The sequence below is a fragment of the Aeromonas sp. Marseille-Q7275 genome, from assembly GCF_965119515.1.
Genome location: NZ_CBCPLW010000018.1, coordinates 15,001 through 70,015, shown reverse-complemented (window position 1 = coordinate 70,015; position 55,015 = coordinate 15,001). Strand labels below are relative to the sequence as shown.

The window sequence follows — 55,015 nt, the reverse complement described above, 5'->3', positions numbered from 1 at the left end:
CATCGGAGATGGGCACCATGCCGGTCTCGTTGCGGCAATCGATGTGCTTGCCGGACAGCCCCAGATAGACGGAGCTTATCTGGCAGTCAGCCATCATCTCGGCCTCTTCCACCGCGCGGCGCAGGGACTTGACCACGGAGTCGAGGTCATTGACCCCGCCCTTCTCCATCCCGCGAGAAGCGTGGCTGCCCATGCCGATGACATTGAGTTCGCCATCGGGCAATACTTCGCCAACCAGTACCGCCACCTTGGTCGTGCCGATATCCAGTCCGACAATCAAATTTCTATCTGCGGTGTTGGTCATTCACTTTCTCTTCGCTTTTCTTCCAGCCAACTGCCATCCCGGTGTCGTATCGAAGATCCACGTAAGCGACCCGCTCACGGGGTTCGATGACCGGAAAGGCATCGATAAACCGCTGCAGGCGAAGCGCGATATCCGAGCGCCCCACGAACAGCTGAATGTTGCCATCCAGGGTCAGTTCCCAGGCATGGCGGGGGGTCAGATTCACCCCCAACAACTTGTATCCCTTGGCCGCCAGCAGCGTCTCGTACTGATGGCTGGCTTCCAGCACCTTGGCGGCCTGATCATCGGGCCCGGACAACTGCATCAGGGGTTTCTTCACCCTGTCCGGCGCACTGAACACCTCACCCTTGGTGTTGACGAAGCGGTTGCCGTTCCAGCGTGCCGCCACTGCCTGTTCGGTGAGGTAGACCTTGATCTTGTTCGGCCACTTCTTGCGTACCGAGACCTGGGCCACCCAGGGCAGGGCGTTCAACCGCCCCTGCAATTCGTTCACGTCCAGCTCGAAGAAGTTGCGCAACTCGGCGCCATCCAGCACGGCGGCGCGCAACTCATCGGCTTTCAAATATTCGTGTTGCCCCTGCAGCAACAGCTCGCTCATGGGCAACCGACTGGCATCTGTCAGCCAGTCTTTAACATCCAGCGCAGTCTGGTAGAGCCCCCACATGACCAGGATGAAAAATGCCACCCCGGCGATGAAGCCCCCCTTGGTGCGCCCTTGTGCCCTTGCCTCCACCCGATCTATCCCCGTATAACGCGCCATGCCGGCCACTTGCAGACCGGTTCGCCATTATATAGGCCTCGGCTTGGCGGTCAAAATACTCATTGGGCCCTCAGGCACCGGATTTCATGCTATCCACACTCAATTTCATCTCACCGAGACGGCGGGCCAGTGCCCCGACGTTACCGGCGCCCTGAGTCAGCACCAGATCCCCCTCGCCGATCAGGTCGGCCAGCACGGCCGGCACATCGTCAGGGGTTGCGACAAAGATGGGTTCCAGGGTGCCACGAGAGCGGATGGAGCGGCACAGGGCACGGCCATCGGCACCGGGAATGGGCTCTTCACCGGCGGCATACACCTCCAGCATCACCAGCACATCCACCTTGGAGAGCACGTCGGCGAAATCTTCGTAGAGATCCCGGGTCCGGCTGTAACGGTGCGGCTGGAACACCATGACCAAGCGTTTCTCGGGCCAGCCGGCGCGGGCGGCATTGATGGTCACCTTGACCTCGCTCGGGTGGTGACCGTAGTCATCCACCAGCATGGCCTTGCCACGGCCGGTCTCGAACTCGCCATATTGCTGGAAGCGGCGACCCACCCCTTCAAACTTGGCGAGCGCCTGGATGATGGCCTCGTCGCCAATGCCGTCTTCGGTCGCGACCGCGATGGCGGCGGCGGCGTTGAGCGCATTGTGGATGCCCGGCAGATTCAGGGTGACGGTCAGCTCGCCGGCATCCTTGCGACGGACCCGGAAGCGGCTGCGGTTGCTGGTCTGCACGAAGTCCAGCACCTGCACGTCGGCATCCTCGGAAAGGCCGTAGGTCAGGGTCGGACGGGCGATCTCCGGCAGCATGCCGCGGATCACGGGGTCATCCACGCACACCACCGCCAGACCGTAGAACGGCAGGTTGTGCAGGAAGTCGATGAAGGTGGCCTTGAGCCTGGAGAAGTCGCCGCCATAGGTGTCCATGTGATCCGCTTCGATGTTGGTCACGATGGAGACCATGGGTTGCAGATGCAGGAAGGAGGCGTCGCTCTCGTCCGCCTCGGCGATCAGGTAGCGGCTGCTGCCCAGGCGGGCATTGGTGCCGGCGCTGTTGAGCAGGCCGCCGATGACGAAGGTCGGATCCCGGTCGGCTTCGGCATAGATGCTCGCCACCAGGCTGGTGGTGGTGGTCTTGCCGTGGGTGCCGGCGACGGCGACCCCGTGGCGGAAGCGCATCAGCTCGGCCAGCATCTCGGCACGGCGCACCACGGGAATGCGCAGCTCGCGGGCGGCCAGCAACTCGGGGTTGTCCTGCTTGATGGCGGTGGAGACCACCACCACGCTCGCCTCGTTCACGTGCTCGGCACTGTGTCCCACGAAGATATGGGCGCCGAGGGACGCCAGCCGCTCGGTCACCGCATTGCGGGACAGATCGGAGCCGGAAATCTGGTAACCCTCGTTGGCAAGCACTTCGGCGATCCCGCCCATACCGGCGCCACCTATGCCGATGAAATGGATGCGACGCACGCGGCGCATTTCGGGGATCACAGTACGCAGTTTTGCCAGTTCAACCTTGGTCATAGCTCTCTCTTCAAGTCTGCCGTCAGCGGTGTGCGCTCGGCGGCATCAATAAATACGGGGACAAGACTGCACGGCCTGGCCTGTGCAATCTTGCTCAACATGCTTTCTCGCTCTGCCCGCTGGCGAGCCGCTTGCACTCATCGGCAACCCGCTCGGCGGCATCTATGATGGCCACCCGACGGGCGGCCTGGGCCATGTTCAACAGGGTCTCCCTGCGCCCGGCAAGCCAGGAGAGACGCGCAGCCAATGAGGCCGGGGTCAGCTCGGACTGGGGCAGGAACTCGGCCGCCCCGCCGTCGACCAGGGTCAGGGCGTTGCGGGTCTGGTGATCGTCCACCGCATGGGGCAGCGGCACGAAGATGGCGGCCACACCGGCGGCAGCCACTTCGGAGACCGTCAGGGCCCCGGCGCGGCACACCACCAGGTCGGCCCAGGCGTAGGCATCTGCCATGTCCTTGATAAACTCGCTCACCTCGGCCTCGACGCCCTGCTTGGCGTAGGCTTCGGCCACGGCATCCCGATTGCCCTTGCCGCACTGATGGCGCACTGCGATGGGCACGCCGGCGGCGGCCACCGCTGGCGGCACCTGCTCGTTGAGCACCCGGGCACCCAAGCTGCCGCCGACGATCAGCAGCCGCAGCGGCTCGGCTCCGCTGCGCAGCTGGGGATCCGGCAGGGCCACCACTTCGGGACGCACCGGGTTGCCCACCACTGCGGTGCGGGCACTGGGCGCAAAGGCGCCGGGGAAGGCCATCAGCACCCGCTTGGCAAGGCGCGCCAGCAGCTTGTTGGTCATGCCGGCCGCCGCGTTCTGCTCGTGCAGCAGCAAGGGAATACCGGCGAGCCAGGCCGCCACGCCGCCCGGGCCTGAGGCGAAGCCCCCCATGCCGAGCACCACATCAGGGCGAATGTTTTTCAGCACGCGACGCGCCTGCAACACGGATTTGACGATGCGATAGGGGGCGACCAGCAGCCGCTTGATGCCGTTGCCACGCACTCCCTGGATGTCGATGAAGGAGATGGGGTAACCGTGGGCGGGCACCAGCTCGGCCTCCATCCGGTCGGCGGTGCCGAGCCAGTGAATGGTCCAGCCCTGGGCCTTGAGGCGATCGGCCACGGCCAGCCCGGGGAACACATGGCCCCCGGTACCACCCGCCATCACCAGTAACGTCTTGCTCACGAAACCTCCCGCACACGCGCCTGGGCACTGGCCTGGCGCAACTCGAAATCGATACGAATCAACATGCTCACCGCCACCATCATGATGATGAGACTGGAGCCGCCGTAGCTGACCAGCGGCAGGGTCAGCCCCTTGGTCGGCATCATGCCGCTGGCGGCGCCGACGTTGACGAAAGTCTGGAAACTGAACCAGATGCCGATGCCGATGGCCAGATAGCCTTCATACAGCCGCTCGGCCACCAGCGCCTGATGGCCGAGCTTGAGCGCCTTCACCGCCAGCGCAAAGATGAGGAAGAGCGCACCCAGCACCCCCACGTAGCCCAGCTCCTCGCCCAGGATGGCGAACACGAAGTCGGTGTGGGCCTCCGGCAGGTACTCCATCTTCTGGATGGAGTTGCCCAGCCCCTCGCCAAACCAGCTGCCACGGCCGAACGCCATCAGGGACTGGGTCAGCTGATAGCCGCTGCCGAAGGGATCGGCCCAGGGGTCCAGGAAGGAGGTGACCCGCCGCATCCGGTAGGGCTCTGCGATGATCAGGGTCACCACGGCGCTCACCCCCACCAGGATAAGACCGATGAACTGCACCATGCGGGCCCCCGCCAGGAACAGCATGCCCAGCGAGGTGACGAACATCACCACCACGGAGCCGAGGTCGGGCTGGGCCAGCAGCAGGGTGGCCACCACGAACAACACCGCCATGGGTTTCATGAAGCCGATGAAGCGTTCGCGCACCTCGCTCTGGCGGCGTACCAGGTAGCCCGCCAGATAGACGAACAGCGCCAGCTTGCCGAACTCCGCCGGCTGCAGGTTGAAGGGGCCGAGCGGCAACCAGCGCACCGAACCGTTGACGCTGCGCCCCACCAGCAACACCATGACCAGCATCAGGATGGCGAGCAGCAGCATGGGGCCGTTGTACTGCTGCCAGCGCGCCATGGGCACCTGCAGCACGAACCAGGAGATGCCGAGCGCCATCACCAAGAAGAGGCCGTGGCGCTTGACGAACATGAAGGGGTCATCGCCGAGGGCAATCCCTTCGGGAATGGAGGCCGAGGCCACTATCACCAGGCCCACCGACATCAGCGCCAGCGCCAGCACCACCAGCTGCCGGTCGTAGAGACCGGCGGGACGCGCCGGCAACAACCAGCGCTGCAAGAAGCCTGCGACCACGCGAAGGGCGTTCATAGCATCATCACCAGTTCGGTAAAGCGATCGCCGCGAGCCTCGAAGGACTTGAATTGATCCAGGCTGGCGCAGGCCGGCGCCAGCAGTACCCAGTCACCGGGTCTGGCATCGGCGGCGGCCTTGGCGACGGCGTCGTCGAGGGAGGCGACCTTCTCGGTCTGCTCACCGAGGGCGAGCAGGATCTCCGCATCCTGGCCGAAACAGTACATGTGATCGATCTGGCTGCCGAGCAGCGCCTGCACAGGGCCGAAATCCTGACCCTTGCCCTGACCACCGGCCAGCAGCAGCAAACGGCCCTTGACCGACTCGCGCACCCCGGCCACGGCGGCCAGGGTGGCCCCCACGTTGGTGGCCTTGGAGTCGTTGATCCAGCGCACCCCGTTCACCTCCCGCACGAAGCGGGCACGGTGGGGCAGGCCTTCGAAACTGCGCAGCACGGTGAGTTGCGGCTCCCGGGGAATGCCGACCGCGTCGCACAGGGCCATGGCCGCCAGGGCGTTGGCCTGATTGTGGGCACCGACTATCTTCATCTCGTCCACCGCCAGCAGCGGCTCCCCGTGCAGGGTCAGCCAGTGGCGACCCGCCAGCTCGCAGCGGCCATAGCCGTTGCAATCGAGCCCGAAGCTCTGCCACACCTGGCCTACGTCGGGCAGGGTCTGGGGATCGTCCCGGTTGACTAGGATGTGCTGGGAGTGCTGATGGATCGCCATCTTGGCGGCGCGGTAATCCGCCATGCCCTGATAGCGATCCATATGATCTTCACTGAGGTTTAGCACCACGGAGGCGGCGGCACGCAGGCTGCAGGTGGTCTCGAGCTGGAAGCTGGAGAGCTCCAGCACGCAGAGATCCATGGGCTGCTTGAGCAGCTCCAGCGCCGGGGTGCCGATGTTGCCACCCACGCCTACCTTGAGCCCCGCCTCGGCGATCATCTCGCCGACCAGGGTGGTCACCGTGCTCTTGCCGTTGGAACCTGTGATGGCAATGACGGGGGTCTGGGTCTCGCGCACAAACAGCTCGATGTCGCCGACGATGCGCACCCCGAACTCGGCGGCGGCTTTCAGCTCGGGAGTCGCCAGGGCGATGCCGGGGCTCGCCACTATCATGTGCGCCTGCTTGAGCAGATCGGCGTCCAGCCCGTGAATCAGCTCCACCTCGGGGGGGAGTTGCTCCTTGCCCGGGGGATTGGCGCGGGTATCCATCACCAGGGGCGTGACACCACGACCGAGGAAGTAGTCCACGCAGGAGAGTCCGGTTTTGCCGAGTCCGATGATGATGACCATGGCTTACCTCACCTTCAGGGTGGCGAGGCCGAGCAGCACCAGCATGAGGGTGATGATCCAGAAGCGCACGATGACGCGCGGCTCCGGCCAGCCCTTCTTCTCATAGTGGTGATGGATGGGCGCCATGCGGAAGATGCGCACGCCGCGCAGCTTGTAGGACCCCACCTGCAGGATCACCGAGACGGTCTCCATCACGAAGACGCCCCCCATGATCACCAGCAGGAACTCCTGACGTACCAGCACGGCTATGGTGCCGAGCGCCCCGCCGAGGGCCAGGGAACCGACGTCCCCCATAAAGACCTGGGCCGGATAGGTGTTGAACCAGAGGAAGCCCAGACCCGCGCCGACGATGGCGGTACAGACGATCACCAGCTCGGAGGTGTAGGGCACGTAAGGAATGTGCAGGTAGTTCGCGAAGTTCACGTTGCCGGTGGCCCAGGCGACAAAGGCGAAGCCCCCCGCCACCATCACGGTCGGCATGATGGCCAGACCGTCGAGACCGTCGGTCAGGTTGACCGCATTGGAGGTACCGACGATGACGAAGTAGGTCAGCACGATGAACATCAGACCGAGCTGCGGCATCACATCCTTGAGGAAGGGCACCACCAGCTGGGTCTGGCCGTCATGGGTCGCGGTGGCATAGAGGAACACCGCCACGGCCAGGGCGACTGCCGACTGCCAGAAGTACTTCCAGCGGGCGATCAGGCCATCGGTGTTCTTGCGCACCACCTTGAGGTAGTCGTCGGCAAAACCGATGGCGCCGTAGGCGCCCAGCACGAACAGCACCAGCCAGACATAGGGGTTGTCGAGGCGGCTCCAGAGCAGCACAGAGATGAAGATGGCCGCAATGATCATCAGGCCCCCCATGGTCGGGGTGCCCTTCTTGCTGAGGTGAGACTCGGGGCCGTCGTTGCGGATCACCTGGCCGAATTTCAGGATCTGCAGGCGGCGGATGAGGCGCGGCCCCATCCAGAGCGCCACCACCAGACCCGTGATGATCGACAGGATGGCGCGGAACGTCAGGTAGGAGAAGACGTTGAAGAAGGTGAAGTGCGGGGTGAGCAGTTCCGCCAGCCAGACTAGCATGTGGCTGACTCCTGACGGTCAACGACCATCTTGACGATATCTTCCATGCGAGAACCGCGGGCCCCCTTGACCAGGATCGAGATTTCTTGATGTGTATTTATCATTTGCGCAAGCACTTCAAACAACGACGCCTTGTTATCGAAATGTCGACCCGCCGCGGCATCTGCGGTGTGACGACTCTGTTCCCCTACCGTCAGCACGGCGTCGAGGCCCTGCTCGCGGGCGTGGTGTCCGACCCGGGCGTGCTGGGCCGCGGACTCCTCACCCAACTCCTTCATGTCACCGAACACCAGCACCTTGTAGCCGCCCATGGCGGTCAGGGCATCGATGCCCGCCAGCACGGACTCCACGCTGGCGTTGTAGGTGTCATCCACCAGGGTGAGACCACCCCAGCGCTGCACGCAGAAGCGGCCCTTGACCGGTGCCATCTGCTCCAGCCCCGCCTTGACGGAGGCGAGCGATGCGCCCAGCGCCAGGGTACCGGCGGCAGCAGCCAGGGCATTGGCCACATTGTGGCGGCCCGGAATGGCCAGGGTCAGGTTCGCCTCCCCCTGGGGAGTCACCATCACGAATTCGGCGCAGCCCTGCCCGTTGAGCGCTATGTCGCGGGCATGGAAGGGCTGGCTCTGATCCTCGAGGGAGAAGGCGCACTGGATGCCCCGCTCCCGCCACTTCGGCCAGAACTCGTTGTCGGCATTGACGATGGCGGTGCCGCCCTCGCTCAGGCCCTCAAAAATCTCGCTCTTGGCGTGGAACACCCCTTCCAGGGAGCCGAAGCCTTCCAGATGGGCGGCGGCCACGTTGTTGATGATGGCGGCATCGGGTCTGGCCAATGAGGTGGTCCAGGCGATCTCCCCCGGGTGGTTGGCACCCAGCTCCATCACCGCAAACCGGTGCTGAGGTTCGAGGCGCAGCAGGGTGAGCGGCACCCCCACTTCGTTGTTGAAGTTGCCGGCGGTGGCCAGCACCTCCCCCTCACAGCGCAGGATGGCGGTCGCCATCTCCTTCACCGTGGTCTTGCCACAGCTGCCGGTGATGGCCAGCACTTTCGGATTGATGCGCTCGCGCACCAGCTTGCCGAGGCGACCCAGTCCCTTGAGGGTATCGGCCACCACCAGTTGCGGTATGGCCAGGGGCAGCTCGCGCTCCACCAGCAGGGCAGAGGCCCCTGCCTGAAGGGCCTGGTCGCAGAAATCGTGGGCGTCGAAACGCTCGCCACGCAGCGCGACGAACAGCGCCCCCTTGCCCAGGGTGCGGGTGTCGGTACTGACCGCCGTGATCTCGTGGTCGCCGCCGATCAGACGGGCATCGAGCACCTGCGCCAGCTCGGCAAGCCTGAGGGTCATCATCTGAATGACTCCATTAATGTGTGCAAGGCGGCCGCGACGGTTTCCCGATCGCTGTAGTGCCGCTTGTCGGTTCCAATGATCTGATAATCCTCGTGGCCCTTACCGGCCACCAGGATGATGTCCTGCTTGCTCGCCTGGCTCAGTGCCAGCTGGATTGCCTTGGTCCTGTCGTGCTCGATCTGCACGGCAGCAGGATCGCGAAGGCCCGCCACCATGTCCGCCATGATCTGCTCCGGCGCCTCGGTACGGGGATTGTCGTCGGTCAGGATCACGCAGTCCGCATGTTGCTCCGCCATGGCGGCCATCATGGGCCGCTTGCCGCGATCCCGGTCGCCACCACAGCCCACCAGGCACCAGAGCCGGCCTTCGCAGTGCACCCGCAGGGCCTGCAATGCCTTCTCCAGCGCATCCGGGGTGTGGGCATAATCGACCACCGCCAGCGGCGCCTTGCCACCGCCGAAGCACTCCATGCGACCGGTCACGGGTTGCAGTTTCGGGGCGCTGGCCAGCAGTGCATCGAAGTCGTAACCCAGTACCAGCATGGCGCCCATGGCGGCCAGCACATTGCTGACGTTGAAGCGGCCGAGCAAGGGGGCGGATAATACACCATTCCCCCAGCTGGAGTTAATGCGCGTGTCAAATCCTTGTTGGTGGAAATGGGGATCCTGCGCCGTCAACTGTCGCCCGGCATGGTTTTCAATCGGGCCATGCACGCCGAAGGCCACCGCGCCGGGGTAGGCTGCCAGCCACTGGCGCCCCAGACGGTCGTCGGCATTGATGACGGCGCAGGGCTCGTCCACCAGTTTCAGCAACTCTTCCTTGGCGGCGCCATAGGCCTCCATGGTGCCGTGATAATCCAGATGATCCCGGCTCAGGTTGGTGAACACAGCCGCGGAAAACGGCAGGGCTGCGACACGGTGCTGCACCAGACCGTGACTGGAGACTTCCATCGCCACCAGGCTCGCCCCCTGTTGTTGCAGGGCGGCCAGATTGGCCTGCACCTGGACGGCGCTGCCGGTGGTGTTTTCCGCTTCGATCAGATTGCCAAACAGGCCGTTGCCTATGGTGCCCATCACCCCGGCCTTGCCTCCCAGCAGGGTGCGCCAGTTGGCGACCAGCAGGGCCGTGGTGCTCTTGCCGTTGGTGCCAGTGATGCCCACCAGTTGCAGCTTCTGCGCCGGATGGTCATAGAAATGGCCGGCCAGTTCGGAGAGACGAGCGGGCAGATCCTTGAGCCCGAAACAGGGGATCGAGGTGGCGGGGGCCACAAATTCCCCATCCTCCTCAAACAGGACGGCGGTCGCTCCCTGAGCCACCGCCTGTTCGATGAAACGCCTGCCATCCATCTGGTGGCCCCGGATTGCCACGAAGAGAGAACCGGGCCCGACTCGCCGGCTGTCGAGCTGGATGTCGGTGAGCGCGAGCGCCGGGGCATGGATGCCGAAATGGCTCATGAGTTGATCAAGTGCGCGGGGCGGCAACATGGGAAGCCTCCGAATGGACAGGAATGCAGGCGCTCAGGGAGTGCGGCGCCATGGAAAACACCCCGACGGCGGCGGGGTCGACAGAGAAACACGGATGCCTGTCAGGTACGAGGTGCGCCATGGGCGGCCTCCGTACGGGCAAGCTTCGCCGGAACCTCGGGAGGGATGGCGTCGGGACGAATGTTGAAGAGTTGTAGCACGCCCCCCATGGCCTCGGCGAACGGCGGGGTCGCCACGGCACCGCCGTAATAGGCATCGCCCTTGGGCTCGTTGATCACCACCACCATGACGAAACGGGGGTTGCTGGCCGGTGCGAAACCGGCAAACCAGGCCATGTAATCCTTGCCGTAGCCACCGGCGACGGCGACCTTGGCGGTACCACTCTTGCCGCCGACCCGATAACCCGGGATCTGCGCCTTGGGAATGGCATTGCTGACCACGTACTCCAGCGCCTGCAGCATGGCGGTGGCGTTGTTGTGGTCGATGACCTGCTCACCCTTGGGCGGCTGGGTCACCTTGATGATGGAGAGCGGCACCCGCTTGCCCTTGTTGGCCAGGGTGGCGTAGGCGGAGGCCAGTTGCAGCGGGGTGACCCGCAGGCCATAGCCGAACGACAGGGTCGCCCGCTCGATGTCGGACCAGCGGCGGCGCTGGGGCAACATGCCGCTGCTCTCCCCCATCAGGCCACTGCCGGTATCCATCCCGAAGCCGACCATGCTGAGGGTGTTGATCATCTCCTGAGCCGGCATCCGCAGCGCGATGCGCGACATGCCGATGTTGGAGGAGTAGCGCAGTATGTCGTACAGGTTGGTCGCCTTGTGAATGCTCACGTCGCGGATCTGCTTGGCCCCGATGTACAGGGGGCCACCGGGTATGGTGTCCTTCCAGCTGGTGACGCCCGCCTGCAGGGCGCTGAGCAGGATCAGCGGCTTGACGGTCGAACCCGGCTCGTAGGTGTCCGTCACCACCCGGTTGCGCACCCGGAAGCTCTGGTACTGGCCCCGGTTGTTCGGGTTGTAGGAGGGGGTGTTGACCATGGCGAGCACCTCGCCCGTCTTGACGTCCAGCATCACCATGGAGCCGGAGGTCGCCTTGTTCTCGTCGGTGGCACGCTTGAGGGCACGGTAGGCCAGCGCCTGCACCCGCTGATCGATACTGAGCTGCAGATCGTTGGCGTGCTTGCCCTCCTTGACCAGCCCGAGCCGCTCGATGACCCGGCCCTGCCTGTCCTTGCGCACCCGCATCTCGCCCGGGGTCGCGGTCAGCCATTCGTTGTAGCTGCGCTCTATCCCCTCGATGCCGCTGCCGTCTATGTTGGTCACCCCCACCAGGTGGGCGCTGATCTCGCCGGTCGGGTAGAAACGGCGCGCTTCGGGGCGCAGGTAGATGCCCCCCAGCTTGAGACCCTTGATGTATTCCGCCACGGCAGGGGTCACCTGACGCTGCAGATAGACAAAGCGCTTGCTGGGGTTGGAGATGCGGTGCTTGAGGGTGTTGATGTCGAGCTTGAGCACGGCGGAGAGCGCCAGCCAGGCGCGCTCGTTGTGGATGGCGCCGGACTCGTGGACTGTCTTGGGATCGGCCCAGACCGCCTCGACCGGCACCGAAACCGCCAGCTGCTCGCCGTTGCGATCGGTGATCATGCCGCGCACCGCCTGGGTGGAGGTGGTACGCAGGGAGCGCATGTCCCCCTCCTGGCGCAGCCGGTCCGGATCTATCACCTGGATCCAGGCCAGCCGCAGGATCAGGCCGGCAAACGCAATCCCGATGAAAAACACCAGAGTGCGAAAGCGCCACGGGTAGAGTGACGGAGCTTTCGCCTTGGCTTTGTCCTTTGCCGGAGCCTTGGTGGCGGCCTTGCGTGTCATGGTTGTGTAATTACCTTCTCGGTGGTCACCAGCGGGCGAGCCATCTGCAATTTATCCATGGCCAGACTCGCGACACGGGAGTGTTCGGCCAGGGTACCCTGCTCCAGCAGCAGGTGCCGCCACTCGATGTTGAGCCTGTCCTCTTCCGCCATCAGGTCATTCTGCTTGGCCGTCAGCCCCCTGGTCATGTTGGTCACCAGGATCACCGCAAAGGCGGTGATCAGCACGGCCAGGGTCAGCACGACCTGCAGCTTGTGACGCCAGAGATCGCTGATGATCTCCCTGGCCAGATGAATGCGTACCTCGCTCATGACTCAATCCGCCAGACGCTGGGCGACTCGCAGCACCGAGCTGCGGGATCGGGTGTTTTCGGTGACTTCATGTTCGGAAGGTTTGAGCGCCTTGCCGACCGACTTCAACTTGCGGCCACCGGCCAGCTGCGCCTCGGTCAACGGGATGCCATGGGGCACTTCCGGCCCCTTCTCGTGCTTGCGGATGAAGTGCTTGACCAGACGGTCTTCCAGGGAGTGGAAGCTGATGACGGAGAGGCGGCCATCGGTCGCCAGCGCCTGCAGGGCACCGTTCAGCGCGGTTTCGATCTCGTCCAGCTCGCTGTTGATATAGATGCGGATGGCCTGGAAGCTGCGGGTCGCCGCATGCTTGCCCTTCTCCTTGCTCGGGTTGACCCGGGCAATCATCTCCGCCAGCTGGCGGGTGCGCACATAGGGTTCGGTGACGCGGTCATGGACGATGGCGCGGGCAATCTTCTTGGCGAAACGCTCCTCGCCGAAGGTCTTCAGCACCCAGGCGATGTCATCCACGTCGGCGCGAGCCAGCCACTCGGCAGCGCTCTGGCCAGTGGTCGGGTCCATCCGCATGTCGAGGGGACCGTCTTTCATGAAGCTGAAGCCGCGCTCGGCGTCGTCGAGCTGGGGAGAAGAGACGCCCAGATCCAGCAGGAAGCCGTCGATTTTGCCCAGCAGACCGCGATCGCTCAGATAAGTGGTGATGCCGGAGAAGGGGCCGTGCACTATCTCGAAGCGGGGATCCTGGATCTTGGCCGCCTCGGCAATGGCCTGGGGATCCCGGTCGATGGCGATCAGACGGCCGTTCGGGCCCAGATGCTGGAGAATCAAACGAGAGTGACCACCCCGGCCAAAGGTACCGTCGACGTAGATACCGTCCGGCTTGATGGCCAGCCCTTCGACGGCTTCGTGCAACAGCACTGTGATGTGTTCAGCGGCTTGGGTCATTTATAAAGAAAAATCCTGTAGTCGTGGTGAACTTGCCCAGTCGTCCTCGGGCAGGCCCAGGATGTCGTCATTGATCTGTTGTTGCCAGCGGGCTTCATCCCACAACTCAAACTTGTTGAGCTGGCCCACCAGCATGATCTTCTTGTCCAGCCCGGCGTGGCTACGCAGTGGCTGGCTCAGCAGCAGACGGCCATTGCCGTCCAGTTCGCACTCGGTAGCGTGTCCGAGCAGCATGCGCTGCAGGCGGCGTTCCGCCGGATTGGTACTGGAAAGGGTCTTGAGCTTGCGTTCTATCTCTTCCCATTCACTCAGGGGGTAAAGCAGCAGACAGGGATGGGCTATGTCGATGGTGCAGACCAGCTGGCCGTCGCGCTCGGAGCGCAGCCAATCTCGATATTTGGTCGGAATCGCCAGTCGCCCTTTGCTGTCCAGGCTGATGGCGTGAGCGCCACGCAACAAATTGCAGTCCCCGAAGGTGAGTTATGGAGGCAAATTGCCCAATAAAACCACTTTGATCCACTTTTCTCCACCATGAAGTTTAAGGACGAGCAGGGGGCTTTTCAAGCAAGGATCTCGGGCATGGGGAACATATTGACGCAGCGCGGGGAGGCTACAGATTAAATGAGTTGATTTTCCACAAGTTATTTGTGTTAACGGCCATAGGATTAATTGCAAACATTTTTAAAATGAACAATGTGAAAGAAGTAACACATGCTGGAGTCTCCCCTCTTTTTACACAGTAATGCATGACAACTGTATGCAAACAAAAAAACAACAAATTGATTTTTAAGATATTTTTATGATTCTGCTCTATGTCGGCCAGCATCTCCATCCGATCTTTTGCTATTTTCTGCCGCTATAAAAAAGAGCCTCGCGATAAATCGCAAGGCTCTTCAGGAATAGGTCGGAGTCGGCCTGTAAGCCGGGTTCTGTACCGGGTTGCCCCGGGTAGCAATCATTCCTCTAGGCCAGCAATCGCTCACTGGCTCAAGCAACCTACCCGCCCCCAACGCGGGCCGCGCCAATAGGGGCCTATTTGGTCTTGCTTCGGGTGGAGTTTACCGTGCCACGAACTGTTGCCAGTCGCGCGGTGCGCTCTTACCGCACCCTTTCACCCTTACCTGATCCCTTGCGGGCCATCGGCGGTTTGCTCTCTGTTGCACTGGTCGTAGGCTCGCGCCTCCCAGGCGTTACCTGGCACCCTGCCCTATGAAGCCCGGACTTTCCTCCCCTCCGCCCGTCTGTCCCGAGGGACACAACGACGAAGCAGCGATTGCCCAGCCGACTCCGAGGCGCGGATTATAGCCTCGTGACACAGTGGGGTAAACCGGCAATTCCCCTTTACGGCAATTAATAGTGCTCGAGGCCGTACTTGTAGAGGGCATTCTTCTTCACGCCGTGGATCTCGGCGGTGAGGGCGGCCGCTTTTTTCAGCGGCAGCTCCGCCACCAGCAGCCCCAACGTGCGGATCGCCTCGGCAGGCAGCTCTTCATCTACCTTGCTGGCACCGGCGACCACCAGCACGATCTCGCCACGGCAGCGATTATCGTCTTCCCCAAGCCAGGTCAGCATCTCGGAGGCAGGCAGACCGTGGATGGATTCGAAGGTCTTGGTCAGCTCGCGGCACACCACCACCTGGCGTTCACCGAGGATGCGAGCGATGGCCTCCACCGTATCCTGCACCCGCCGCGGCGACTCGTAGAACACCAGGGAGCGGGTGTCTTCGATGACGGCCTGCAGCCGATCGTCGCGGCCCTTGGCTTTCGCCGGCAGAAATCCTTCGAAGGAAAAGCGATCTGTGGGCAGACCGGCGGCAGAGAGTGCCGTGATGGCGGCACAAGGGCCCGGCAGCGGCACCACCTTGACCCCGGCCTCGCGACAGCGGGTGACCAGGTGATAGCCGGGGTCGCTGATGAGCGGCGTGCCTGCATCCGAGACTAGGGCGACGCTCTTGCCCTCCTTGATCCTGCCGATCAGCACATCTGCCTTCTGCTGTTCGTTGTGATCGTGCAGGGCGAAGGTCGGCACCGAGATTTGGTAGTGGCTGAGCAGGATGCCGGAGTGCCGGGTATCTTCGGCTGCCACCAGATCGACGCTGCGTAAAATGTCCAATGCACGCTGGGTGATATCCGCCAGATTACCGATGGGAGTGGGGACTATATACAGGGTTGGGGTGTCACTCATGGGATCTCCGAGTGTCCCGACAATTGTGTCGCCATATTGGCCCGTTTACACTATGGAGAACTTCAACACTGGTCGGGGAATGAACTTGAACCGGGTTACAAAGCAGCTAAGTGTATCACGACTCTTCGGCATCATACTCGCGGCAGTACTGCTCGCCGCCTGTGCGTCGGAGCCCAACCCATCTTCCGCGGAGCCCGGCATGCCGTCGGCGTTCTCGGATCTGACCAAGAATGCCCAGTGGTATCTGGAGCAGGTGGATCCCGCCAAACCGGCTGAAGCCTTCACCTGGCAGGTGATGGCGGCGCGCAGCTATCTGGCGCTCGGCCAGGCCAAACCGGCCGCCGCCCTGTATCAACAGTTACAGAAGCAGGCCGGCAACCCGGTGCAGCAGGCACAACTGCAACTGCTGCAGGCGCACCTCCTGCTGGCCCAGGGCAATGCCAATCAGGCCCTGATCCTGCTGGAAGGCAAGCCGGAAGTGGCCCTCGATGCCGATACCCAGAAGGATTGGTACCGCCAGCGGGTGGTGCTGCAACTGGACATCAACAACAAGTTTGGTGCCGCCAAGTCGCTGATCCTGCTGGAGCCTTACCTGGCCAAGAATGAGCTGGCCACCAACCACCAGCAGATCTGGTCCCTGCTCAAAAGCATGACTCCCTCCACCCTGCAGGCGCTGGAAGAGGCACCGGCCCCCGACGTGACCACCGGCTGGCTGCGACTGGCGGCACTGGTGAACGAGTTCGGCGCCCAGCCGAGTCAACTCGCCCGCCAGCTCGCAGGCTGGAAGCAGAGCTTCCCGAACCATCCGGCCCAGACTGACATGCCGGCCGGCCTAGGGGATCTCGCCACCACGGACACAGGTGCACTGCAGCAGGTCGCCGTCTTCCTGCCCCTCTCCGGCAACCTGGAGGCGCAGGGCGCCGCCATCCGCAACGGCATGCTGATGTCCTACAAGGAGAATCAGGGGCAATTCACCCTGAACTTCTATGACACTCAGGGCAAGGCGATGGGGGATCTCTACAAGCAGGCGATCCAGGAGGGGGCCAACATGATCATAGGCCCGCTGCTCAAAGACCAGGTCGAGGAGCTGCTCAAGGCCAGCCCGACAGTGCCGGTGCTGGCGCTCAACGAGCTGGACAAGCCGATCATCAACGACAACACCTTCTACTTTTCTCTCTCCGCCGCCGCCGATGCGAGCCAGGCCGCCCAGTACCTCTATGGTCAGGGTTACCGCAAGCCGCTGCTGATCGCGGCGCAAGGCCGGATTGGCTACAGCAGCATCAAGGCGTTCGAGCAGGCCTGGGCCGGCGTCAGCCAGGAGAAGCCCGTGGTCGCCACCTTCGGGGCGCGCAACGAGGTGCAGGGCATGGTCAAGAATGCCTTGAGCGGTCGTTCCACCGCCCGGGCCGGGGAGATAGTGCAGCTCTCTGATGCGGCGCCGCGCAGCATAGATGCCGTCTATGTGGTGGCCAACAGCCTGGAGACCCGGATGATCAAGCCCTATGTGGACATCTCGGTCAATCCCATGGGCAGCCTGCCCATCTACAGCAGCTCGCGCGGCTATGACAGCGGGGCGACCGAGGTGGCCTCCGAACTCAACGGCATGCACATCTCCGACATGCCGCTGCTGCTGGGAGGCTATGAGCAACAACGGGAGCAGATAGCCCTGCTCTGGCCACAGACCCAGGGCGACCTGCTGCGCCTGTTTGCCCTCGGCTACGACGCGGTCAGTCTGGCCGGCAACCTGCCGCAGATGCGCAAGCTCAATGCCATGCAGCAACCGGGCATGAGCGGCCAGCTGAGCGTGGATCCCCAGGGCAACATAGTGCGCATGCTGGACTGGGCCACCTACCAGAATGGCAAGCTGGTCAGCGACAGCGCCGTGCCCCAGCTGGAGGATACCACCCATGAAGAGGCTACTGGCACAACTGCACCAGCAGTGGTTGAACCTGTTGCCGTCGGCAGCGACGAGCAAGGGACAGCACTTTGAGCAAGTAGCGGAACGCTGGTTGCAGGCCCGCGGCCTGCAACCCGTGACCCGCAACTACCGCTGCCGTGGTGGTGAAATAGATCTGATCATGCGCCAGGGGGATACCCTGGTGTTTGTCGAGGTCAGATATCGCGCTCGGGCCAGCCATGGCGGAGCCGCCAGCTCGGTCACCCGGCGCAAGCAGCACAAGATCGTGCTGGCCGCGCGCCACTATTTCAAGCAACATGCCATCAACGAGGCCAGCCAGGCCTGCCGATTCGATGTGATCGCGTTCGAGGGCGACCAGCCAGACTGGATCCAGAACGCTTTTTAAGAGGACCCCATGACTGATCCCATCAAAGAGAATTACACCGAAAGCATCCAGACCAAGATAGCCGCCGCCGAGGCGCTGCCGGACGCCATCCACACCGCGGCCCAGATGCTGACCATCTGCCTGCTCAATGGCCACAAGGTCATGGCATGCGGTAATGGCCCCTCCTCGGCCCTGGCACAGCTGTTCATCTCCGAACTGGTCAACTGCTACGAGACGCCACGCCCCTCCCTGCCCGGCCTGGCCCTGACCCCAGACATGGCCACCATCAGCGCCATCGCCACCGATCACGGCTTCGAAGAGGTCTATGCCAAGCAGATCAGGGCCCTGGGTCAGCCAGGCGACATCCTGGTGGTGCTCACCACCACGGGCAACAGTCGCAGCCTGATCAAGGCCGCTGAGGCGGCGCTTTCCCGTGACATGACCATCATAGTGCTCGGGGGGGGCGACGGTGGCGAGATAGCCGGCCTGCTCGGGCCCAATGACGTGGAGATCCGCGTGCCATCCGCCCGCCGCCCTCGCATTCTGGAAGTGAATCTGTTGACCCTGCACTGCCTCTGTGATCTCATCGACCAGACACTTTTCCCGCAACAGGAAGATTGAAACCATGAAGAAGCCTATTCTCGCACTCGCCCTGCTGACCGGCGCCCTGCTGCTGCAAGGTTGTGCCGCCGTGGTAGTCGGTGGCGCAGCCGGTACCGCCAAGGCGACCGGGGATCGTCGCACCCTGGGTGCCCAGTGGGACGATCAGACCATAGAGCTGAAAGCGGCCAATCTGCTGGCCGACAACAAGTCGCTGAGCGCCTCCAGCAAGATCAGCGTCTACAGCAACAACGGCCGCGTCTTGCTGGTCGGTCAGACACCGTCTGACGCCTACAAGCAGGAAGCGGGCAAGATTGTGGGCCGGATCGAAGGGGTTCGTCATGTCTACAATGAGCTGCGTCTCGGCAAGCCGGTGAGCATTGGGGTACGCAGCAACGATACCTGGATCACCTCCAAGGTACGGGCCGACATGCTGGGCACCAAGAACTTCGACAGCACCAAGGTCAAGGTGGTCACCGAGAACAGCGAGGTGTTTCTCATCGGCCTGGTGACCCGTCAGGAAGGGGATCAGGCAGTGGAGATCGCCCGCCACGTCAGCGGGGTCAAGCAGGTGATCAAGGCCTTCGAATTTGCCCAGAACTAAGCGGGCAATGATGAAATAAAAAAACGCAGCCAGTCGGCTGCGTTTTTTTATTTGATGACTTTCAGGGTCGGACGACCCGTCGGGCGCGGTGGCTCCGGCTCGGGTTCTACCGGCGCCTCGGCCTGCTCCAGCCAGAGATCGTAGCCCGGCTCAGGCGGGAACAGGGTTCCCACACCGTTTTCCCTGGCATGAATGGCCAATATGGCCGCCATGGGAATATAGACCTGCTGTGACACGCCGCCGAAGCGGGCGCTGAAGCTGACGGCATCATTATCCATGTGGAACTGGCCCACGGCCCGAGGCGCTATGTTCAGGACAATCTGCCCATCCTGCACAAACTGCATCGGCACCATCACATGGGGGATATTGGCATTGACCACCAGATGCGGGGTCAAGTCATTATCCAGCAACCAGTCAAAAAACGCCCGCAACAGATAGGGGCGACTGGGTGTCATGGTCGGTTCCATACTACTCATACGCTGGCACGGATCTCGCGTTCAGCCTCGGTCAGGGAGGCCTGGAAGGATTCACGTTCGAACAGGCGGACCATGTAAGCCTTCAGCTCTTTGGCACCACGACCGGTGAAGTCGATGCCCAGGCTCGGCAGGCGCCACAGCAGCGGAGCCATGTAGCAGTCAACCAGACCGAACTCTTCGCTCATGAAGTAAGGCATCTCGCCAAAGATAGGGGCGATGGCCAGCAGGTTGTCACGCAGCTCGGCACGGGCGGCTTCGGTATCGGTGCCCGCCATGATCTTGTCGGCCAGGGAGTACCAGTCCAGCTCGATGCGATGCATCATCAGACGGCTGTTGCCGCGAGCCACCGGATAGACAGGCATCAGGGGCGGGTGCGGGAAGCGCTCGTCCAGATACTCCATGATGATGCGCGAGGTGTACAACGCCAGCTCGCGATCCACCAGGGTCGGCACAGTGTTGTACGGGTTCAGCTCGGCCAGCTCGTCCGGCAGGTTGCTCGGGTCAACCTGGCAGATATCCACGCTAACACCCTTCTCCGCCAGGACAATGCGCACCTGATGGCTGAACATATCGTTGGCACCGGAAAACAGCGTCATTACCGAACGCTTATTGGCAGCTACAGCCATTGAACCCTCCCGTCATTAAAAAGCAGAAACGGCAATGAAGCATCTTGATCTTCATTGCCGTGCGTCATATTACTCCGATCTGGTCGCTTAGTGAACGTCGCGCCAGAATTCCTTCTTCAACAGCACAGTGAAGATGAAGAAGATTGCGATGAAACCGAGCACCCAGAAGCCCATGCGTTCGCGCTCCTGCTGCACCGGCTCAGCCGAGTAGACCAAGAAGTTTACCAGATCCAGTACCGTCTGATCATATTCTTCGTTGTTCATTTCACCATTGCCGTCGGATTTGATGCTGACGACTTGCTGCACCGGCTGTCCATCGACCTCGTGAGTTCCGAATTCGGCACGGGGTGTCCCCTGCAGCGGTTCCAGCACATGGGGCATGCCCACGGACGGGAAGACCGCATTGTTCACTCCGAACGGCCGGGTTTCGTCCACATAGAAGGCACGCAGATAGGTGTAAATCCAGTCGGCGCCGCGCACCCTGGCCACCAGGGTCAGGTCCGGTGGCGGCGCCCCGAACCAGCGCGCCGCATCCTTCTCGGACATGGCGCTCTTCATCAGATCGCCAATCTTGGCACCGGTGAAGACCAGGTTCTCCCTCATCAGCTCTTCCGGGATGCCGATGTCGGCGGCCACCCGGTTATAGCGCTGGTATTGGGTGGAGTGGCAGCCGGCACAGTAGTTCATGAAGGTCGCAGCCCCCCGTTGCAGGGATGCCTTGTCACTCAGGTCGTACTCTGCCTTGTCGAGGGGGAAGCCACTGCCAGCCGCCAGTACAAGGCTGGGCAGCAGGGTCAGCACTGCAAAAATTATTCTTTTCATTTGAATGTCACCCTCTCCGGCAGCGGCTTGGTGCTCTCATTCTTGCTGTAGAAGAACAACAGGACGAAGAACCCGAAATACCCCAGTGAACAGATCTGTGCGAGCAGGGTCAGCGTCGGCGTCGATGGCAGGACGCCCAGCACACCCAGGATGACGAAGCAGACCACAAACTGGGCGATATTCAGCTTGTGCAGGGTGCTGCGGTAGCGCACCGAACGCACCTTGCAACGATCCAGCCAGGGCAGCAGGAAGAGCACGACTATGGATAGCCCCATCATGATGACCCCCAGCAGCTTGTCCGGCACAGCGCGCAAGATGGCGTAGAAGGGAGTGAAGTACCAGACCGGGGCTATGTGCTCCGGGGTCTTCAGCCCGTTCGCCACCTCGAAGTTCGGCTTCTCGAGGAAGTAGCCCCACATATCCGGCTTGAAGAAGATGATGGCGCAGAACAGGAACAGGAAGCCCGCCACACCTATCATGTCCTTGACGGTGAAGTAAGGGTGGAACGCCACCGCATCCAGCGGCCAGCCTTTCTCATCCTTGTGCTTCTTGATGTCGATCCCATCCGGGTTGTTGGAGCCGACTTCGTGCAGCGCCAGGATGTGCATGGCCACCAGCATCACCAGCACCAGCGGCAGCGCGATGACGTGCAGCGCGAAGAAGCGGTTCAGGGTAGCCCCAGAGATGACATAGTCACCCCGGATCCACAGGGTCAGATCGTCGCCTATGACCGGAATGGCGCCAAACAGCGAGATGATGACCTGGGCCCCCCAGAACGACATCTGTCCCCAGGGCAGCAGGTAACCCATGAAGGCTTCGGCCATTAGCACCAGGAAGATCAGCATGCCGAAGATCCACAGCAGCTCGCGCGGCTTCTGATAGGAGCCATAGATCATACCGCGAAACATGTGCAGATAGACCACAACGAAGAAGGCGGAGGCGCCGGTGGAGTGCATGTAGCGCAGCAGCCAGCCGTAGTCCACGTCCCGCATTATGTATTCCACGGAGGCAAAGGCACCCTCCGCCGACGGGTTGTAGTTCATGGTGAGCCAGATGCCGGTGATGATCTGGTTGACCAGCACCAACATGGCAAGGGAACCGAAGAAGTACCAGAAGTTCAGGTTCTTGGGAGCCGGATACTTGGCCATGTGGTCGTTGTACATGGCCGTGAGCGGGAAACGATCGTCAATCCAGCCCATGAGTTTGGCAAACATGGTCAGGCCTCCTTGCCATCGGCACCGACCAGAATGGTGGTGTCGCTAAGAAATTGGTATGGCGGAATGACCAGGTTCAGCGGTGCGGGCACGCCCTGGAACACTCGACCGGCCATGTCGAACTTGGAACCATGGCATGGGCAGAAGAAGCCGGAGGTCACCCCTTGCACCTGCTCGCCGAAGCTGTCCGGCAGGTAGGAGGGGGAGCAGCCCAGATGGGTACAGATACCGACCGCCACGAAGATCTCCGGCTTGATGGATCTGTAGCCGTTGTGGGCATAGTCCGGCTGCTGTGGCTCATCGGAGGCGGGATCGCGCAGTTTGTCATCGTGCGTGGCCAGGGCATCCAGGGTCTGCTTGGTACGCTTCACCACCCAGACCGGCTTGCCACGCCACTCGACGCGGATCAGCTGACCCGGCTCCAACTTGCTGATATCCACCTCTACCGGTGCCCCGGCCGCTTTGGCTTTGGCACTCGGATTCCATGACTTTATAAACGGCACTGCGGTAAAAGCAGCTCCTACTCCGCCAACGGCAACCGTTGACCAGGTAAGAAATCTGCGGCGACCGGTATCAACTGGCGCATTGCTCATCCAAAAACTCTCCCATGTGGACTCCGCTCATTCTTATAGTGTCCCCGTTTCCTATCTCCTCTCCCTCTGACAACTGCGGCGGAAGCGGAGTGGCAATTGACACAGAAAGACCATGGAAATTTTAAAGAAAAGATAACAATTTGACAAGAAAGAGAAGCGATGGGCAAAAACAATAAATACACAAATTTTTGTCTTTTGTGACGTATGGTTAGCATTGGCGTAGGTAATATTACCAATAAAAAAAGCCTGGCACGTGGCCAGGCTTTTTTGACACTCGTGAGAGTGCGTACCAAAAGCGAATTAACGCTTGGAGTACTGCGGACGCTTACGCGCTTTGTGCAGACCGACTTTCTTACGCTCAACCTTACGGGCATCGCGAGTAACAAAGCCTGCTTTACGCAGTTCGGAACGCAGGGTCTCGTCGTACTGCATCAGAGCACGAGTGATACCGTGGCGGATCGCACCAGCTTGACCGGAGATGCCACCACCGTTAACGGTGATGTACAGATCCAGTTTCTCGGTCATCTCAACCAGTTCCAGCGGCTGACGAACTACCATGCGGGCAGTCGGACGGCCGAAGTATTGCTCCAGGGAGCGCTGGTTGATTACGATTTTACCGCTACCCGCTTTGATAAAGACGCGAGCAGTGGAGCTTTTGCGACGGCCGGTACCGTAGTATTGATTTTCTGCCATGTTGCCAGTTCCCGTTAGATATCCAGTACTTGAGGTTGCTGAGCAGCATGAGCGTGCTCTGCGCCTGCGTAAACTTTCAGCTTACGGAACATGGCACGGCCCAGCGGACCCTTCGGCAGCATGCCCTTGACGGCAGCTTCGATTACCATTTCCGGCTTGCGCTGAATCAGCTTGTCAAAGCTGATGGACTTGATACCACCCGGGAAACCGGAGTGAGCGTGGTACATTTTGTCGGTAAATTTCTTACCGGTTACGTGTACCTTCTCAGCGTTTACAACGATGATGTAATCACCGGTGTCAACGTGCGGAGTGTATTCAGCTTTGTGCTTACCACGCAGACGAGCAGCGATCTCGGTTGCGATACGACCCAGAGTTTTACCTTCTGCGTCCACAATGTACCAGTCACGTTTTACGGTTTCTGGCTTGGCAACGAAAGTTTTCATTAAGTTAAACCCAATTACCTGTTACAGACCCAATTGCTTATGGGGGCTCTCCCACAAACAACAAACGATGGCCTACCTGTACCCCTTCGAATACAAGTAAAGCTTAAAGTGTTGCTGTCTTATCGACAGCTGTAACGTGGGCCGGGCGATTATAAGTGAAGTTGCCTTAAATATCACCTGCTAATTTCACTGCCATGAAGCTAGCAAATGTCGCCCGGCCCTACCTGCCGCAGATGCCCATCCGACTGGCAGGCGCGGTATTGTGACTAAGGAAGGTGCACTCTGGCAAGGTATTCGTGCGATTGCATTTCCTGGAGCCGTGAAAGACAGCGCTTGAATTCGAAATTCAGCAGACCATCGCCGTAGAGCGCGGTCATGGGCACCGCCGCCGACAGAATGAGTTTGACGTGCCGCTCATAGAACTCGTCCACCATGGCGATGAAACGGCGGGCCGCATCGTCCGTGCCTGTGCCCATGGGCTGCACATTGGCCAGCAGCACTGTGTGAAACTCCCGGGCCAGCTCTATGTAGTCCCCCTGGGATCGCGGGGTGCAGCAGAGCTGCTCGAACTCCATATAAAGTACCCCCTCCCCCACGCCCAGCGCGCTCAGCTGGCGATGGTTGATCTCCAGGGTCGCGGCCGTGACCTGCCCCAGCCCAGTCAGTTGCCCGAAATAGCGGTCCAAGTTGGATTTTGCCTGCTGATCCAGCGGGAAGTGATAGATTTCCGCCTGCTCCAGGGTACGCAGCCGGTAATCGACGCCACCATCCACATTGAGTACCTCGCAGTGGCGCTCGATCAATTCGATGGCCGGCAGGAAGCGGGCTCGCTGCAGCCCATTGCGATAGAGATCCCTGGGTGGGATGTTGGAAGTGGCCACCAGCACCACCCCATGACCGAACAGCTCCTGGAACAGGGTGCCCAGCAGCATGGCATCCGTGATATCGGAGACGAAAAACTCGTCAAAGCAGATGATGTCTGTCTCGCTGGCGAGCTTGCTGGCGATCAGCTTGAGCGGATCGGCCTGACCGGTCAGCCCCTTGAGTTCATCGTGCACCCGATGCATGAAGCGGTGGAAGTGGACGCGCAGTTTGCGCTCCCCCGGCAGGCTGTCGAAAAAAGTATCCATCAGCCAGGTCTTGCCTCTGCCCACTCCGCCCCACATATAGAGACCCAGGATGGGCTCGCGGGTTTTCGGCTTTTGCAGCCAACCCAGCAGGCCACGGGATCTGGTCGGAGTCGGGCTGGCGCACAAATCCTGATAGAGTCGCTCCAGGCGGGCCACGGCCATCGCCTGGGCCGGGTCGGCCAAAAAGCCGGGACGCTGCAAATCCTGCTGGTATTTTTGCTGCGGGGTCATCCTGTAAACCGCCTCCAAGTCCCTGAATGAGGGACAAAATGGTATCACGCTCTCGGGGTGCACGGTATAGTGCCAACGAGGCATCGCGGTCAATCCGGCCGCCTCAAACTCATCGATTTAGCTGTAACAAGGAGCTTCTATGACTCTGTTAAACGGGATCCTGCTGGCGGTAGCCGCCCTGATCATCGGCGTGTTGATCGGCCGTTTCACTGTCCGCAGCCGGGATGCCGGGCGCCTGGAACAGGAGCTGAAAAAGGCTCACAAGGAGCTGGAAAGCTACCAGGGCCAGATCACCACCCACTTCGCCGACAGCGCCGCCCTGATGGAGCAGTTGGCCGATCAATACCAGACCCTCTATCGCCACATGGCCGAGCAGAGCAAGTTCCTCGCCAAGGCACAGGAACCCTTGTTCCGCGAACCTCAGGTGGAAGAAGCAAACGCTGACTCCGCCAACGAGGAGCCGGGTCAGCCGCCCCGTGACTACGCCGGTGCCTCCGGCCTGCTCAAGCAGCCCGGTTAGCCTCTGGTGGAACTAATTACGCCTTATCGTGGTCAGACCTTGACGATTGCATTGCAACTTTTTCTGGGAGCTGTTTCTCATATGCGTAAATCTCTTTCTGTATTCAGTGTGTTAGCCCTCAGTGTCGGTATCGCCCTGTCAGCCGCGCCGGCACAAGCCGCCCTGCCCCTGATGGGCAACAACAGCCAGGAGATGCCGAGCCTGGCCCCCGTGCTCGAGCAGGTGACCCCTGCCGTGGTCAATATCTCCGTCTCTGGCAAGAAGATCACCCGCCAGCGCCTGCCGGAACAATTCCGCTTCTTCTTCGGCCCCAACATGCCCGATGAGCAGGTGAGCGAGCAGCCCTTCCAGGCGCTCGGTTCCGGCGTCATCATAGATGCCAAGAAGGGCTACGTGATCACCAACGCCCACGTGGTCCACGAGGCGGACGAGATCAAGGTCAACCTGAAAGACGGTCGCGAATACGCGGCCAAGAAGATAGGTGAAGACAAGCAGTCCGACATCGCCCTGCTGCAAATCAAGGCGGAGGACCTGGTGCAGATCAAGTTCGCCGACTCGGACGAGCTGCGGGTCGGTGACTATGCCCTGGCCATCGGCAACCCCTTCGGCCTGGGTCAGACCGTCACCTCGGGTATCGTCAGCGCCCTGGGTCGCAGCGGCCTCAACATCGAGAACCTGGAGAACTTCATCCAGACCGATGCGGCCATCAACTCGGGCAACTCCGGTGGTGCCCTGCTCAACCTGCGTGGGGAGCTGATCGGCATCAACACCGCCATCCTGGGCCCGAACGGCGGCAACATCGGCATCGGCTTCGCCATTCCCTCCAACATGGTGCGCGACCTGTCCGAGCAGATCGTGAAATACGGTGAAGTGCGCCGTGGCCAGTTGGGGATCACCGGCACAGAGCTGACCACGGATATCGCCAAGTCCTTCGGCTACAACAAGAAGGATGGTGCCTTCGTCAACCAGGTCATGCCTGACTCCGCCGCCGCCAAGGCGGGCATCAAGGCCGGCGACATCATCATCAGCATAGATGGCAAGCCCATCCGCTCGTTCGGTGAACTGCGCGCCAAGATCGCCACCATGGGCGCCGACAAGCAGGTTGCACTCGGCCTCATCCGTGATGGCAAGGAGCAGACCGTCAAGGTCACCCTGAAGAAGGCCGATGACAGCGAGATCCTCGCCAGCGCCCTGCACCCGGCACTGGAAGGGGCCAAGCTCAGCACCACCACGGATCCGGTGACCGGCGTGGCTGTGGCCGACATAGATCCGCGCTCCCCTGCCGCCGCCGCCGGTCTGCAGAAGGGCGACATCATCATCGGGGTCAACCGTCTGCGCATCAACTCCATGGATGAGCTGACCAAGGCCTTGAAGAACAAGCCGGAAGTCTTGGCGCTGAACATACAGCGCGGCGACTCCTCGCTCTATTTGGTGATCCGTTAAGTCCCTCACACCCGCGGCAACCGCCGCGGGTGATTTTTATCCACCGATAATGTTATTCTCTGCGCGCAGCATGTACGGACGAGAATGACATGAAAATCCCACCTTTGATCAGTTACTTGGGCAAGTCTGTCGGCTTTGGCCTCACCGTGGCTGCGCTCCTGTTGCTGCTGTTCCCCAGTTTTCGGGGCGGCGCCCCCCTGCCGGGTCTCATCACCAATGCCCGCGAACTGAGCTTCTCCTATGCCGCCCACCGCGCAGGCCCTGCCGTCGTCAACATCTACACCCGCAGTTTCGCCGGCAATCGCGGCGAGAAGGTGGAGCTGAGGCCACAGGGGCTGGGCTCAGGGGTCATCATGAACCAGCGCGGCCATGTGCTGACCAACTACCACGTCATCGCCGATGCGGACCAGATCATAGTCGCGCTGCAGGATGGCCGGGTATTCAGCGCCGAGCTGGTCGGCACCGACAAGCTGACCGATCTCGCCGTGCTCTACATAGAGTCGGACAACCTGCCGGTAATCCCGCAGGATCCCGAGCGCCTGCCCGACGTAGGCGACGTGGTCCTCGCCATCGGCAACCCCTACAACGTCGGCCAGACCATCACCCAGGGCATCATCAGTGCCACCGGCCGCATCGGTCTCTCCAGCATGGGGCCGGACAGCAACGGCCGGCAGGATCTGCTGCAGACAGATGCCGCCATCAACGAGGGCAACTCGGGGGGCGCCCTGGTCAATGGCCGCGGCGACCTGGTGGGCATCAATACCGCCGCCTACCACCTCAACGGCAATCAGGAGAGCTACGGCATCAGCTTCGCCATCCCCTACAAGCTCGCCAAGCGGATCATGGATGAGCTGATCGCCAATGGCCGGGTCATTCGCGGCTACCTCGGCATCTCCAGCGTCGAGATCAACCCCATAGTGGCGCGCATGATGAATCTCGGGGATCTGCAGGGTCTGGTGGTAGAGAGCCTGGATCCCGATGGGCCCGCCACCAAGGCCGGCCTCAGGCGCGGGGATGTGCTGCTCAAGATCAACGGCGAGGCCATCAGCGGCGTGCGCCCCGTGATGGACAAGATCGTCGAGAGCCGCCCCGGCACCAAACTGCGCATCTCGGTGATCCGCAATGGCAAGCCCCTGGACGTCGACGTCATCATAGAGGAAGACGTGCGCTACCAGAATCTGCCCACCAGCAGCGCATCACCCGCCAGCTGACAGCAAGGAAGCCAATAGAGGGGCCATCAGGGCCCCTTTTTCGTGCCTCCCCCTCAGGCCCCTCTTCCCTGGCGTGAGATGACTCACAGTTTCCACCGGCGCCCGACCAAGCAGCTGTGGGGTGAAACTGTGGTCCTGCTCACACAGCGCCGGGGCTAATCCCTCCTTATTCCGCCTTGTTGCCACAAAATCGGCCTCTTTCGGGGCTTCTTGCCCGGGATTTCCATTTCGAATCGGAAAAACAGTGCCTCCTCCCGCCCTCTTCCACGCCTTAAGGTAATCCCATCCTTTCTGCCAGCCTTGGAGAGCAGACCTTGACTACCGACACTCATGACACCGCCCTGACCCCGAACAGCCCGGCGTTGCTGCGCAAGACAGATCTCACTCTGGTGCGCATCCACAGCCTGCTGGCGGATCAGGGCATCATCCCCAACGAGGTGCAGAAGCAGATGCTCGCCTCCCATGTCAAGGCCATGGTATGGCGCTCCCACAGCGGTGAAGCCCTGCCCGAGGTCGACCTCGGCCTGTTCGAGGAGATCTCCCCCCTCTCCCTGCGCCTCGCCGAACAGGTGGTCGGCTGGCTGGACAGGCTGGCCTATGAAGAGGCCCACCTCTTGTCCGTCCATTTCGAAGTTGCCAAAGAAAATGAACTCAGCTCAGTCAAAGGAGAAATCTAAATGTCAGCCATCAAACTCGTGATTGGAGATCGTCTCGGCAAGGGTCAGAAGGTGGGAGCAGGGGCCGAAGCCGCCGGCGCCAGCGTGACCGTCATCCCCGGCATGGCCGCCGACATGAAGCTCGGTGATGTGATGAACAAGGAGCAGGCGGATCTCGGCATCTCCTTCTGCGGCAGCGGCGGCGCCGGGGCGATCACGGCACAGACCAAGTACGGCTACAAGTGCCGCTACGGCATGCGCTCCGTCGAGGAGGGGGTGACCGCCATCAACGAAGGCTGCGTGGTACTGGGCTTCGGCTTCATGGACAAGGAAGAGCTGGGCCAGAAGCTGGTCGAAGCCTTCGCCAAGAAACACGGACGCGCCTGATGAAAGAGGACTTCACCACCCAGGTCATGGTCAACGGCAAGGGGGCGACCCGCCAGCAGGCGTTTGCCGCCGCCCTCGGTCAGGTGCAATCCAGCCTGCTCAAGGACAACCCCAGGGTGATGCTGCGCATCGAGCCACTCGAGGTCAGGGTCATCAAGGCCGAGGAGTCGGTGCGGGTGGAGAAGTTCCTGTTCTTCTTCCTGCCGCGCCAGCGCCGCGAGTTCAGGGTCCAGCTGGAGATCAGGGTCAAGGTCAGCAGCCTGGATGTCGACAAGGTGGATTTCACCAGGGCGTAACCCCACAACCAAAAGGACATGTTGGATGTTTCTAATCATTTTGATGAAGTCACTCATCATCGGCGGCCTGGTGGGCGTCGGCGTGGGAGCCGGCGCGGCGAGGATGTTCCACGCCCCGACCGTACAGGGCATGGGTGCCTTCCGCACCCTGGGTGAGCTCAACTCCTGCGAAGGGGATCCCGCCTCCCACTTCTCGTTCGGTCTTGGCTTCTTCTTCAACGCCTGGGCCTCCACGGTCGCGGCGGGCGCCTTCACCCAGGACGTGGATCACCGCATCATCCCGCACTGGGCCACGGCGGCACTGCTGTTCAAGAACCGGGATCTCGCCACTACCCTGCACGACCCGAAGAAGATGGCCATCGCCGGCGGCATCATAGGTGCCATCGTCGTCGCCTTCCTCAACAGCACGGCGGCGGCCGTGCCCGAGGCCCTGCAGGTCACTGCGGTCAAGGTGCTGGTGCCGGCGGCAAATCTGCTGGTCAACACCGTCATGCCGGTGATCTTCTGGCTGGCCGCCATAGAGGCGGGCAAGAAGTCCGGCTTCTGGGCCACCATCTTCGGCGGTCTGGCGCAGCTCATCATGGGCAACGCCGTCCCCGGCCTGGTGCTTGGCATCCTGATCGGCAAGGGAGTGGAAGAGAGCGGCTGGAACCATGTCACTCGCGTGATGATGAGCGCCATAGTGCTGCTGTTCGTGCTGAGCGGCTTCTTCCGCGGCTTCGACATGAAACTGATTGAGTCCTTCCACCTGGGCATTCCCCTGTGGCTGGAAAACGTCCATCACCTGCTTGGCAGTAAATAAGGGGCCACCACATGGATGAGAAACTGAGAAACAACTTCTGGTACGCCGACTGGTCCTTCCCCATCTTCGTCGGTCTGCTGTCGGCCGGGGTTTTTGCCGGGACCCACATGTTCTACCTGTACGGGGTCGGCGCCTTCAACGAGGTGGCCTTCGTCGCCATGCTGAAAGCCGGGATGGACACAGGTGCCTACGGCGCGGTCGCGGCCTTCGGTGCCAGCTTCCTGTTTGCCCGCATCATAGAGGGCTCCCTGGTGGGGATCCTGGATATCGGCGGCGCCATCCAGACCGGCGTCGGCCTGGGGGTGCCCGCCCTGCTGCTGGGTGCCGGCATCGTCTACCCGGTGGAGAACTTCGGCGCCTCCCTGGTCACCGGCATGGCCATAGGGCTGGCCATCGGCTACGTGATCATCCTGGCGCGCAAGTTCACCATCAACCAGAGCAACTCCACCTACGGGGCGGACGTCATGATGGGGGCTGGCAACAGCTCGGGCCGCTTCCTCGGCCCCCTGATCATCCTCTCCGCCATGGGGGCCTCCATCCCCATAGGGCTGGGTTCCCTGGCGGGGGCGCTGCTGTTCTACATCTGGGAGAAGCCCATCACAGGCGGCGCCATCCTGGGTGCCATGCTGCTCGGTACCTTCTTCCCGGTTGCGCTTGCATAACCATCCGCCGCCCTGCGGGGCGGCGCTCCAGAGGCCATCAGCATGTACGACATCATCATCAGAGCGGGACGCCAGGGAGATGGCCAGCTCATCGACATCGCCATCCAGGACGGCAAGATAGCGGCGCTAGGCGCGCTGCCAGAGACCGCCGAGGCGAAGCAAACCCTCACTCTGGCCGGGCAGGTTCATGTGAGCGCAGGCTGGATTGACGGCCACACCCACTGCTACCCCGCCTCCCCCATCTATCAGGATGAGCCGGACAAGGTGGGCGTCGAGTCCGGTGTCACCACCGTCATCGATGCGGGCAGCACGGGAGCCGACGACGTGGACGACTTCCAGCGCCTCGCCGCTGGCTGCAAGACCCGGGTCCACGCCCTGCTCAACATCTCCCGCATCGGCCTGCTGCGCCAGAACGAGCTGGCCGACAGCCGGGACCTCGATATGGATCTCGCCTCGGCGGCCATTCGCCGCCACCCCTCCTTCATCGTCGGCATCAAGGCGCGGATGAGCGGCAGCGTGGTGGGCGAAAACGGCCTGCTGCCCCTGCGCATGGCCAAGCAGATACAGCGGGAAAATGGCCAGCTGCCGCTCATGGTGCATGTGGGCAACACGCCGCCGGATCTGGACGAGATAGTCGCCCTGCTGGGAGATGGCGATCTGCTGACCCACTGCTTTAACGGCAAGCCCAACCGTATCCTGACCCTGGCAGGCGAATTGCGCCTGGCGGTACGCGAGGCGATGAAGCGGGGGCTCTTGCTCGACATCGGCCACGGCGGCGCCAGCTTCAGCTTCGAGGTGGCGGAGGCCGCCATCCGGCAAGGGATACTGCCTCACACCATCAGCTCGGATATCTACTGCAAGAACCGCATCAAGGGCCCCGTCTACAGCCTGGCCCACGTGATGTCGAAGTTTCTCGCCATCGGCATGACCCTGGAGCAGGTGCTTGCCTGCGTCACCCACCAGGCCGCCGATGCCCTGCGCCTGCCCGGCAAGGGCCGGCTCGAGATGGGCGCCGATGCCGATCTGACCCTGTTCGAGGTGAGCAGCGGCCCCACTCTCTTTACCGATACCGAAGCCGGTGCCCGCAGCGGCGACCGGCAACTGCACCCCCTCGCCGCCCTAGTCGGCGGTGACCTGGTTCTCACTCAATATGGACAATCCCACCATGCCTTCCGTGTATGAGAAATATCGGCTCAAACCCGTGATCAACGCCTCCGGGCGCATGACCATCCTCGGCGTCTCCACCCCTGAGCAGGAGGTGGTCGACGCGGTCAACTTCGGCCTGGGCCACTACTTCGAGGTCAAGGATCTGGTCAACAAGACAGGTGCCTACCTGGCCAATCTGCTCGGTGTGGAAGACGCAGTCGTGGTCTCCTGCGCCAGTGCCGGCATCGCCCAGTCGGTGGCCGCCGTCATAGTGCGCGGCGATCCCTACCGGCTGGAGCAGTTGCATGCCCATGCCCATGCCGTGCCAAGCGAAATAGTGCTGCCCAAGGGTCACAACGTGAACTTCGGCGCGCCGGTCGGCACCATGGTCAATCTGGGGGGCGGCAAGGTGGTGGAGGCTGGCTATGCCAACGAGTGCTCCCCCCCCCAGCTGGCCGCCGCCATCAACCCCGATACCGCCGCCATCCTCTATATCAAGTCCCACCACTGCGTGCAGAAGAGCATTCTGTCGGTGGCCGAGGCCGCCGAGGTGGCCAGAGCCCACGGGCTCCCGCTCATCGTCGATGCGGCGGCGGAAGAGGATCTGCGCCTCTATTACAGCCAGGGTGCGGATCTGGTCATCTACAGCGGCGCCAAGGCCATCGAAGGGCCCACCAGCGGGCTGGTGCTCGGCAAGCGTCAGTATGTGGAGTGGGTCAAGCAGCAGGCCAACGGCATAGGCCGCGCCATGAAGGTGGGCAAGGAGGGGATCCTCGGCCTGACCCACGCCATCGAGCGCTACCTGGAGAAAGAGCAGGAGAGCGGCGCCGCCATGGCCGCCAAGATGGCGTCCTTCATCGAGCGCCTCAACCAGTTGCCCGGTGTCACCGCCCGGGTGGTGTGGGACAGCGCCGGGCGCGACATAGCCCGCACCGATATCGCCTTCGACCACGCTCAGATCGGCATGACCACGGTGCAACTGGTGGCCCGTCTGCAGCAGGGCAATCCGGCCATCTACTGCCGCGGCTACAAGGCCAACGAGGGGCACATCGAGATCGACGTGCGCAGCGTAAGCCTCCCCCAGCTCGACCAGATCCATGCCGCCATTGCCCACCTCGTTCAGGAGAACAACTGATGTCTCTTACCCCTAATTACTACCGTAAACGCGTCTGCCTCGATGTATTAGCGGGTTCCAAACAGCATGCCGTCGTCCAAGACCATATCTAATTCAGGAGGATCACTGATGTCCCTTGTTCCCAACTACTACCGTGATCGCGTCTGCCTCAACGTGCTGGCAGGGTCCAGACAGAATGCCGTCGACATCTATGAGGCGGCCGAGGGGCACGTGCTGGTCGGCGTGCTCTCGAAAAACTATCCGGATGTGCCCTCCGCCGTCGCCGACATGGGGGAGTACGCCAGGCTTATCGACAACGCCCTCTCCATCGGGCTTGGCGCAGGGGATCCGCGCCAGTCCGCCATGGTAGCCGAGCTGGCTCGCCAGCTGCAGCCCCAGCACGTCAACCAGGTGTTCACCGGAGTAGGCCCCAGCCGGGCACTGCTGGGCCAGCCTGAAACCATCGTCAATGGCCTTGTCTCTCCCACCGGCACGCCGGGGATGGTGAAGATCTCCACCGGCCCCCTGAGTAGCCAGCAGCCGGACGGGATTGTACCCATCGACACCGCCATCGCCCTGCTCAAGGACATGGGTGGCAGCTCGGTCAAGTTCTTCCCCATGGGAGGCCTGGCCTGCCGCGACGAGTATCGGGCGGTGGCCGAGGCCTGTGCCCGTCACGGCTTCTGGCTGGAGCCCACCGGCGGCATCGATCTCGACAACTTCGAGGAGATAGTGCGCATCGCGCTGGAGGCCGGGGTCGAGAAGGTGATCCCCCACGTCTACAGCTCCATCATCGACAGCGAGAGCGGCCAGACCCGCCCCGAGGACGTGCGCACCCTGCTCGCCACGGTGAAGGCGCTGCTGGCATAACGACACCCGCAGGCACCGGTCCGATCACTGGCCGGTGTCTGGCTTGTTGATGACCCCCTTGTTAACATCGACCCTTTATTTCGCAACAGGAGTCTTGCCTCACCCCATGATCAAGCTGCCCCACCCCAGGCTCCATCAACTGCTGACCCAGCTCCATGCCGAGCCGCTGCCCCAGGAGGAGCTGGCCCGTCGCCTCAATGTCTCCACCCGCACAGTGCGCACCGACGTGGCGACCCTCAACGAACTGATCGCCACCCAGGGCGCCCACCTGATCCACCAGCGCGGCACCGGCTATCAACTCAAGATTTACAATCAGGGGCTGTTTGATGCGCTGCTGGCGGCACAGGAGCAGGAGAGCAGCCTGCCGCGCACCAGTCGCGAGCGGGTGCTGCATCTGCAGATCCTGCTGCTGACGGCGGAGCAGGGGATCAAGCTCGATGAGCTGGCGGATACCTGGTATCTGAGCCGGGCGGCCCTGCAGGGAGACATGGCACAGGTGAGGGAGCGGCTCGCCCACTTCGGGCTCATCATAGAGAGCAAGCCACGGCTGGGCATGCGCATCCAGGGGAGCGAGACGGCGATCCGTGCCTGCCTGACTCAGCTGCTGTGCCAGGAGCTGCTGAACAACCACCCGTTGCAGAGCCTGCCGCCCACCCTCTGCCCCAGCAAGACCCTGGAAGTGGTGGGCAACCATATTCACGACCAGCTCGGCCGCCATCAGTTGCGCCTCGCCGACGAGAGCCTGCAACAGCTCGCCATCTATTGCGCCGTCGCCCTGCTGCGTCAGGCGGCGGGCCACGAGCTGCGCGAGTTTGCCAGCGACGACATCACCCAGACCCTGGCCGCGGTGGCCCGCGACATCTATGGCGAGCTGCCGACCCTGACTCCGCCTGGGGAGGAGGAGATCGCCTGCCTCGCCATCCAGATCCAGGCCCGCCTCACTGCCGATACCCCCCAGCTCAGCCCTGCCATGGCCGCCGAGAGCGAGCAGCTGGTGGAGCATCTGCTGACCTACATCCACCAGCACTACCCCTATGATCTGCGCGCCGACCCGCAGTTGCGGGCAGACCTGCAGACCCACATCAGCGCCATGCTGCTGCGGGTCAAATACCAGATAGGCAGCCACAACCCGCTGGCGGACCACATCAAGCAGTACTATCCCCTCGCCTACGACATCACGCTGGCCGCCATCTCGGAGTGGATAAGGCAGACCCCCTACCGGCTGACCCATCACGAGATCGGCTATCTGGTGATCCATATCGGGGTCGGCCTGGAGCGCCACCATGACATCGGCTACACCCGTCGTCCCCAGGCCATGCTCCTGTGCGATGCGGGCAACGCCACCTTCCGGGTACTGGAGGCACGCATCCGGCGGGAGTACCCCCAGCTGCAGCTGACCAGCCTGGAATCGGTACGGGATTACGAGGGACTGGCGCACATCGAGCAGGACTTTGTCATCAGCACCGTCAAGGTGAGCGAGAAGAACGCCCCCGTGGTGCAGGTCGCCCCCTTCCCGACCCAATACCAGCTGGAGCAGCTCGGCAAGCTGGTGCTGATCGACCGCACCCGCCCCTACCTGCTGGACAAGTACTTCGATGCCGACCACTTCATGGTGGTCACAGAGCCGCTCAGCCAGGCGCAGCTGTTTGGCCGCATCTGTGACCAGCTGGAGTCCGAGCAGCTGGTAGAGCCGGGCTTCAGGGGGTCGTTGCACGAGCGGGAGCGCATCGTCTCCACCATGTTGGGAGAGGGCATAGCCCTGCCCCACTCCCTCGGCCTGCTGGCCCGCCGCACCCTGGTCTATACCGTGCTGGCCCCTCAGGGGATCGACTGGGGCAATGGCGAGACCGCCACCCTCGTCTTCGTGCTCGCCATCAGCAAGGCGGACTATGAGGAGGCGATGGGGCTCTACGATCTGTTTCTGGTGCTGATGAACGAAAAAGCCAGCAGGGCTCTGCTGGCTTGTCGGGACTTTTACGACTTCAAGGCGCTGGCGCGCGCCGGCTCATGACGGCAGAGGAGGCGTCGCTCACTCCTCGTTGAAGCCCGAGGTGAACAGCGCCACCACGGCGGCCAGGGCCTCCACCTCTTCCGGGCCCTCCACCTGCACCTCCACCTGCTTGCCCTGGGCGGAGTCCAGCATCAGCAGGCCGATCACGCTGTCCGCATCGGCCTCGATGCCGTCCTCGTTGCGCAGCAGCACATGGGCATCGAATCCCTGCACCAGCTCGAACAGCATCATGGCCGGTCTGGCATGGATTCCCAGCTTGTTTTTGACTTCTACCGAGGCGGAAACTGTCATCTGAACATCCTGTGGGTCTGTCAGGCTTGGGTGGAGCGCTTGTCCAGCGTGCGGTGACGGATCTGCACGTTCTTGCCAAGCAGTCGGAAGGTGCTGGCCAGCCGCTCGGCGATGAACACCGAACGATGCTGTCCGCCGGTACAACCTATGCCGACGGTCACATAGCTGCGATTGTTGCGCTCCAGGTGGGGCAACCAGGTCACCAGCATGTTCTCTATCTGCTGGATGAACAGCATCACGTCCGCCTGGGCCGAGAGGTAGTTGGCCACGGGCTCATCCTGACCGGTAAACGGCTTGAGCTCCGGGATCCAGTGGGGGTTGGGTAGGAAACGGGCATCGAACACGAAGTCCGCATCCTTGGGGATGCCGTATTTGAAGCCGAACGACTCGAACACCAGCACCAGCTCGTTCTCTTTCTTGCCGAGCACCCGGGTCTTGATGAGCTCGCTGAGGTCGTGGATGCTGAGGTTGGTGGTATCGATGCGCAGATCGGCGGTCGAGGAGAGGGGCGCCAGCAGGTGGGTCTCTTCCCGGATCGCCTCATCCAGCGACAGCTGCTTGCGGGACAGAGGGTGCAGCCGACGGCTCTCGCCATAGCGCTTGAGCAGGGTCCCGTTGTCTGCATCGAAGAAGAAGCTGGAGAACTCCACTCGCCCCTCGTTGCGCACCTGGGTCAGCAGGTTGTCGAGCTTGTCTGGCTGGGTCGGCAGGTTGCGCACGTCTATGCTGACCGCCAGCTTGTCATACTGGCTCTCCACCGAGACGATCAGCTGGGGCAGCAGGTTGACCGGCAGGTTATCCACGCAGTAGTAACCCAGATCCTCCAGCACCCTCAGGGCCACCGTCTTGCCGGAGCCCGAACGACCGCTTACCACTATTAACTGCATCTTGTCCCCTCACGCCAACGTGGCGGTGTCAGACCCGGCATCAGGCCGAAGTCATGATCTGATAGAGTTCTTCGTCGCTGGTCGCCTGGCGCAACTGGCGGCAGACGGCCTTGTCACCCAGCTTGGATGCCATCAGGGAAAGGGTCTTGAGATGCTGCTTGCACTCGCTTTCCGGCACCAGCAATGCAAAGAGCAGGTCAACCGGTTGATTGTCGATAGAATCGAAAGGGATGGGTTCGGAGAAGGTCATCAGCACGGCGGTCGGCGCAAAGGCGTCGTCGATCCGGCCGTGGGGAATGGCGATACCGGCACCGATCCCGGTACTGCCCATCTTTTCCCGCGCCAGCAGGCTTTCGAACAGCACCTGGCGGGAGGCGCCGAGGCGCTCTGCGGCCAGCTCACTGATGATCTCAAGGGCGCGTTTCTTGCTGGTACAAGGGACCGCACTCTTGGTGCAGTCCCGACTCAGTATGTGTTCAAGTTGCATAGTTATTTTTGATTTAACTTATCTTTGTGCTTGATGATCTGCCGATCCAGTTTATCCAGCAGGGTATCAATCGCCGCATACATGTCGGCATGCTGCGAATTGGCGAACACCTCTCCCCCGCTGACGTGCAGCTTGGCTTCGGCGATCTGGTTCAGTTTTTCGACGCTCAACACCACATGTACGTTGTTGATATGGTCAAAGTGACGCTCGAGTTTGGCAAATTTGTTATTCACATAATCACGCAGAGCTTCGGTAATCTCGACATGGTGTCCGGTCAGGTTAATTTGCATAACGTCTTCCTTTTGTTTGCCTAAACCAGGCGTTTGCGCTGATTGGATGGCGGGATCAACAAGGATTCACGGTACTTTGCGATCGTGCGTCTCGCCACCATAATACCCTGTTCGGCCAGCAAATCCGCGATCTTGCTATCACTAAGCGGTTTGGCCGGGTTTTCGGCCGTCACCAGCTTCTTGATCAGGGCGCGAATTGCGGTCGATGAGCACTCTCCTCCTCCCTCCGTATTGACATGACTGGAGAAAAAAAACTTCAGTTCAAAGATGCCACGGGGCGTATGCATGTACTTCTGGGTCGTCACCCGTGAAATCGTCGACTCGTGCATCTCCACCGCCTCGGCGATGTCGTTGAGTACCATGGGCTTCATGGCCTCTTCACCGTATTCGAAGAAGCCCTGCTGCTGCTCGACGATGCAGCTGGCCACCTTGAGCAGGGTGTCGTTGCGACTCTCCAGACTCTTGATGAACCACTTGGCCTCCTGCAAATGGGAGCGAATGAACTGGGTATCCGTGCTGCTGCGGGCATTGCGTGCCATGGCCGCATAGGCCTCGTTGACACGGATGCGCGGCGCCGAATCCGGGTTGAGCTCAACCACCCACTTCGCCCCCTTCTTGACCACGGAGACATCCGGGATCACGTATTGCGACTCGCTCTGGATGATGCCATTGCCGGGTCTGGGCTCCAGTTGCTGGATGAGATCCAGCACCTCCTTGAGATCGCTCTCCTTGAGCCGGGTCTTGCGCGCCAGGGTGCGGTAGTCACGGTTGCCGAGCAGGTCCATGTGCTCGCGGATCACCTCCCTTGCCTCATTGAGCCAGGGCAGATCCGGCGAGTACTGACCAAGCTGGATCAGCAGACACTCCTGCACCGAGCGAGCGGCTATGCCGACCGGATCGAAATGCTGCACCCGCTTGAGCACGGCTTCCACTTCATCCAGTTCAACTTCTACCTCTTCACTGCTGACTGCAGCCTGAATATCTTCGAGAGAGGCGGTCAAGTAGCCGGACTCGTCGATGGCATCGATGATGGCGAGGGCGATCGCGGCATCCAGATCGCTGAACGGCGTCAGTCGCATCTGCCACAGCAGATAGTCCTGCAGGTTTTCGGTGGTTTCCCCCTGATAGACGCTGTCTTCCCCGTCATGAATGGGGCCGGCGCTCTGGGCGGTCCCGGCGGAGTAGACCTCATCCCAGGTGGTGTCCACCGGCAGTTCATCCGGCATGCTGTCCTGCGCCATGGCGTCGCTGGAGTCGAGTTGACTGGCGTCCTGGGGCTCTATCGGGCTGGTTTCCTGCGCCTCATTCTCCTCCTGCTCCAGCAAGGGGTTATTATCGAGCGCTTGCTGAATTTCCTGCTGGAGTTCCAGAGTGGAGAGCTGGAGCAGACGAATCGCTTGTTGTAATTGTGGCGTCATGGTCAGGGACTGACCGAGACGCAACTGTAATGTCGGCTTCATCTACGTCGGGATATCCTTATGTTCAGCGAGGCAGTCACCTAACAAAAATGAGGGGTGCCCCCTTACTATAGACTGAATTGATCGCCCAAATAGACGCGCTTGACCTGCTCATCGGCGAGGATATCGGCCGGCGCCCCCTCGGCAATCATCTTGCCGTGGCTGACGATGTAGGCCTTCTCGCACACATCCAGCGTCTCTCTGACGTTGTGGTCCGTGATCAGCACGCCCAGCCCTCTTTCCTTCAGATGCTGGATGATCTTCTTGATGTCTATGACCGAAATGGGATCAACACCTGCAAAGGGTTCATCCAACAGGATGAATCGCGGCTCTGCCGCCAGCGCCCGGGCAATCTCGACCCGGCGTCGCTCCCCGCCAGACAGGCTCTGACCCAGGCTGTCGCGAATATGGGTGATGTTGAACTCTTCCAGCAACTGCTCGACCTTATCCTCACGCTCCTCGCGGCTCAACCCCTTGCGGGTCTGCATGACCCCCATCAGGTTGTCGAACACCGACAGGCGCCGGAAGATGGAGGCCTCCTGAGGCAGGTAGCCGATGCCATTGCGGGCGCGGATATGCATGGGCTGCAGGCTGATGTCCTGCTCGTCGATGGTGATGAGACCCGCATCCCGCTGCACCAGGCCCACGATCATGTAGAAGGAGGTGGTCTTGCCGGCACCATTCGGGCCGAGCAGCCCCACTATCTGGCCGGTGCCCACTTCCAGGCTCACGTCGCTGACCACCATGCGGCGCTTGTAGCTCTTCTGCAAACCCGTTGCTTTTAACACTGCCATGGCTTCTGTTTCCTACTTCTTCTGATCGGCGGGTTTGTCGAAGTTTTCTACCTGATCCGGCAGGAACACCGTCTTGACGCGCTGGGTGGGTCCCTTGCTCTCGGCGATCATCTTCTGCTTGACGATGTCGTAGCGGATGAGGTCGCCGGTGACCTGGCTGTCTTCCTGCTTGAGCTGACCGTTGCCCGTGATGGTGACCAGACGGTTCTTCAGCTCGTAGCGAATGCTGTTGCCGTGGGCATTGACCGGCTTGCCGTTGTCCAGGATCTGGAAGAAGGTGGCAGGATTGCCATAGGCGGTCATCACCTCTGCGCCCTTGTCGCCGGAGCGGATCACCACCACCTTGTCGGCCTTAATCTTGATGGTGCCCTGGGTGATGATCACGTCTTCGCTGAAGGTGATGCGGTTGTCCTGCATCTCGGCCACTTGCTTGACCGCATCCACATAGACCTTCTCGGCAAAGTCGGACTCTTTGGCGCTCACTGTACTGCACAGCAGCAGGGCCGCGAGGGCCAGATTAACGTTTTTCATTGAAATAAGTGGCATGGCCTTTATCCAGTAATTCGAAATATTTACGATCCAGATGGCCCTTCAGGCCAACGCCCTCGGTCTGGAATTCCTGACCCACTATGCTGATGTGCTGGTTGCTTCTCACGTCCTGGGTCACCAGATCCAGCTCCAGATAGGGGGTATCCAGCGTGGAGATGAAAGACGCCGGCAGCAGGCCGTCCAGATGGACCTTGTCACGCAGGATCACGTTGTCATCTGTGTTGAGCACCCCGGTTTCGGCCGTGACCTTCCACTCGGCCTCCCCCTGCTCATCGAACATGTAGACCACCGGCTTGTCGAAGGTGGCCTGCTCGAGGATCTGGTAATACTCCGCATATTCGGACTCCAACCGCTCGGTCCGCTTGCCCTGCTCGTTGAAGCGGGTCGTGACCAGGTTCTTGGCGGTGAAGTCCGGTTGATAGTTCTCTACCTTGGCAGCCGGTTCGGGCGCCAGCTCGATCTCGCCGAGCTGCCAGGCGGCCAGCGCCGCCAGAAACAGCAGGCCGAACAGAAACGTCTGCTTGTTCATACCGAAGCCTCTGGTTGGTAGTCGCCCAGGCCCTGCGCCTGCAGGATGAGATCGCACACCTCGCGCACCGCGCCCACTCCGCCCCCGAGGCGGGTCACCAGATCGGCACGAGCCAGCACCAGCGGATGGGCATCCGCCACCGCTATGCCGAGGCCGCAGGCCTGCATCACCGGCAGATCTATGGTGTCGTCCCCCATGTAGGCCGCTTGCGACGCTTCCAGACCGAGCTTGGTCAGCAGCGCCTCGAAGTGGGGCAGCTTCTGATCCGCCCCCTGCACCAGGTGCCGCACCCCCAGACCCCTCATCCGATCGCTGACGATACGGGAGTTGCGCCCTGTGATGATGGCAATCTCGATGCCGGCGTTGAGCAGGGCACGCATGCCAGCACCGTCGCGGGTGCAGAAGGTTTTCAGCTCTTCCCCCTGGTTGCCCATATAGATGAAGCCATTGGAGAGCACCCCATCCACGTCACACACCAGCAGGCGGATCTGCGCCGCCTTCTCGTACTGGCTGCGCGTTACCGGACCATAGAGGGTCGGTACGTCTTGCATCAAATCACCCCGGCTCTCAGCAGGTCGTGCATGTTGAAGGCGCCAAGTGGTCGCCGTTCCTCATCCACCACCAGCAATCCGTTAATCTTTCTGGTTTCCATCAGTTTGACGGCCTCGGCCGCCATCATCTCAGGCCCTACGGTAACACAGTTGGCCGTCATTACGCGGCTGATCGGGGTGTGGTGAATGTCCACCTGCAGATCCAGGATCCGGCGCAAGTCACCGTCGGTGAACAGACCGGCCAGCAGCCCCTGTTCATCCACCACAGCCGTCATGCCAAGGCCCTTGCGGCTCACTTCCAGCAGCGCCTGGCTGATGGTGGCATCTATCCCCACCCGGGGCAACAGCTCGCCGCTGTGCATCAGATCGCCGACCCGCAGCAGCAGCCGCTTGCCCAGCGACCCGCCCGGGTGCGAGAGCGCGAAGTCATCGGCGGTGAAACCGCGAGCTTCCAGCAGGGCCACGGCCAGGGCGTCCCCCATCACCAGGGTCGCCGTGGTGCTTGAGGTCGGGGCCAGACCCAGCGGGCAGGCCTCTTTCTCCACCTTGATGCACAGGTGCACGTTGGCCTCTTTCGCCATGGTGGAGGCCGGGTTGCCTGTCATGCAGATGAGCGGAATGCCGCGGCGCTTGAGCACCGGCAGCAGGGCCAGGATCTCGTCACTCTCGCCTGAGTTGGAGATGGCGATGATGAGGTCCCCGGCGGAGATCATCCCCAGATCCCCGTGGCTGGCTTCGCCAGGGTGGAGGAAGAAGGCGGGCGTCCCGGTGCTGGCCAGGGTCGCGGCAATCTTGTTGCCGACATGGCCCGACTTGCCCATGCCGGTGACCACTATCTTACCGGCGCAGCGCAGCACCATCTCGCAGGCGCGCTCGAAGGTCTCGTCGAGGTACTGGTAGAGTCCATCGATGGCTTGTTTTTCTATGTCCAGCACCGCACGGGCACTGCGACGGAAATCGAACAATTCAGACACTTTTTCAGGCTTTACAGACATAAAGGCACAGCTCCGGGCCGAAATTTGCTGCGGGATTATAAAAAAGTCTGCCGAGATAAGCGAATCGGATGCGGGACGCTCTGCCGCTGATGCAAGTTGTTACATAAAACTGTCGCGTATTTGGGGGGCAAAGCCGCTCAATAGTTGTTCCTTGCTGTTGCTTAGACCTAGACTAGCCCATAAAATTCGCTCTTCATTTATACCGGATGGACAATTGTTTGAACGATGACCTGATCACCATCTCCGACCTGACCTTCAGTCACGGAGATAGGTTGCTGTACGACAGGATCAACCTGACCATTCCCCGTGGCAAGGTCACCGCCGTCATGGGCCCCAGCGGCATCGGCAAGACCACCTTGCTGCGCCTGATCGGTGGCCAGCTCAAGCCTGAGTCCGGTCATATTCTGTTTGACGGGGAAGACATCCCCACCCTCTCCCGCGGCCGCCTGTATGAGGTGCGCAAGCGGATGAGCATGCTGTTTCAGAGCGGCGCCCTGTTCACCGGCATGACGGTGTTCGACAACGTGGCCTTCCCGCTGCGGGAGCACTCGGGTCTGCCGGAAGCGCTGATCCACACCATCGTCATGATGAAGCTGCAGGCGGTGGGTCTGCGTGGTGCCGCCCGCCTGATGCCCTCCGAGCTCTCCGGCGGCATGGCCCGTCGTGCGGCCCTGGCCAGATCCATCGCGCTGGATCCGGATCTCATCATGTATGACGAGCCCTTCGTCGGCCAGGATCCCATCACCATGGCGGTGCTGGTCAAGCTCATCAAGGAACTCAACGATGCCCTCGGCATCACCTCCGTCATCGTCACCCACGATGTGAAGGAGGTGCTGAGCATCGCCGACTACGCCTACATCATCGCCAACCGCAGGGTGGTGGCGCAGGGCACGCCGGAGCAACTGCGCGAGGAGCACAATCCAGAGGTCGAGCAGTTCCTCAAGGGATTGCCCGATGGTCCTGTTCCGTTTCATTTTCCGGCAGGCGACCTGCTACAGGATCTGTGATGTTCATAAGTCAGATAAGCAAGCTGGGGCGGAGCGGGGTGCGGTTCATCAGCGCCGTCGGCCGCGCCACCATCATGCTGTTTCACGCGCTGGCGGGCAAACCCGAGCCACGCAAGCACTTCCCCCTGCTGGTACAGCAGCTCTATGTAGTGGGAGTACAATCGGTCGCCATCATACTGGTGTCCGGCCTCTTCATCGGCATGGTGCTCTCCTTGCAGGGTTACAACGTACTGAAGGACTTCGGCGCCGAGCAGAGTCTGGGGCCCCTGGTCTCCCTCTCCCTGCTGCGGGAGCTGGGCCCTGTGGTCACCGCCCTGCTGTTTGCCGGTCGTGCGGGTTCGGCCCTCACCGCCGAAATCGGCCTGATGAAAGCCACCGAGCAGCTCTCCAGCCTGGAGATGATGGCAGTGGACCCGCTGCGCCGGGTAGTGGCGCCCCGCTTCTGGGCCGGGGCCATCAGCATGCCGCTGCTGGCCTTCATGTTCAGCCTGATCGGCATCTTCGGCGGCAAACTGGTCGGGGTCGACTGGCTGGGGGTGGATGAGGGCAGCTTCTGGTCTGCCATGCAGGCCTCCGTCGACTGGCAGGACGACATCATGCAAGGGGCCATCAAGAGTGTGATATTCGCGCTGGTGGTGACCTGGATCGCGCTCTTCAATGGCTATGATGCCAAGCCAACCTCGGCCGGGATCAGTCAGGCGACGACCCGTACCGTGGTCCACTCATCCCTGGCCGTGCTCGGTCTGGATTTTATACTCACCGCAGTCATGTTTGGATAAGGGAAAGATGAAGTTCAGCAAAGTAGAATTCCTGGTCGGTGCCTTCATGCTGGCTGGCATCGCAGCCATTCTGGCGTTGGCACTGCAAGTGGCGGGATTGAGTTTCAAACCGGAAGGAGAAACCTATACCCTGCGCGCCCATTTCGATAATATCGGCGGCCTGAAAGTACGCTCGCCGGTCAAGGTCGGCGGCGTCGTCGTCGGTCGAGTCAGCGACATCACGCTGGATGCCAAGAGCCAGGTGCCCATCGTCTCCCTGCAGATGCAGAAGAGTGCCGGCGAGTTCTCCGAAACCAGCACCCTCTCCATCCTGACCTCGGGTCTGCTGGGCGAGCAGTATGTCGGCCTGGCTCCGGGCTTCACCGATGAAGAGATGGGCACCAGCATGCTCAAGGATGGCGACATGATAGAAGACACCAAATCCGCCATCGTGCTGGAAGACCTGATTGGCAAGTTCCTGTACAGCCAGTCTTCCCCGGCCACCGATACGCCAGCAACCAAGGAGTAACCATGTTCAAGAAGATCGCCCTGCTGCTGGGTCTGATGACCAGCATGCTGTTTTCCGTCTCCGCCCTGGCGGCGGTCAATGCCTCCGATCCCTATGCCCTGGTGGATCAGGCTGCCCAGCAGACCTTCGCCCGCCTGAAGGCGGACCAGTCCCAGGTCAAGAGCAACCCGGATCACCTGAGGGTGATCATCCGCGAAGAGCTGCTGCCCTATGTGGACAACCGCTTCGCCGCCTACAAGGTGCTCGGCAACCAGATCAAGGAGACCACCCCGGCCCAGCGCGATGCCTTCGTCCAGGTGTTCACCGAGTACATGGTGAGCTCCTACGCCGATGCCCTGGCCCATTTCGACAAGCAGACCGTCAAGGTCCAGCCGGGCAAGGCGCCCGGTGACAGCAACATCACCGCCGTCAACGTCAGCGTGAAAGAGGCCGGCAAGCCGGATATCTTCCTCGAGTTCAAGCTGCGCAAGAACAACAAGACCGGTGAATGGAAGGCCTTCGACATGGTTGCCGAGGGGATCAGCCTGCTCTCTGCCAAGCAGAGCGAACTGGGTGGCCTCATTCGCCAGAACGGCATAGATGCGGTGATCGCCCAGTTGCGTGAGCACAATGCCAAGCCGCTGGTGCTCAAGTCATGACACTCCAGGGGGAGCTGCAGGCGCCGCAGGTCAACACCCTGTGGCAACAGCGATCCGAGTGGTGGCAAGATGATGCGCTCGATATGAGCGGGGTCACCACCCTGGATTCCGCCGGCCTGGCCCTGCTGGTCAAGTGGGCCAAAGCCACTCTGGTACGGGGAGCCACGCCGCAACTGGTGGGCGCCTCCACTGATTTCTATATCCTGGCCAACCTTTACGGGGTGGCCAGTCTGTTTCAACCCACCCCGCCCAACACCGAGGACGCATAATGCAAGTCTCTGAAATTGAAGCGATACTCCTTGAGGCTTTGCCATTGTCCGAAGTCCATGTCAAAGGCGACGGCAGTCACTATCAGGTGATTGCGGTCGGCGACATGTTTGACGGCATGAGCCGGGTCAAGAAGCAGCAGGCCATCTATGCCCCGCTGATGGACAAGATCGCCAGCAACGCCATCCACGCCCTCTCCATCAAGGCCTTTACCGATGCCGAATGGAAGCGCGAACGTAAATTTCTACTGCCCTCCTGATTTGGTATCTAAGTAAATGGACAAATTCAAGATCACCGGCCCCTGCACCCTCTCCGGTGAAGTGACCATCTCCGGCGCCAAAAACGCCGCCCTGCCGATCCTGTTCGCCACCCTGCTGTGCGACGAGGAGATCCAGCTCTCGAACGTGCCGCGCCTCAAAGACGTGGGCACCACCCTCAAGCTGCTGGAGATGCTGGGTGCCAGCACCAAGGTCAACGGCAACGTGACCGTGCTGACCGGCGCCGTGAACAACCACGTCGCCCCCTACGAGCTGGTGAAGACCATGCGCGCCTCCATACTGGCGCTGGGCCCGCTGGCAGCCCGTTTTGGCGCGGCTGACGTCTCCCTGCCCGGCGGCTGCGCCATCGGTGCCCGCCCGGTCAACCTGCACGTGCACGGCCTCGAGCTGATGGGCGCCAAGATCGCCATCGAGGATGGCTACATCAAGGCCCGTGTCGACGGTCGCCTCAAGGGTGCCCACATCCTGATGGACATGATCTCCGTCACCGGCACCGAGAACCTGATGATGGCCGCGACCCTGGCCGACGGTCGCACCGTGATCGAGAACGCCGCCCGCGAGCCGGAAGTGGTCGATCTCGCCAACTTCCTCAACGCCCTGGGCGCCAAGATCCAGGGTGCGGGTACCGACACCCTGACCATCGACGGGGTCGAGCGTCTGCACGGCGGCAGCTACAGCGTCCAGCCGGATCGCATCGAGACCGGTACCTTCCTGGTGGGCGCCGCCGTCACCGGTGGCAAGATCACCTGCCGCAAGACGGACCCTTCCTTGCTGGAAGCCGTACTGGTCAAGCTGGAAGAGGCCGGTGCGCTCATCGAGAAGGGGGAAGACTGGATCTCCCTCGACATGACGGGCCGCACCCTCAAGCCGGTCACCATCAAGACGGCCCCCTACCCGGCCTTCCCGACCGACATGCAGGCGCAGTTCACCGTGCTGAACGCCGTGGCCAAGGGCACCGGCATGGTCACCGAGACCATCTTCGAGAACCGCTTCATGCACGTACCCGAGCTGGTACGCATGGGGGCGGACATCGAACTGCAAGGCAATGTGGCCATCTGCCGCGACACCGAGCAACTCAAGGGTGCCCAGGTGATGGCAACCGATCTGCGCGCCTCCGCCAGCCTGGTCCTCGCCGGCTTCGTGGCCGAAGGCACCACCATGGTCGAGCGCATCTATCACATCGACCGTGGCTATGAAGACATAGAGCACAAGCTGCAAGGCCTGGGCGGATGCATAGAGCGCATCAAGGAGTGATCGTCACTCCCTGCCGATGAGCAATAAAAAGGCCCCCTCGCCAGGCGAGGGGGCCTTTTCCATTTCCAGGGTCTGGCGATTCAGTGCCCTGCCAGCTTCATCTGCTCGACCAGCACAGAGCCCGTCTTGAGGCTGGAGCGCTCGTCCTCGTCGTTCCCCACCGCCACCAGGGTGCTGAACATGTCGGCCAGGTTGCCGGCTATGGTGATCTCCTCAACCGGATAGAGGATCTCGCCATTTTCCACCCAGAAACCGGCTGCGCCGCGGGAGTAGTCACCATTGACGATGTTGACCCCCTGCCCCATCAGCTCGGTCACCAGCAGGCCTGTGCCCATCTCCTTGAGCATGCCCTGGAAGTCCTGGCCGGTATTGGAGACCTGCCAGTTATGGATGCCACCGGCGTGGCCCGTGGTGGTCAGCCCCAGCTTGCGCGCCGAGTAGGAGGTGAGCAGCCAGCTCATCAGCTCGCCGTTGCGGACTATGTCCATGTCGCGGGTGCGTACCCCTTCGCCGTCGAAGGGGGTACTGGCGAGCCCCCCCAGCAGGTGGGGGAACTCCTGGATGCTGAGCCACTGGGGCAGGATCTGCTTGCCCAGCTTGTCCAGCAGGAAGCTCGACTTGCGATAGAGGTTGCCGCCGCTGATGGCCATTACCAGATGACCCCACAGGCCGGCGGCGGTGTCGGGATGAAACAGCACGGGGGCGTGGCGAGTGCTGATCTTGCGGGCCCCCAGACGGGAGACGGTGCGCTCCACCGCCTCGTCGGCGATCCGCTGCGGGGTCCAGAGGCCGGAGAGGGCGCGGCTGGAGGAGTAGCCATAGTCCCGCTGCATGTCGCCATCCTGCTCGCCGATCAGCACGCAGCTCAGGGAGTTGCGCGACGCCGCATAGCCTTTGACGAAGCCATGGCTGTTGCCATAGACCTTGACCCCCAGATGGCTTGAAAAGCTGGCGCCATCGGAGTGCTTGATGCGGGCATCGCGCCCCAGGGCCAGCCGCTCGCACTCGATGGCCAGCTCGATGCCACGCTGGGGATCCAGTTCGATGGAGTGACAGAGTTGCAGATCCGGGGCATCCCAAGCCAGCAGTTCGGCATCCGCCAGGCCGGCATACTCATCGGGGGAGGTGTGGCGGGCAATCTCCATGGCCGCTTCGACGGCGGCGCGAATGGCAGACTTGCCTAGATCCGTGGTCGAGGAGGATCCCTTGCAGCCATTGCGATAGACGGCGATGCCGAGCGCTCCATCCTTGTTGAACTCGATGCTTTCCAGCTCACAGCCCCGGGTATTCACCGACAGCCCTGTCTGCTTGCTGATGGAGACTTCCGCAAGCCCGGCGCCCAGCCCCCTGGCTATCTCCAGGGCCTCGGCGACCACCGCCTCGAGATGGGCTTGATCCTGGCGAATTTGATCTTGCTGGTCCATAACTCACATCTGTATGAAGGAAGGAAAGGGGCTAAGCATATCAGACCCCTGCGCCCAGCGGGAGAAGCTGGTAACATATCCCCCAACGCGAATGACAGGAATCAGAGACCGATGAGTCAGTATCAAGACGACAACGAATTGGACGATTGGGGCCCCAGCAAGAGCCAGCTCAAGCGCGACGCCGAGGCACTGCAGAAACTGGGGGCTGAGATAGTCTCCCTGAGCCACAGCGAGCTGGAACGGATCCCGCTGGATGAAGAGCTGGCCGAAGCCGTCGAGCTGGGCCGCAAGCTCAAACCCAAGAAGGACGAGTCCTTCCGCCGCCACCTGCAGTTCATCGGCCGCCTGATGCGCAGCCGGGATATAGAGCAGATCGAGGAAGCCCTCTCCATCATCAAGATGCGTCACTCCACCGTGAATGCGCGCCTGCACCGGCTGGAGCAGTGGCGTGAGCGCCTGATCACCGAGGGTGACAGCGCCCTCAACGAACTGATGTCCCAGTTCCACGAACTGGATCGCCAGAAGCTGCGCCAGTTGATCCGCACCGCCAACAAGGAGCGGGAGCTGAACAAGCCGCCGGTGGCCTATCGCGAGATGTACCAATACCTGCGCGGCGAGATAGAAGATCTGCTGTGAGTCACGAGGCCGGCGCGGGACACCAGCCGCCGACAGAAACAAAAACGGGGCCAAACTGGCCCCGTTTTTTATGCGCCGTCAGCTGCCCGGCAAACACTGGGTGTGCGTGCCCGGTTGCAGATAGGGTACCAGCAAGGGCGCCATCCCCTTGAGGACCTGCACCGGCAGTGCAGAGGTGAAGCGGAACTTGTCTGACTGGCTGCCGGGCACATAGGCCGTCAGGGTACCGAAGTGATCATCCCCTATGTAGAAGACAAAGGTCGCGGTCCGGTTGCGCGCCAGCGAGCTGGTGACATTGCCGTAGCGGCCGACCGTCTCGATCCTGTTGTCCCCCGTCCCCGTCTTGCCCCCCAACGACAGCACAGTGCCATCCTGCAAGGCAAAGGCACCGGCGATGCGCCGCGCCGTACCGCCTTCCACCACCTTGGACAAGGCGTTGCGCAGGGCATTGGCCACCTCGACCGGCATCACCCGAACACCCTGGGTGTTGGCCGGCTCGAACGCGGTGGCGAAGGGCGTGTCCTTGGCGAAGGAGAGATGCTCGATCCGCAGGGTTGGTGCCCGCATGCCGTCATTCTGGATGATCCCCATCAACTCTGCCAAAGCGGCGGGTCTGTCTCCCGAGCTGCCGAGAGCGGTCGCCAGGGAGGGAACCAGGTGATCAAACGGATAGCCCAGGCGTGCCCAGCGCTGATGGATGTCGAGGAAGGCCTCGACCTCCAGCATGGTGCGGATCCGGCTATCCCGGGCGCTGCGATGGCGGGTCTTGAACAGCCAGCTGTAGACCTCCTGACGCTCATCCCGGCTGGCCGCGACCGCATCGGCGAAGGTGGCCTTGTCAAACTCCCTGAGATAGGAGAGCAGCCACAGCTCCAGCGGGTGGACGCGGGCGATATAGCCCTGATCCGGCAGTGAATACTTACCAGGACCATAGCTGGTGTAGAGCTGCTCGACTCGCTTGTCGCTCAGCTTGTCCCGCGGCAGGCGCTTTGCCAGGAAGGCAGCAAAGTCGGCCTGTGACGCTTCCGGCATCAGGTAGCGATGCACGGCCGCGAGGCGCACTGCGCTGGGCTTGAGGCCGTCGAGGAAGGTATCGAGCTGCTCATCCGTGGTCTTGCCGCGATATTTGCGCCAGAAGCGCAGCAGATAGGTCTGGCCCTCCTTGTCGGCAAACTTGGCCAGATACTCGGTACGACGAGGATCCTTGTCATCCTTGAGCAACTGGGCGCGGTTGCCTTCCTTGTAGAGGCTGTAGCGCACTATGTCCCGCATCAGCCGCACGAAGGGCAGGTTGATGGATTCGCGCAAGGCGTCGCGGATAGGCGGAATGCGGCCATTGTCTTCCTTGCGGAAGTTGTTGAAGGTGTGCATGCCACCGCCGGTGAAGAAGCCCTCATAGGGGCTGGCGGAGTATTTGCGATCCAGCGCCGCCTCCAGCATCACGGGCAGGCTCTTGTCCTTGGCACTCATCAGGTAGGCGATGGCCCAACGGCTGATGTTGTCCTGATCGGAGACCTCTATCTTGCGCAGGCTCTCGGCCGGCATGTTCCCGTAGCTGTCATGCAGCTCGGTCACTATCTCCAGATAGGTAGTCAGCACCCGCAGCTTGGCGGTCGAGCCCAGCTCCAGCTTGCTGCCCTCGTTGATGTCGAACGGCTGATCCGTGTTGTCGGTCTGCACCCGCACCTTGACCCCTTCCGGCGTCTTCTCGAACAGGGTGAAGCTGTATTTCACGTCCCCCGTCTTCTCCGGCGAGAGCAGGCGCTCACCAAACAGCCCCACCTGGGCGGCGAATGTGGGGTCCGCCAACTGCTGCAGATAACGGGAGACGTCATTTTGCAGCGGCATGTTGAGGGTCGTATCCGCCGTCAGATCCATGCGGTCCAGATCATAGAGCTGAACCCCGAGCTGGCGACTGAGGCGGGTGCGCGCGACCTGCAACCCCTTGTTGTTATTGACCCGGGTGATCGCCGGCGCCTGCAGGAAGTCGCGGAACGCAAGCTTGGCCTTGAGTGCCGACTCCATCAGGGGCGGTGTGATCATGCCCTCCTGCACGAACAGACGCAGGTAGCTGTCCGTCAGGGTCGACAGCGCCTCCCGCCCCTGGGCCAGATAGTAGGAGGGGCGACGGTGGGCAATCATCAGGGAGACCACCTGGCGCAGCGCCAGCCCCTGCTCGGCCAGGGTGGCGTCCTGATTGCGCGCGGGATCCAGCAGGCGATTCACCTCGTCCACATCGGCACCGAACCAGACCCAGAGACCATCCCCCAGGCCGTGCACCTCGCCATAACCAGGAGCCGCCGAGAGCGGCACCGAGTTGAGATAGGCCCAGGCCACCAGTTTGCGGGCTTCCAGGGTCTCTGGCCCCAATCGATAGGCCCGCACGCTGGCCGAAGCCATCTGGCGGATCTTCTCGGTGGGGGACAGGGTCAGACCATCAGGGGAGTGACGATACTTCTCCACCTGGGTCGCCAGCGTACTGCCCCCGGCGGATTGATCCTGCATGTCCAGCGCCTTGCCCACCTGGGACAGCGCCGCCTTGGCGAAACGGGGCCAGTCTACCGCCGGGTTGGCCAGCGGCTGCTCGTTGCTCAGCAGCTCCCGGTTCTCGATAAACAGCAGCGACTGTATGACCAGAGGGGGAATGGAGCTGAAATCAGGGTAGTAGTGGGTCGGGTACTTGTATTGATAGAAAGGCTCGGCACGGCAGTCGTGCAGCGTCAGCCCCGCCTGCACCTTCTCGGTATAGGGGACGAAGAAACCATGGCTGGCGTAGTTGTAAAGCGCATCGGAAAAACGCACCTGCTCACTCACCTGATAGCCGCGCTGGATGAGGCGCTCCTGGATCATGGGCATCAGCACATAACCGAGCCGCTTGTCGAAGGGGCCATCTTCCGGGAAGGTGATCTGTTTGCTGCGACCGGGTTCCAGCTCATAAGTCAGCTTGGCGGCATAACGGGAGATCTCCTGCGACTGCAATCGGGAGGTCTTCATTTCATAACCGACCAGGGCGATCACGGCAGCCAGGCAGAGCAAAAAGATGAAACAGAACAACCAGCGCCACCAGGGGCGACGCTTGCGCTGATATTGCCCGTCCGCATGCGGTACGGATGAATCCTGAGATGCCACTTTGTTCGAATCCGTCTGTTTTGATGCGCCCATATAAGCCCCACCATGGTTGCGCAATTTATTGTCTTTCAATCAAGCTTAGTCGTTTCAAGTCAAGGGCTTGAAAACTATTGACTGCTTTGCAGCGATGTTAACAGGGCGATTGTAAAAATGGGAGCCGATTGTTGCAGTGCGGCAAGAGATCCGAGCTGCCGAATGGAAATGAAACACCGGCTGGAAGCCGGTGTTCGGGAATGGCGGTGTGAGCTTACTTGCTGGTACTCATGCCCTTGAGCTTGGTGCTCAGCTCCTTGCGCTCCTTGGAAAGCTCGGCATTCTTGATGATGTGATCGTCAACACGCTCTTCGTAATCGGTGCGCATGTTGGCGATGATGGCCTGCACCTCATCGATGCTCATGCCGGGCTTGATATAGTCGCTCAGGTTGTCGAGCAGCAACACCCGCTTCTGGTTGTCACGGATCTTCTTCTCGTTGTCCGCGATTTCACGCTTGAGCTTGTTCTGACGACGGGACATACGCACATATTCCAACACATCGCTGAAAGTAGACTTGTTTACTTGTTCCATATCGGTACCACTGACTGAAGGTGAATGAAAATGGGTGGGGTGCTCTCATACCCGATGGAGAAGCAAAGGCATGGTATGGGCAAACCCGGAATGCCCTTTACTCTACCGAGTTATGATGCAGATACAACCCCAATTGCAGGCCCGATGCCGGGTTTCAGCAGGATAGCGCCGCGTGAGGAATCAAATGGAAAACTGGTGAGAGTGGAGAGCTAGGCGCGGCAGCAGACGAAGCCTCCGGTGCCGGAGCTCATGAGCACTAAGAGCTGACGATACTGGAGAACGCAAGGAATAAGCAGACGTGAGCTCGGCAGGCAGTGGCTGGTTTTGGGGAAACGTCAGGCAATAAAAAACCCCGCTCATCGAGCGGGGTTTTTCGTGTTGGGTGCCTGGCAGTGTCCTACTCTCGCATGGCGAATGCCACACTACCATCGGCGCTACCGCGTTTCACTTCTGAGTTCGGCATGGGATCAGGTGGTTCCACGGCGCTATGGCCGCCAGGCAAAAAACTTCATCTGGAAAGCTGACGTGAGTAATGACTGATTGGCTATTGCCTGGTCGCTATCACTGAATTTTTGAGTAGTTCGTTCATTCGCTACAAGCACCAGAAACACTTCTTGGGTGTTGTATGGTTAAGCCTCACGGGTAATTAGTATGGGTTAGCTCAACACGTCGCCGCGCTTACACACCCCACCTATCAACGTTGTGGTCTCCAACGGCCCTTTAGGACCCTCAAGGGGTCAGGGATGACTCATCTCAGGGCTCGCTTCCCGCTTAGATGCTTTCAGCGGTTATCGATTCCGAACTTAGCTACCGGGCAGTGCCACTGGCGTGACAACCCGAACACCAGAGGTTCGTTCACTCCGGTCCTCTCGTACTAGGAGCAACTCCCTTCAATCATCCAACGCCCACGGCAGATAGGGACCGAACTGTCTCACGACGTTCTGAACCCAGCTCGCGTACCACTTTAAATGGCGAACAGCCATACCCTTGGGACCGACTTCAGCCCCAGGATGTGATGAGCCGACATCGAGGTGCCAAACACCGCCGTCGATATGAACTCTTGGGCGGTATCAGCCTGTTATCCCCGGAGTACCTTTTATCCGTTGAGCGATGGCCCTTCCATTCAGAACCACCGGATCACTATGACCTACTTTCGTACCTGCTCGACCTGTCCGTCTCGCAGTTAAGCTGGCTTATGCCATTGCACTAACCTCCTGATGTCCGACCAGGATTAGCCAACCTTCGTGCTCCTCCGTTACTCTTTGGGAGGAGACCGCCCCAGTCAAACTACCCACCAGGCACTGTCCGCGAGCCCGATTCAGGGCCCTGCGTTAGAACATCAAACATACAAGGGTGGTATTTCAAGGACGGCTCCAGCGCAACTGGCGTCACGCCTTCAAAGCCTCCCACCTAT

59 protein-coding genes, 2 rRNA genes and 1 other RNA gene (2 of these 62 running past the window's edge) are annotated in these 55,015 nt (G+C 61.5%); 24 read left to right on the top strand and 38 right to left on the bottom strand.

What is annotated here, in order from left to right; all coding sequences use genetic code 11:
* The 15 genes from ftsA to rsmI all read right to left on the bottom strand — a co-directional run.
* Positions 1-304: the 5' end (the start) of a cell division protein FtsA gene (ftsA, locus tag ACWPWQ_RS16425; protein ID WP_025328454.1), read on the bottom strand. Its footprint begins 956 nt before the window's first position; 304 of the gene's 1,260 nt are visible here — the first part of the coding sequence; the start codon lies at positions 302-304; its stop codon lies off the left edge, out of view.
* Positions 285-1,037, bottom strand: coding sequence for a cell division protein FtsQ/DivIB (locus ACWPWQ_RS16420; RefSeq protein ID WP_025328455.1), 753 nt, complete (start codon positions 1,035-1,037; stop codon positions 285-287). The genes ftsA and ACWPWQ_RS16420 overlap by 20 nt, the downstream gene beginning before the upstream one ends.
* A 97-nt stretch (positions 1,038-1,134) precedes the next feature.
* Positions 1,135-2,589, bottom strand: coding sequence for a UDP-N-acetylmuramate--L-alanine ligase (gene murC / locus ACWPWQ_RS16415; protein WP_041204901.1), 1,455 nt, complete (start codon positions 2,587-2,589; stop codon positions 1,135-1,137).
* A 94-nt stretch (positions 2,590-2,683) separates the two neighbouring features.
* Positions 2,684-3,769, bottom strand: coding sequence for an undecaprenyldiphospho-muramoylpentapeptide beta-N-acetylglucosaminyltransferase (murG, locus tag ACWPWQ_RS16410; protein ID WP_454010266.1), 1,086 nt, complete (start codon positions 3,767-3,769; stop codon positions 2,684-2,686).
* Positions 3,766-4,950, bottom strand: a complete 1,185-nt coding sequence (gene ftsW, locus ACWPWQ_RS16405) for a cell division protein FtsW (RefSeq protein ID WP_205642582.1) — start codon at positions 4,948-4,950, stop codon at positions 3,766-3,768. Before ftsW ends, murG begins: the two co-directional genes overlap by 4 nt.
* Complete coding sequence (gene murD, locus ACWPWQ_RS16400; RefSeq protein ID WP_454010265.1) at positions 4,947-6,230, bottom strand: UDP-N-acetylmuramoyl-L-alanine--D-glutamate ligase; 1,284 nt, start codon at positions 6,228-6,230, stop codon at positions 4,947-4,949. Before murD ends, ftsW begins: the two co-directional genes overlap by 4 nt.
* Before the next feature lie 3 nt (positions 6,231-6,233).
* Positions 6,234-7,316, bottom strand: coding sequence for a phospho-N-acetylmuramoyl-pentapeptide-transferase (gene mraY / locus ACWPWQ_RS16395; RefSeq protein ID WP_005332102.1), 1,083 nt, complete (start codon positions 7,314-7,316; stop codon positions 6,234-6,236).
* Positions 7,310-8,665, bottom strand: coding sequence for a UDP-N-acetylmuramoyl-tripeptide--D-alanyl-D-alanine ligase (gene murF / locus ACWPWQ_RS16390; protein ID WP_454010264.1), 1,356 nt, complete (start codon positions 8,663-8,665; stop codon positions 7,310-7,312). The genes mraY and murF overlap by 7 nt, the downstream gene beginning before the upstream one ends.
* Complete coding sequence (gene murE / locus ACWPWQ_RS16385; protein ID WP_409241604.1) at positions 8,662-10,149, bottom strand: UDP-N-acetylmuramoyl-L-alanyl-D-glutamate--2,6-diaminopimelate ligase; 1,488 nt, start codon at positions 10,147-10,149, stop codon at positions 8,662-8,664. Before murE ends, murF begins: the two co-directional genes overlap by 4 nt.
* Positions 10,150-10,250: 101 nt before the next feature.
* Complete coding sequence (locus ACWPWQ_RS16380; protein WP_139438990.1) at positions 10,251-12,017, bottom strand: penicillin-binding transpeptidase domain-containing protein; 1,767 nt, start codon at positions 12,015-12,017, stop codon at positions 10,251-10,253.
* Entirely contained in the window at positions 12,014-12,328 is a 315-nt protein-coding gene (ftsL, locus tag ACWPWQ_RS16375; RefSeq protein WP_454010263.1) for a cell division protein FtsL, read from the bottom strand. Before ftsL ends, ACWPWQ_RS16380 begins: the two co-directional genes overlap by 4 nt.
* Before the next feature lie 3 nt (positions 12,329-12,331).
* The gene (rsmH, locus tag ACWPWQ_RS16370) at positions 12,332-13,270 is read right to left on the bottom strand and encodes a 16S rRNA (cytosine(1402)-N(4))-methyltransferase RsmH (RefSeq protein WP_139438986.1); all 939 of its coding nucleotides are present in this window, start codon (positions 13,268-13,270) and stop codon (positions 12,332-12,334) included.
* Positions 13,271-13,729 carry a division/cell wall cluster transcriptional repressor MraZ gene (mraZ, locus tag ACWPWQ_RS16365; protein WP_005332092.1) on the bottom strand — a complete coding sequence of 153 codons (459 nt, stop codon included), beginning with the start codon at positions 13,727-13,729 and terminating at the stop codon, positions 13,271-13,273. It lies immediately after the preceding gene.
* Between the two features lie 443 nt (positions 13,730-14,172).
* Positions 14,173-14,559, bottom strand: an RNA gene (gene rnpB, locus ACWPWQ_RS16360) — RNase P RNA component class A.
* Between the two features lie 61 nt (positions 14,560-14,620).
* On the bottom strand, positions 14,621-15,454 hold the full coding sequence (rsmI, locus tag ACWPWQ_RS16355; protein ID WP_139438874.1) for a 16S rRNA (cytidine(1402)-2'-O)-methyltransferase: 834 nt from the start codon (positions 15,452-15,454) through the stop codon (positions 14,621-14,623).
* Positions 15,455-15,653: 199 nt separating this feature from the next.
* Here rsmI and ACWPWQ_RS16350 point away from each other — a divergent pair, with 199 nt between their 5' ends.
* Genes ACWPWQ_RS16350 through dolP form a run of 4 tightly spaced genes read left to right on the top strand, consistent with a single transcriptional unit; the run spans position 15,654 to position 18,940 of the window.
* Positions 15,654-17,444, top strand: coding sequence for a penicillin-binding protein activator (locus ACWPWQ_RS16350; protein ID WP_263685524.1), 1,791 nt, complete (start codon positions 15,654-15,656; stop codon positions 17,442-17,444).
* Positions 17,362-17,757 carry a YraN family protein gene (locus ACWPWQ_RS16345; RefSeq protein ID WP_247625382.1) on the top strand — a complete coding sequence of 132 codons (396 nt, stop codon included), beginning with the start codon at positions 17,362-17,364 and terminating at the stop codon, positions 17,755-17,757. The genes ACWPWQ_RS16350 and ACWPWQ_RS16345 overlap by 83 nt, the downstream gene beginning before the upstream one ends.
* A 9-nt stretch (positions 17,758-17,766) precedes the next feature.
* Positions 17,767-18,357: a D-sedoheptulose-7-phosphate isomerase gene (locus ACWPWQ_RS16340; RefSeq protein WP_005331389.1), complete on the top strand. Its 591-nt coding sequence runs from the start codon at positions 17,767-17,769 to the stop codon at positions 18,355-18,357.
* A gap of 4 nt (positions 18,358-18,361) precedes the next feature.
* Complete coding sequence (gene dolP / locus ACWPWQ_RS16335) at positions 18,362-18,940, top strand: division/outer membrane stress-associated lipid-binding lipoprotein (RefSeq protein WP_106885641.1); 579 nt, start codon at positions 18,362-18,364, stop codon at positions 18,938-18,940.
* A gap of 47 nt (positions 18,941-18,987) precedes the next feature.
* On the opposite strand, the gene ACWPWQ_RS16330 is transcribed toward dolP, so the two are convergent.
* The 8 genes from ACWPWQ_RS16330 to zapE all read right to left on the bottom strand — a co-directional run bounded on the left by ACWPWQ_RS16330 (position 18,988) and on the right by zapE (position 25,168).
* Entirely contained in the window at positions 18,988-19,395 is a 408-nt protein-coding gene (locus tag ACWPWQ_RS16330; RefSeq protein ID WP_025328512.1) for a ClpXP protease specificity-enhancing factor, read from the bottom strand.
* Positions 19,396-19,412: 17 nt separating this feature from the next.
* Positions 19,413-20,042, bottom strand: coding sequence for a stringent starvation protein SspA (gene sspA / locus ACWPWQ_RS16325; RefSeq protein WP_025328513.1), 630 nt, complete (start codon positions 20,040-20,042; stop codon positions 19,413-19,415).
* A gap of 87 nt (positions 20,043-20,129) precedes the next feature.
* Entirely contained in the window at positions 20,130-20,864 is a 735-nt protein-coding gene (locus tag ACWPWQ_RS16320) for a cytochrome c1 (protein ID WP_265436450.1), read from the bottom strand.
* A complete protein-coding gene (locus ACWPWQ_RS16315) occupies positions 20,861-22,078 on the bottom strand; it encodes a cytochrome b (protein WP_139438882.1) in 1,218 nt (405 codons plus the stop codon). The genes ACWPWQ_RS16320 and ACWPWQ_RS16315 overlap by 4 nt, the downstream gene beginning before the upstream one ends.
* Before the next feature lie 2 nt (positions 22,079-22,080).
* The gene (gene petA / locus ACWPWQ_RS16310) at positions 22,081-22,671 is read right to left on the bottom strand and encodes a ubiquinol-cytochrome c reductase iron-sulfur subunit (RefSeq protein WP_025328515.1); all 591 of its coding nucleotides are present in this window, start codon (positions 22,669-22,671) and stop codon (positions 22,081-22,083) included.
* 300 nt (positions 22,672-22,971) lie between these two features.
* Complete coding sequence (gene rpsI, locus ACWPWQ_RS16305; RefSeq protein WP_005336286.1) at positions 22,972-23,364, bottom strand: 30S ribosomal protein S9; 393 nt, start codon at positions 23,362-23,364, stop codon at positions 22,972-22,974.
* A 14-nt stretch (positions 23,365-23,378) separates the two neighbouring features.
* Positions 23,379-23,807 (bottom strand): 50S ribosomal protein L13, encoded by a 429-nt coding sequence (gene rplM / locus ACWPWQ_RS16300; RefSeq protein WP_005336289.1) that lies wholly within the window; start codon positions 23,805-23,807, stop codon positions 23,379-23,381.
* 266 nt (positions 23,808-24,073) lie between these two features.
* Positions 24,074-25,168, bottom strand: a complete 1,095-nt coding sequence (zapE, locus tag ACWPWQ_RS16295; RefSeq protein WP_454010262.1) for a cell division protein ZapE — start codon at positions 25,166-25,168, stop codon at positions 24,074-24,076.
* 139 nt (positions 25,169-25,307) lie between these two features.
* Here zapE and ACWPWQ_RS16290 point away from each other — a divergent pair, with 139 nt between their 5' ends.
* From ACWPWQ_RS16290 to ACWPWQ_RS16235, 12 genes are all read left to right on the top strand, one after another.
* The gene (locus ACWPWQ_RS16290) at positions 25,308-25,688 is read left to right on the top strand and encodes a YhcB family protein (protein WP_139438885.1); all 381 of its coding nucleotides are present in this window, start codon (positions 25,308-25,310) and stop codon (positions 25,686-25,688) included.
* Positions 25,689-25,769: 81 nt separating this feature from the next.
* Entirely contained in the window at positions 25,770-27,131 is a 1,362-nt protein-coding gene (locus tag ACWPWQ_RS16285; protein WP_182787435.1) for a Do family serine endopeptidase, read from the top strand.
* An 89-nt stretch (positions 27,132-27,220) separates the two neighbouring features.
* Entirely contained in the window at positions 27,221-28,342 is a 1,122-nt protein-coding gene (gene degS / locus ACWPWQ_RS16280; RefSeq protein WP_139438890.1) for an outer membrane-stress sensor serine endopeptidase DegS, read from the top strand.
* A 314-nt stretch (positions 28,343-28,656) separates the two neighbouring features.
* Positions 28,657-29,019, top strand: coding sequence for a transcriptional regulator (locus ACWPWQ_RS16275; protein ID WP_454010261.1), 363 nt, complete (start codon positions 28,657-28,659; stop codon positions 29,017-29,019).
* Complete coding sequence (locus ACWPWQ_RS16270; RefSeq protein WP_139438894.1) at positions 29,020-29,385, top strand: SFCGS family glycine-rich protein; 366 nt, start codon at positions 29,020-29,022, stop codon at positions 29,383-29,385. It abuts the gene before it with no gap.
* On the top strand, positions 29,385-29,681 hold the full coding sequence (locus ACWPWQ_RS16265) for a DUF4312 family protein (RefSeq protein WP_139438896.1): 297 nt from the start codon (positions 29,385-29,387) through the stop codon (positions 29,679-29,681). The genes ACWPWQ_RS16270 and ACWPWQ_RS16265 overlap by 1 nt, the downstream gene beginning before the upstream one ends.
* A gap of 25 nt (positions 29,682-29,706) precedes the next feature.
* Entirely contained in the window at positions 29,707-30,483 is a 777-nt protein-coding gene (locus ACWPWQ_RS16260) for a DUF4311 domain-containing protein (protein WP_139438898.1), read from the top strand.
* 11 nt (positions 30,484-30,494) lie between these two features.
* Positions 30,495-31,145, top strand: a complete 651-nt coding sequence (locus ACWPWQ_RS16255; protein ID WP_025328524.1) for a DUF4310 family protein — start codon at positions 30,495-30,497, stop codon at positions 31,143-31,145.
* 42 nt (positions 31,146-31,187) lie between these two features.
* Entirely contained in the window at positions 31,188-32,327 is a 1,140-nt protein-coding gene (locus tag ACWPWQ_RS16250; protein WP_454010260.1) for an amidohydrolase/deacetylase family metallohydrolase, read from the top strand.
* A complete protein-coding gene (locus tag ACWPWQ_RS16245; protein ID WP_454010259.1) occupies positions 32,311-33,426 on the top strand; it encodes a DgaE family pyridoxal phosphate-dependent ammonia lyase in 1,116 nt (371 codons plus the stop codon). The genes ACWPWQ_RS16250 and ACWPWQ_RS16245 overlap by 17 nt, the downstream gene beginning before the upstream one ends.
* Positions 33,427-33,534: 108 nt before the next feature.
* On the top strand, positions 33,535-34,275 hold the full coding sequence (dagF, locus tag ACWPWQ_RS16240) for a 2-dehydro-3-deoxy-phosphogluconate aldolase (protein WP_454010258.1): 741 nt from the start codon (positions 33,535-33,537) through the stop codon (positions 34,273-34,275).
* A 106-nt stretch (positions 34,276-34,381) separates the two neighbouring features.
* Positions 34,382-36,286 carry a BglG family transcription antiterminator gene (locus ACWPWQ_RS16235; RefSeq protein ID WP_454010257.1) on the top strand — a complete coding sequence of 635 codons (1,905 nt, stop codon included), beginning with the start codon at positions 34,382-34,384 and terminating at the stop codon, positions 36,284-36,286.
* A gap of 18 nt (positions 36,287-36,304) precedes the next feature.
* Here the strand turns inward: ACWPWQ_RS16235 and npr are convergent, their stop codons facing one another.
* From npr to ACWPWQ_RS16185, 10 genes are all read right to left on the bottom strand, one after another.
* A complete protein-coding gene (gene npr / locus ACWPWQ_RS16230; RefSeq protein WP_005331359.1) occupies positions 36,305-36,577 on the bottom strand; it encodes a PTS phosphocarrier protein NPr in 273 nt (90 codons plus the stop codon).
* A gap of 20 nt (positions 36,578-36,597) precedes the next feature.
* On the bottom strand, positions 36,598-37,464 hold the full coding sequence (rapZ, locus tag ACWPWQ_RS16225; RefSeq protein WP_139438909.1) for an RNase adapter RapZ: 867 nt from the start codon (positions 37,462-37,464) through the stop codon (positions 36,598-36,600).
* Between the two features lie 40 nt (positions 37,465-37,504).
* Complete coding sequence (ptsN, locus tag ACWPWQ_RS16220) at positions 37,505-37,951, bottom strand: PTS IIA-like nitrogen regulatory protein PtsN (protein WP_010675870.1); 447 nt, start codon at positions 37,949-37,951, stop codon at positions 37,505-37,507.
* A 2-nt stretch (positions 37,952-37,953) separates the two neighbouring features.
* Positions 37,954-38,241, bottom strand: coding sequence for a ribosome hibernation promoting factor (hpf, locus tag ACWPWQ_RS16215; RefSeq protein WP_005305957.1), 288 nt, complete (start codon positions 38,239-38,241; stop codon positions 37,954-37,956).
* Positions 38,242-38,261: 20 nt separating this feature from the next.
* Entirely contained in the window at positions 38,262-39,701 is a 1,440-nt protein-coding gene (locus ACWPWQ_RS16210) for an RNA polymerase factor sigma-54 (protein WP_454010256.1), read from the bottom strand.
* 65 nt (positions 39,702-39,766) lie between these two features.
* On the bottom strand, positions 39,767-40,492 hold the full coding sequence (gene lptB, locus ACWPWQ_RS16205) for an LPS export ABC transporter ATP-binding protein (protein ID WP_010675872.1): 726 nt from the start codon (positions 40,490-40,492) through the stop codon (positions 39,767-39,769).
* A 12-nt stretch (positions 40,493-40,504) separates the two neighbouring features.
* A complete protein-coding gene (gene lptA, locus ACWPWQ_RS16200; protein ID WP_025328531.1) occupies positions 40,505-41,023 on the bottom strand; it encodes a lipopolysaccharide transport periplasmic protein LptA in 519 nt (172 codons plus the stop codon).
* Positions 41,010-41,570 (bottom strand): LPS export ABC transporter periplasmic protein LptC, encoded by a 561-nt coding sequence (gene lptC / locus ACWPWQ_RS16195; protein WP_139438913.1) that lies wholly within the window; start codon positions 41,568-41,570, stop codon positions 41,010-41,012. The genes lptA and lptC overlap by 14 nt, the downstream gene beginning before the upstream one ends.
* On the bottom strand, positions 41,567-42,121 hold the full coding sequence (gene kdsC / locus ACWPWQ_RS16190; RefSeq protein ID WP_005331333.1) for a 3-deoxy-manno-octulosonate-8-phosphatase KdsC: 555 nt from the start codon (positions 42,119-42,121) through the stop codon (positions 41,567-41,569). The genes lptC and kdsC overlap by 4 nt, the downstream gene beginning before the upstream one ends.
* A complete protein-coding gene (locus tag ACWPWQ_RS16185) occupies positions 42,121-43,116 on the bottom strand; it encodes a KpsF/GutQ family sugar-phosphate isomerase (protein ID WP_025328534.1) in 996 nt (331 codons plus the stop codon). The genes kdsC and ACWPWQ_RS16185 overlap by 1 nt, the downstream gene beginning before the upstream one ends.
* A gap of 206 nt (positions 43,117-43,322) precedes the next feature.
* Here ACWPWQ_RS16185 and mlaF point away from each other — a divergent pair, with 206 nt between their 5' ends.
* Genes mlaF through murA form a run of 7 tightly spaced genes read left to right on the top strand, consistent with a single transcriptional unit; the run spans position 43,323 to position 47,847 of the window.
* Positions 43,323-44,123 carry a phospholipid ABC transporter ATP-binding protein MlaF gene (gene mlaF, locus ACWPWQ_RS16180; RefSeq protein ID WP_342059719.1) on the top strand — a complete coding sequence of 267 codons (801 nt, stop codon included), beginning with the start codon at positions 43,323-43,325 and terminating at the stop codon, positions 44,121-44,123.
* The gene (gene mlaE / locus ACWPWQ_RS16175; protein ID WP_202047363.1) at positions 44,123-44,902 is read left to right on the top strand and encodes a lipid asymmetry maintenance ABC transporter permease subunit MlaE; all 780 of its coding nucleotides are present in this window, start codon (positions 44,123-44,125) and stop codon (positions 44,900-44,902) included. The genes mlaF and mlaE overlap by 1 nt, the downstream gene beginning before the upstream one ends.
* Positions 44,903-44,909: 7 nt before the next feature.
* The gene (mlaD, locus tag ACWPWQ_RS16170; RefSeq protein WP_106885624.1) at positions 44,910-45,410 is read left to right on the top strand and encodes an outer membrane lipid asymmetry maintenance protein MlaD; all 501 of its coding nucleotides are present in this window, start codon (positions 44,910-44,912) and stop codon (positions 45,408-45,410) included.
* A gap of 2 nt (positions 45,411-45,412) precedes the next feature.
* Complete coding sequence (gene mlaC, locus ACWPWQ_RS16165; RefSeq protein WP_404837282.1) at positions 45,413-46,048, top strand: phospholipid-binding protein MlaC; 636 nt, start codon at positions 45,413-45,415, stop codon at positions 46,046-46,048.
* Positions 46,045-46,317, top strand: coding sequence for an STAS domain-containing protein (locus ACWPWQ_RS16160; protein ID WP_454010255.1), 273 nt, complete (start codon positions 46,045-46,047; stop codon positions 46,315-46,317). The genes mlaC and ACWPWQ_RS16160 overlap by 4 nt, the downstream gene beginning before the upstream one ends.
* Positions 46,317-46,574: a BolA family iron metabolism protein IbaG gene (gene ibaG, locus ACWPWQ_RS16155; protein ID WP_005306001.1), complete on the top strand. Its 258-nt coding sequence runs from the start codon at positions 46,317-46,319 to the stop codon at positions 46,572-46,574. Before ACWPWQ_RS16160 ends, ibaG begins: the two co-directional genes overlap by 1 nt.
* Positions 46,575-46,590: 16 nt before the next feature.
* The gene (murA, locus tag ACWPWQ_RS16150; protein WP_106885623.1) at positions 46,591-47,847 is read left to right on the top strand and encodes a UDP-N-acetylglucosamine 1-carboxyvinyltransferase; all 1,257 of its coding nucleotides are present in this window, start codon (positions 46,591-46,593) and stop codon (positions 47,845-47,847) included.
* 80 nt (positions 47,848-47,927) lie between these two features.
* Here the strand turns inward: murA and pmbA are convergent, their stop codons facing one another.
* Positions 47,928-49,271, bottom strand: coding sequence for a metalloprotease PmbA (pmbA, locus tag ACWPWQ_RS16145; protein ID WP_454010254.1), 1,344 nt, complete (start codon positions 49,269-49,271; stop codon positions 47,928-47,930).
* A 111-nt stretch (positions 49,272-49,382) separates the two neighbouring features.
* Between pmbA and yjgA the strand changes: the two genes are divergently transcribed.
* Positions 49,383-49,907, top strand: a complete 525-nt coding sequence (yjgA, locus tag ACWPWQ_RS16140; RefSeq protein ID WP_025328542.1) for a ribosome biogenesis factor YjgA — start codon at positions 49,383-49,385, stop codon at positions 49,905-49,907.
* 78 nt (positions 49,908-49,985) lie between these two features.
* Here the strand turns inward: yjgA and ACWPWQ_RS16135 are convergent, their stop codons facing one another.
* From ACWPWQ_RS16135 to ACWPWQ_RS16120, 4 genes are all read right to left on the bottom strand, one after another.
* The gene (locus ACWPWQ_RS16135) at positions 49,986-53,069 is read right to left on the bottom strand and encodes a transglycosylase domain-containing protein (RefSeq protein WP_454010253.1); all 3,084 of its coding nucleotides are present in this window, start codon (positions 53,067-53,069) and stop codon (positions 49,986-49,988) included.
* Positions 53,070-53,283: 214 nt separating this feature from the next.
* Positions 53,284-53,601: a PTS system regulator TmaR gene (gene tmaR / locus ACWPWQ_RS16130; protein WP_025328544.1), complete on the bottom strand. Its 318-nt coding sequence runs from the start codon at positions 53,599-53,601 to the stop codon at positions 53,284-53,286.
* A 384-nt stretch (positions 53,602-53,985) separates the two neighbouring features.
* Positions 53,986-54,100 (bottom strand): 5S ribosomal RNA (gene rrf, locus ACWPWQ_RS16125).
* 126 nt (positions 54,101-54,226) lie between these two features.
* Positions 54,227-55,015: ribosomal RNA gene (locus ACWPWQ_RS16120) — 23S ribosomal RNA — on the bottom strand (it continues 2,101 nt past the right edge of the window).

Bases quoted from the DNA above. Each gene is read 5' to 3' on its own strand.
- murC (WP_041204901.1), bottom strand. From the start codon at position 2,589: ATGACCAAGGTTGAACTGGCAAAACTGCGTACTGTGATCCCCGAAATG.
- ftsW (WP_205642582.1), bottom strand. From the start codon at position 4,950: ATGAACGCCCTTCGCGTGGTCGCAGGCTTCTTGCAGCGCTGGTTGTTG.
- murD (WP_454010265.1), bottom strand. From the start codon at position 6,230: ATGGTCATCATCATCGGACTCGGCAAAACCGGACTCTCCTGCGTGGAC.
- mraY (WP_005332102.1), bottom strand. From the start codon at position 7,316: ATGCTAGTCTGGCTGGCGGAACTGCTCACCCCGCACTTCACCTTCTTC.
- murF (WP_454010264.1), bottom strand. From the start codon at position 8,665: ATGATGACCCTCAGGCTTGCCGAGCTGGCGCAGGTGCTCGATGCCCGT.
- murE (WP_409241604.1), bottom strand. From the start codon at position 10,149: ATGTTGCCGCCCCGCGCACTTGATCAACTCATGAGCCATTTCGGCATC.
- ACWPWQ_RS16380 (WP_139438990.1), bottom strand. From the start codon at position 12,017: ATGACACGCAAGGCCGCCACCAAGGCTCCGGCAAAGGACAAAGCCAAG.
- ftsL (WP_454010263.1), bottom strand. From the start codon at position 12,328: ATGAGCGAGGTACGCATTCATCTGGCCAGGGAGATCATCAGCGATCTC.
- rsmH (WP_139438986.1), bottom strand. From the start codon at position 13,270: ATGACCCAAGCCGCTGAACACATCACAGTGCTGTTGCACGAAGCCGTC.
- rsmI (WP_139438874.1), bottom strand. From the start codon at position 15,454: ATGAGTGACACCCCAACCCTGTATATAGTCCCCACTCCCATCGGTAAT.
- ACWPWQ_RS16350 (WP_263685524.1), top strand. From the start codon at position 15,654: ATGCCGTCGGCGTTCTCGGATCTGACCAAGAATGCCCAGTGGTATCTG.
- ACWPWQ_RS16345 (WP_247625382.1), top strand. From the start codon at position 17,362: ATGAAGAGGCTACTGGCACAACTGCACCAGCAGTGGTTGAACCTGTTG.
- ACWPWQ_RS16340 (WP_005331389.1), top strand. From the start codon at position 17,767: ATGACTGATCCCATCAAAGAGAATTACACCGAAAGCATCCAGACCAAG.
- dolP (WP_106885641.1), top strand. From the start codon at position 18,362: ATGAAGAAGCCTATTCTCGCACTCGCCCTGCTGACCGGCGCCCTGCTG.
- ACWPWQ_RS16330 (WP_025328512.1), bottom strand. From the start codon at position 19,395: ATGACACCCAGTCGCCCCTATCTGTTGCGGGCGTTTTTTGACTGGTTG.
- sspA (WP_025328513.1), bottom strand. From the start codon at position 20,042: ATGGCTGTAGCTGCCAATAAGCGTTCGGTAATGACGCTGTTTTCCGGT.
- ACWPWQ_RS16320 (WP_265436450.1), bottom strand. From the start codon at position 20,864: ATGAAAAGAATAATTTTTGCAGTGCTGACCCTGCTGCCCAGCCTTGTA.
- ACWPWQ_RS16315 (WP_139438882.1), bottom strand. From the start codon at position 22,078: ATGTTTGCCAAACTCATGGGCTGGATTGACGATCGTTTCCCGCTCACG.
- petA (WP_025328515.1), bottom strand. From the start codon at position 22,671: ATGAGCAATGCGCCAGTTGATACCGGTCGCCGCAGATTTCTTACCTGG.
- rpsI (WP_005336286.1), bottom strand. From the start codon at position 23,364: ATGGCAGAAAATCAATACTACGGTACCGGCCGTCGCAAAAGCTCCACT.
- rplM (WP_005336289.1), bottom strand. From the start codon at position 23,807: ATGAAAACTTTCGTTGCCAAGCCAGAAACCGTAAAACGTGACTGGTAC.
- zapE (WP_454010262.1), bottom strand. From the start codon at position 25,168: ATGACCCCGCAGCAAAAATACCAGCAGGATTTGCAGCGTCCCGGCTTT.
- ACWPWQ_RS16290 (WP_139438885.1), top strand. From the start codon at position 25,308: ATGACTCTGTTAAACGGGATCCTGCTGGCGGTAGCCGCCCTGATCATC.
- ACWPWQ_RS16285 (WP_182787435.1), top strand. From the start codon at position 25,770: ATGCGTAAATCTCTTTCTGTATTCAGTGTGTTAGCCCTCAGTGTCGGT.
- degS (WP_139438890.1), top strand. From the start codon at position 27,221: ATGAAAATCCCACCTTTGATCAGTTACTTGGGCAAGTCTGTCGGCTTT.
- ACWPWQ_RS16270 (WP_139438894.1), top strand. From the start codon at position 29,020: ATGTCAGCCATCAAACTCGTGATTGGAGATCGTCTCGGCAAGGGTCAG.
- ACWPWQ_RS16265 (WP_139438896.1), top strand. From the start codon at position 29,385: ATGAAAGAGGACTTCACCACCCAGGTCATGGTCAACGGCAAGGGGGCG.
- ACWPWQ_RS16260 (WP_139438898.1), top strand. From the start codon at position 29,707: ATGTTTCTAATCATTTTGATGAAGTCACTCATCATCGGCGGCCTGGTG.
- ACWPWQ_RS16255 (WP_025328524.1), top strand. From the start codon at position 30,495: ATGGATGAGAAACTGAGAAACAACTTCTGGTACGCCGACTGGTCCTTC.
- ACWPWQ_RS16250 (WP_454010260.1), top strand. From the start codon at position 31,188: ATGTACGACATCATCATCAGAGCGGGACGCCAGGGAGATGGCCAGCTC.
- ACWPWQ_RS16245 (WP_454010259.1), top strand. From the start codon at position 32,311: ATGCCTTCCGTGTATGAGAAATATCGGCTCAAACCCGTGATCAACGCC.
- dagF (WP_454010258.1), top strand. From the start codon at position 33,535: ATGTCCCTTGTTCCCAACTACTACCGTGATCGCGTCTGCCTCAACGTG.
- ACWPWQ_RS16235 (WP_454010257.1), top strand. From the start codon at position 34,382: ATGATCAAGCTGCCCCACCCCAGGCTCCATCAACTGCTGACCCAGCTC.
- npr (WP_005331359.1), bottom strand. From the start codon at position 36,577: ATGACAGTTTCCGCCTCGGTAGAAGTCAAAAACAAGCTGGGAATCCAT.
- rapZ (WP_139438909.1), bottom strand. From the start codon at position 37,464: ATGCAGTTAATAGTGGTAAGCGGTCGTTCGGGCTCCGGCAAGACGGTG.
- ptsN (WP_010675870.1), bottom strand. From the start codon at position 37,951: ATGCAACTTGAACACATACTGAGTCGGGACTGCACCAAGAGTGCGGTC.
- hpf (WP_005305957.1), bottom strand. From the start codon at position 38,241: ATGCAAATTAACCTGACCGGACACCATGTCGAGATTACCGAAGCTCTG.
- ACWPWQ_RS16210 (WP_454010256.1), bottom strand. From the start codon at position 39,701: ATGAAGCCGACATTACAGTTGCGTCTCGGTCAGTCCCTGACCATGACG.
- lptB (WP_010675872.1), bottom strand. From the start codon at position 40,492: ATGGCAGTGTTAAAAGCAACGGGTTTGCAGAAGAGCTACAAGCGCCGC.
- lptA (WP_025328531.1), bottom strand. From the start codon at position 41,023: ATGAAAAACGTTAATCTGGCCCTCGCGGCCCTGCTGCTGTGCAGTACA.
- lptC (WP_139438913.1), bottom strand. From the start codon at position 41,570: ATGAACAAGCAGACGTTTCTGTTCGGCCTGCTGTTTCTGGCGGCGCTG.
- kdsC (WP_005331333.1), bottom strand. From the start codon at position 42,121: ATGCAAGACGTACCGACCCTCTATGGTCCGGTAACGCGCAGCCAGTAC.
- ACWPWQ_RS16185 (WP_025328534.1), bottom strand. From the start codon at position 43,116: ATGTCTGTAAAGCCTGAAAAAGTGTCTGAATTGTTCGATTTCCGTCGC.
- mlaF (WP_342059719.1), top strand. From the start codon at position 43,323: ATGGACAATTGTTTGAACGATGACCTGATCACCATCTCCGACCTGACC.
- mlaE (WP_202047363.1), top strand. From the start codon at position 44,123: ATGTTCATAAGTCAGATAAGCAAGCTGGGGCGGAGCGGGGTGCGGTTC.
- mlaD (WP_106885624.1), top strand. From the start codon at position 44,910: ATGAAGTTCAGCAAAGTAGAATTCCTGGTCGGTGCCTTCATGCTGGCT.
- mlaC (WP_404837282.1), top strand. From the start codon at position 45,413: ATGTTCAAGAAGATCGCCCTGCTGCTGGGTCTGATGACCAGCATGCTG.
- ACWPWQ_RS16160 (WP_454010255.1), top strand. From the start codon at position 46,045: ATGACACTCCAGGGGGAGCTGCAGGCGCCGCAGGTCAACACCCTGTGG.
- ibaG (WP_005306001.1), top strand. From the start codon at position 46,317: ATGCAAGTCTCTGAAATTGAAGCGATACTCCTTGAGGCTTTGCCATTG.
- murA (WP_106885623.1), top strand. From the start codon at position 46,591: ATGGACAAATTCAAGATCACCGGCCCCTGCACCCTCTCCGGTGAAGTG.
- pmbA (WP_454010254.1), bottom strand. From the start codon at position 49,271: ATGGACCAGCAAGATCAAATTCGCCAGGATCAAGCCCATCTCGAGGCG.
- yjgA (WP_025328542.1), top strand. From the start codon at position 49,383: ATGAGTCAGTATCAAGACGACAACGAATTGGACGATTGGGGCCCCAGC.
- ACWPWQ_RS16135 (WP_454010253.1), bottom strand. From the start codon at position 53,069: ATGGGCGCATCAAAACAGACGGATTCGAACAAAGTGGCATCTCAGGAT.
- tmaR (WP_025328544.1), bottom strand. From the start codon at position 53,601: ATGGAACAAGTAAACAAGTCTACTTTCAGCGATGTGTTGGAATATGTG.